This is a genomic window from Kitasatospora sp. NPDC001159, from assembly GCF_053598235.1.
Genome location: NZ_JBSFJV010000006.1, coordinates 115,344 through 168,439, shown reverse-complemented (window position 1 = coordinate 168,439; position 53,096 = coordinate 115,344). Strand labels below are relative to the sequence as shown.

Here is a 53,096-nt window from a genome sequence, read left to right as displayed (position 1 = left end):
GTACTGCAGGGGGGACCCTGTGGGAGAGTAGGACGCCGCCGAACAATTCTTCAGAAAAGGCCCACCCGGGTTACCGGGTGGGCCTTTTCGCGTTTTCAGAGCTTCAGCTTGAATCCGACGTGCGAGGCCACGAAACCGAGTCGTTCGTAGAAGCGGTGCGCATCCGTGCGAGTCGCGTCCGAGGTGAGCTGGATGAGGTCGGCACCGAGTTCGCGGGAGCGCCCGACGGCCCACTCGATCAGCTCGGTGCCGAGTCCGCTGCCGCGTTCGTCGGCGTGGATGCGGACGGCCTCGATGATCGTGCGGGTGGAGCCCGTCCGGGAGAGGCCCGGGAGCTCCGTGAGCTGCAGGGTGCCGACGACGCGGCCGGCGCGTTCGGCCACCACCAGGTGCTGGTGCGGGTCGCCGTCGATGCGGGCGAAGGCGGTGCGGTACGGGGTGAGGTCGTCGGGGCTCTCGCGGGTGGCGCCCAGCGGGTCGTCGGCGAGCATGGCCACGACCGCCGGCAGATCGTCCTCGCCGGCCCGTCGAATCGTCAGAACAGCCGTTTCAGTCATGATCAGAGACTAGAGCGCCTGGCGTCCCACACCCGCCCTATCTACGCCCGTAGCACCCCTTCACAGCCCTTCTGAGGGGCAATGCGCGGTAATGCGGAGTCACTCCCCGGGCTTGGCGCTCGTGATGACGGCGAAGACGGCTCCGTGCGGGTCGAGCAGCTGGGCGAGCCGGCCGACGCCGTGCACGTCCGTCGCGGGGATCCGCACCTTCGCGCCGAGCGTCTCGGCGATGGCGAGGCTGGCGTCGACGTTGGGGACCTCGAAGTAGGGGAGCCAGTGCGAGCTGGTGCCGCGGGCGGTGTGTTCGGGGCCGAGCTGCATGATGCCGCCGTGGGCGTCGTCGGTGCCTCCGCCGGCCGGGGTGAGGACGGTGTAGAGCACCTCGCCGAGCGGGACGTCCTGCTCCTGCCAGCCGAAGACCGCGCGGTAGAAGGCCTTCGCCCGCTCGGCGTCGATGCTGTAGCACTCGGCCCAGCAGAGGCTGCCCTCGTCGTTGACGAGGTCCAGGCCGCGGGTGTCGTGCGGCTGCCAGACCGCGAAGTCGGCGCCGGTCGGGTCGGTGTAGCCGGCCATCCGGCCTGCCGTGAAGACGTCGAAGGGGGCGAACCGGACGCGGCCGCCGGCCTGTTCGACGAGTTCGGTGGTGCCGTCGGCGTCGAGGGTGGCGAAGTAGAGGGTCCAGCCGGGCAGGGTGTCCTCCCCGACCAGCGGGCCGAGGGCGGCGACCGTGCGGTCGTCGAGCTGGAAGAAGCCGTAGCCGCCGGCCTCGGGGCCGGCCGAGTCGAAGGACCAGCCGAACAGGGCGGTGTAGAAGTCGACGGAGGCCCGGGTGTCGGGGCTGCTCAGGTCGAGCCAGTTGGGGGAACCGGGGCGGTAGGCGGTGTTGAGCATGGCAGCACTGCTCCTCGGAAGGGGCCCGTGCGGGCGCGGGCGCGGTCGAGACCCCCTGGACCTTCCAGCCTGGCACCTCGGAGGGGGCGATGCACGGCGGGCTTCCGCCGGATTCCCGGGACTTTCCCCGGTTCCGGGGTTGTCGGCGAGGAGCGGTACGGTGCGTAACGGAAGGGTCCACCCGTACCGGTCGAAGAGGGGGCTCCGGTGGGCAAGCAGCCGCAGTCGGGGCAGCAGGCGCAGCAGGTGCCGCGCCAGTTGGCGCAGGTCGAGGGTGTGCTGGAGCGGATCACCTACTCCAATGAGGAGACCGGCTACACCGTGGCCCGGGTGGACACCGGCCGGGGCGGGAACGACCTGCTGACCGTGGTGGGCGCGCTGCTGGGGGCGCAGGTCGGGGAGTCGCTGCGGCTGCACGGGCGGTGGGGCTCGCACCCGCAGTACGGGCGGCAGTTCGTGGTGGAGAACTACACGACGGTGCTGCCGGCCACCGTGCAGGGCATCCAGCGCTACCTGGGCTCGGGGCTGATCAAGGGCATCGGGCCGCGGTTCGCCGAGCGGATCGTGGAGCGCTTCGGGGTGGACACCCTGGAGGTGATCGAGAACGAGCCGGGCCGGCTGATCGAGGTGCCGGGGCTGGGGCCGAAGCGGACCAAGAAGATCGCGGCGGCCTGGGAGGAGCAGAAGGCCATCAAGGAGGTGATGGTCTTCCTGCAGGGGGTCGGGGTGTCGACCTCGCTGGCGGTGCGGATCTACAAGCAGTACGGCGACGCCTCGATCGGGGTGGTGAAGAACGAGCCGTACAAGCTGGCGGCGGACGTCTGGGGCATCGGCTTCCTGACGGCGGACCGGATCGCCCAGGCGGTGGGCATTCCGCACGACAGCCCGGAGCGGGTGAAGGCGGGGCTGCAGTACGCGCTGTCGCAGAGCAGCGACCAGGGGCACTGCTACCTGCCGGAGGAGCGGCTGATCGCGGACGGCGTGAAACTGCTGCAGGTGGACGTGGGGCTGGTGATCGACTGCCTGGCCGAGCTGGTCGCGACCGAGGGGGTGGTGCGCGAGACGGTGCCGGGCGACGCGGGGGAGCCGATCACCGCGGTCTACCTGGTGCCGTTCCACCGGGCGGAGATCTCGCTCGCCAATCAGCTGCTGCGGCTACTGCGTTCGGAGTCGGACCGGATGCCGTGGTTCGGATGCGTCGACTGGCCGGTGGCGCTGGAGTGGCTGGCGAAGCGGACGGGGGCGGAGCTGGCGCCGGAGCAGGAGCAGTCGGTGCGGTTGGCGCTGACGCAGAAGGTCGCGGTGCTGACGGGTGGTCCGGGTTGCGGCAAGTCGTTCACGGTGAAGTCGATCGTGACGCTGGCGCTGGCCAAGCGGGCGAAGGTGGTGCTGGCGGCGCCGACCGGGCGGGCGGCGAAGCGGCTGTCGGAGCTGACCGGGGTGGAGGCCTCGACGGTGCACCGGCTGCTGGAGCTGAAGCCGGGCGGGGACGCCGCGTACGACCGGGACCGGCCGCTGGACGCCGACCTGGTGGTGGTGGACGAGGCCTCGATGCTGGACCTGATCCTGGCGAACAAGCTGGTCAAGGCGGTGCCGATGGGCGCTCACCTGCTGTTCGTGGGGGACGTGGACCAGCTGCCCTCGGTGGGCGCCGGGGAGGTGCTGCGGGACCTGCTGGCCGAGGACGGGCCGGTCCCGTCGGTGCGGCTGACCAGGATCTTCCGGCAGGCGCAGCAGTCGGGCGTGGTGACCAACGCACACCGGATCAACGAGGGGAAGCCGCCCCTGACGGAGGGTCTGACGGACTTCTTCCTGTTCGTGGAGGACGACGCGGAGCGGGCGGCCGGGCTGACGGTGGACGTGGTGGCGCGTCGGATCCCGCAGAAGTTCGGCTTCGACCCGCGCCGGGACGTCCAGGTGCTGGCACCGATGCACCGGGGCCCGGCCGGGGCGGGGAACCTGAACACGCTGCTGCAGGCGGCGGTGACGCCGGCCCGGGAGGGGCTGGCGGAGCGGCGCTTCGGCGGGCGGACGTTCCGGGTGGGGGACAAGGTCACCCAGATCCGCAACAACTACGACAAGGGGCGGAACGGCGTCTTCAACGGCACAGTGGGAGTGGTGACCGCCCTCAGCGTGGACGACCAGCGGCTGACGGTGGTTACCGACGAGGACGAGGAGGTGGTGTACGACTTCGACGAACTGGACGAACTGGCCCACGCGTACGCGGTGACGATCCACCGCTCGCAGGGCAGCGAGTATCCGGTGGTGGTGATTCCGGTCACCATGTCCGCTTGGACGATGCTCCAGCGAAATCTGCTCTACACCGCAGTGACCAGGGCTAGGAAACTCGTGGTGCTGGTCGGGTCACGGAAGGCGATCGCGCAGGCCGTACGGGCCGTCAGCGCAGGTCGACGGCATGCTGCGCTCGATCATCGGCTTGCTTCTGGATGATTATCCAACAGGATGGTTGCCTCTAAGGTTCTCTTGACGTGAAGAGATTTACGGCAGAGCCTAGGGTGGTGCCGATCTTGTCCGGTTCGTACCGGCTGCGGCGGCAGGTTTTGTAGGGGCGGGCCCTTCCGGGCCACCCCGGGTGCGCGACTGTCCTCCGGATGGGGGATGGTGGAGACAGTCAGGGCACCTTGGAAGAGGATTCATTTCGTCGGTGAGGAAGACGTGAGCGACAACTCGGTAGTACTGCGGTACCAGGACGGCGAGTACGAGTACCCCGTCGTTGAGAGCACTGCGGGCAACTCCGGCTTCGACATCTCGAAGCTGCTCCCGCAGACCGGCCTGGTCACCCTGGACAACGGCTTCGGTAACACCGCTGCGTACAAGTCCGCGATCACCTTCGTGGACGGCGACAACGGCATCCTTCGGTACCGCGGCTACCCGATCGAGCAGCTCGCAGCGCAGGGCGGCTTCATCGAGACCGCGTACCTCCTGATCAACGGCGAGCTGCCCACCGCGGACCAGCTGGCGGACTTCAACCGCGAGATCACCCAGCACACGCTGCTGCACGAGGACGTCAAGCGCTTCTTCCAGGGCTTCCCGCGGGACGCCCACCCGATGGCCATGCTCTCCTCGGTGGTCGGCGCGCTCTCCACGTTCTACCCGGAGAGCCACAACCCCTTCGACGCGGCCCAGCGCCACCTGTCGACCGTCCGCCTGCTGGCGAAGCTGCCGACGATCGCCGCGTACGCGTACAAAAAGGCGATGGGCCAGCCCTTCGTCTACCCGCGCAACGACCTGAGCTACGTCGAGAACCTCCTGCGGATGACCTTCGCGGTCCCCGCCGAGGACTACGAGCTCAACCCGGTCGTCGTCAACGCGCTGGACAAGCTGCTCATCCTGCACGCGGACCACGAGCAGAACTGCTCGACCTCCACCGTGCGCCTGGTCGGCTCCAGCCACGCCAACCTGTTCGCCTCGATCTCGGCCGGCATCTCGGCCCTGTGGGGCCCGCTGCACGGCGGCGCCAACCAGGCCGTGCTGGAGATGCTGGAGAGCATCCAGAAGGACGGCGGCGACGTCGACGCCTTCATCACGAAGGTGAAGAACAAGGAAGCCGGCGTCAAGCTGATGGGCTTCGGCCACCGGGTCTACAAGGCCTTCGACCCGCGCGCCGCCCAGGTCAAGCTGCTCGCGCACGAGGTCCTCGGTCAGCTCGGCAAGAGCGACGAGCTGCTGGACATCGCGCTCAAGCTGGAGGAGCACGCCCTCAAGGACGACTTCTTCATCTCGCGCAAGCTGTACCCGAACGTGGACTTCTACACGGGCCTGATCTACCGCGCCATGGGCTTCCCGACCAGCATGTTCACCGTGCTGTTCGCCCTCGGCCGGCTGCCGGGCTGGATCGCCCACTGGCACGAGATGATCAACGACCCGACCAGCCGCATCGGCCGTCCGCGTCAGATCTACACCGGCACCGCGATCCGCGACTACGTCGAACTCGACCAGCGCTGACGCGCCGCGGGTGAGACGGAGAGGGGCCCGGCCGCTGCTGAGCGGCCGGGCCCCTTCGCCGTCCCCGCGCCCCGGACCCGGAAGGGACCGCGCGGGGACGGAACCTACAGCGCACGACTCCGGGGCCGGCCGCAGTCGGGGACGGCCGCTCAAAGCGTCCCTGACCCGCCGCAACCCCGGCGCCGTGCGCGAAGGCCGTCGAGACCGACGACCGTACCCGGGGCCCGCCGGAGCCCCGTCGGCGACAGCCGCTGGATGAGGGACGCGTTGCCGTTGATCACGCCCCGGCCCATCGGAAAAACTGCCGCACTACCAACCTAAGACGTATCAGGGTGCGAGAAGTTACGCCCGGGGGGTGTGAGCTGCCTCTCGCCACGCTCCGTAGGCGCGCCGTTCCGTGCTCATACCACACCTTCCCTCGCGCCCGACGTCACCCTCCCCGCAGCCACGGCGACCGAGCGTGATAGGAATCGTGGCATTCCGGTACGGACCGCCGCGCACCCTTGCAGCGCGGCGGCGGAACTGGGGAGGGAGTGCGCAGATGGCCAGGAACATCGTTGTCACCGGCGGTGGCACGGGAATCGGGTACGAAGTCGCGCGGCGGTTCGCCGAGGCGGGCGAGCACGTGGTGATCGTCGGTCGGCGCCGTGAGGTCCTGGAGAAGGCCGCGGTCGGCCTCGGACCGAACGTCACCCCGCTGGTGTGTGACCTCGCCGACCCGGACGCGGTGGAGGCCGCGCTCCACGACCTGCCCGAGCGGATCGACGTGCTGGTGAACAACGCCGGAAGCCGGGAGACCGTCGTCGGCGGCGGGCCGCACGCCCTGCTGGCCCGTTGGCGCGGCGACTTCGAGCGCAATGTGCTGACCGTGGTGCTGCTGACCGAGTCGATCCGGGACCGGCTCACCCCCGGCTCCGGCCGGGTGGTCACCATCAGCTCCATCGCCGCCCTGCGCGGGGCCGGCTCGTACGGCGCCGCGAAGGCCTCGCTGCACGCCTGGAACCACTTCCTGGCGGCCCAGCTGGGGACCTCGGGGATCACCGCCAACATCGTCGCGCCGGGGACGGTCAGCGGCACCGAGTTCTTCGGACCGCGGCTGGACGAGGCAGAGGTGGCCCGCCGGGCGGCGCGCACGCTGCTCGGCCGGATCGGTGAGACCGGTGAGGTCGCGGCGGCGGTGCACTTCCTCGCCTCGCCGGAGGCCGGGTTCATCACCGGCGAGATCCTGCACTGCAACGGCGGCGAGCTGCTGGGGCGTTGAGGCATGAGCGAACGCGGTGAGCGAATCGTTCGAAGGTGCGCATGGGCGAATGCCCCTGCCGAGCGAAGCGGGGCGGGCGCATGAGCAGGGGCCCGGACCGGGGTCGGTCCAGGCCCCTCGCGCTGCCCGGCCTCAGGCGGGCTGGAAGCGGCGCAGCCGGAGGCTGTTGCTGACCACGAAGACCGAGGAGAAGGCCATCGCGGCCCCGGCGATCATCGGGCTGAGCAGTCCGGCGGCGGCCAGCGGGATCGCCGCCACGTTGTAGCCGAACGCCCAGAACAGGTTGCCCCTGATGGTGCCGAGGGTGCGGCGGGAGAGCCGGATGGCGTCGGCCGCGGAGCGCAGGTCGCCGCGGACCAGGGTGAGGTCGCCGGCCTCGATGGCGGCGTCGGTGCCGGTGCCCATCGCCAGGCCCAGGTCGGCCTGGGCGAGCGCGGCCGCGTCGTTGACGCCGTCGCCGACCATTGCCACGACCTTGCCCTCGGCCTGCAGCCGCTTGACGGTGTCCACCTTGTCCTCGGGGAGCACTTCGGCGATCACGTCCCGCGGCTCGATGCCGATCTCGGCGGCCACCGCCTCGGCCACCGCCCGGTTGTCGCCGGTCAGCAGGACCGGGTGCAGGCCGAGCGCCCGCAGCCGGGCGATCGCCTCGGCGCTGGTGGGCTTGACCGCGTCGGCGACCTCCAGGACGGCCCGGGCCTCGCCGTCCCAGCCGACCGCGATCGCCGTGCGGCCGGCCGCCTCGGCCCCGGCCTTGGCGCGGGCCAGGACGGTCGGCAGGTGCTGCGCGCGGTCGGCCAGTAGGGCCTCGTGCCCGGCCAGCACGGTGCGGCCGTCCACGACACCCTCCACACCCCGCCCGGGCACGTTGTGGAAGCCCTCGACGGGCGGCAGCCCGCCGGTGCGCTCGGCGGCGGCATCGGCGACGGCGCGGGCGATCGGGTGTTCGGAGGCGTGCTCCACGGCCCCGGCCAGGCGCAACGCCTCGCTCTCGGTGACGCCGTCCACGGTGTGTACGGCGACCAGGGCCATCCGGCCGGTGGTGACGGTGCCGGTCTTGTCCAGCACGACGGTGTCGACCCGGCGGGTGGTCTCCAGCACCTCGGGGCCCTTGATCAGGATGCCGAGCTGGGCGCCGCGGCCGGTGCCGACCAGCAGCGCGGTCGGAGTGGCCAGGCCCAGGGCGCACGGGCAGGCGATGATCAGCACGGCCACGGCGGCGGTGAACGCCTCGGTGGGGTTGCCGGTGGCCAGCAGCCAGCCGACCAGGGTGGCGAGCGCGATCAGGATGACCACCGGGACGAAGACGGCGGAGATCCGGTCGGCCAGGCGCTGGGCGGCGGCCTTGCCGTTCTGGGCCTCCTCGACCAGCTTGGCCATCCGGGCCAGCTGGGTGTCCGCGCCGACCCGGGTGGCCTCGACCACCAGGCGGCCGCCCGCGTTGACGGTGGCGCCGGTGACGGTGTCACCGACGGCGACCTCGACCGGGACGGATTCGCCGGTGAGCATCGAGGCGTCCACGGCGGAGCTGCCCTCGACCACGACGCCGTCGGTGGCGACCTTCTCGCCGGGGCGCACCACGAAGCGCATGCCGACCGCCAACCGGTCCACCGGCAGCCGGATTTCGTGTCCTTTCTGGAGGACGGCGACGTCCTTGGCGCCGAGGTCGAGCAGGGCGTGCAGGGCGGCGCCGGCCCGGCGCTTGGAGCGGGCCTCCAGGTAGCGGCCGAGCAGGATCAGTACCGTGACGGCGGCCGCGGTCTCCAGGTAGAGGGTGGAGGAGGCGTCGGTGTCGCCGATCGGGAACGAGAAGCCGTGGTGCATCCCCGGCATGCCAGCGTGGCCCCAGAACAGCGCCCAGAAGGACCAGCCGAAGGCGGCCAGGGTGCCGAGCGAGACCAGGGTGTCCATGGTCGCGGCGCCGTGCCTGAGGTTGGTCCAGGCGGCGCGGTGGAAAGGCAGGCCGCCGTGGACCACGACCGGGCCGGTGAGCGCGAAGGCCAGCCACTGCCAGTTGGTGAACTGCAGGGCGGGGACCATCGACAGCAGGACCACCGGGGTGCTGAGCACGGTGCTGACCAGCAGCCGGTCACGCAGGGGGTCGGCGGCGGGTCGCTCGGGGGCGGCGGTGGCGTCGGCCGGCTCGGGGGCGACCGGGGTCGGTGGCGGCGGGAGCTCGGCGGTGTAGCCGGTCCGCTTCACGGTGGCGATCAGGTCCTCGACCGAGACGCCAGGGGCGAAGTCGACCCGGGCCTTCTCGGTGGCGAAGTTGACGGTGGCCTCGACGCCGTCCATCCGGTTGAGCTTCTTCTCGATCCGGGCCGCGCAGGAGGCACAGGTCATCCCGCCGATCGACAGCTCGACCCGGTCCCGGGCCCCGATGTCCGGGGCGGACGTGCTCATTGCGGATCAGCTCCTTGGTGGGGGCGTACGGCGGGGCCGCTGTGCCGGGCCCCGCCGTACCGTGGCGGCTCAGGCGCTGCGGCCGACCAGCTCGTAGCCGGCCTCGTCGATGGCGGCGCGGACCTGCTCTTCGTCCAACGGAGCGGCGGAGGAGACCGTCACGGTACCGGCCTGGGCGTCGGCGGCGACCTCGGTGACACCGGTCAGCGCGGAGATCTCCTCGCTGATCGCCTTCTCGCAGTGGCCGCAGCTCATGCCGGACACGGTGTAGGTGATGGTGCTGGACATCGGGGCCTCCGGAGGGTCGGTGCGGGTTCTCGCGCGGTGTGGTTTCCGTCTCTGACAACACCATACCCCTCAGGGGTATTTCCCAGGGGGGTGGGTGAGGTGGATCGCATCGTAGGCGACGGGGGCGGTCGGGCCGTGGAGGAGGGGTGCTGGATCGGTGCCGTAATCGTCTCTTATGTTCGATATGTTTTTATATCCGCCGCGCCCAGTCGCGCTCGGTCCACCGCCGCCGGACTGCCTTCGGCGGGGCGCGGCTCGGGAGGCTTCCGCTTCCGTGCGGTTCCCCGCGCCCGTTCCGGGGCCCGGGGAACCGCACGAGGGGGAACAGGGGGGAGAGCGACGGCGGCGGGACTCAGCCGGCGGTGACCTCGGCGAGGGCGCGGAAGAGGAGGGCGGTGGAGGTGGCGCCCGGGTCCTGGTGGCCGATGCTGCGTTCGCCGAGGTAGGAGGCGCGACCCTTGCGGGCCTGGAGCGGGACGGTGTCGCGGGCGCCCTGGTCGGCGGCCTCGGCGGCGGCCGCGGCCGCCTCGGGGAGGGCGGCGCCGGTGGCGGCCGCGTGGCGGAAGGCGGCGACGGCCGGGGTCCAGGCGTCGACGATGGTCTTGTCGCCGGGTCGGGCCTTGCCGAGGGCGCGGATCGCGTCCAGGCCGGCGGACAGGGCCTCGGCGACGGTGGCCGGGTCGGCGGGCTCGGGAAGGGCGGCGCCGACGGCGCGGAAGGCCTTGCCGTAGAGCGGGCCGGAGGCGCCGCCGACCTTGGAGATGAGGGTGGTGCCGGTCTTGGTGAGGATGGCGCCGGGGCCGGCCGGCTGGAGGCCGTCCAGGGCGGTTAGGGCGGCGGTGAAGCCGCGCTGGAGGTTGCTGCCGTGGTCGCCGTCGCCGATCGCGGAGTCCAGTTCGGTGAGCCGGGCCTGCTCCTTCTCGACGGCCGCGGCGATCGCGCGGATCCAGGCCTCAGCCAGGGAGACATCGAACAGCGGGGTGCCGAAGTCCATCGAATCTCCTTCGAACGACTCAGGCCCGCTTGAGGGCGGGGGTGTCGACCGGGGCGTCCCAGAGTTCCAGCAGCTGGGCGTCGGCCTTGGTGAGGGTGAGTGAGAAGCCCGCCATGTCCAGGCTGGTGACGTAGTTGCCGACCAGGCTGCGGGCCACCGTGATGCCGCGTTCGGCGAGCCGGGCGGCGACCTCGCCGTAGACCACGTACAGCTCCAGCAGCGGTGTCGCGCCGAGGCCGTTGAGCAGGGCGATCACCTCGTCGCCCGGGGTCAGGTGGTGGTCGGTGAGGATGGTCTCGACCACCTCGGCGGCCAGTTCGCGGGCCGGGCGGAGCTTCTCGCGGCGGCGGCCGGGTTCACCGTGGATGCCCACACCGACCTCGATCTCGTCCTCGGGGAGGTCGAAGCCGGGCTTGCCGGCGGCCGGGACGGTGGCGGCGGTGAGCGCGATCGCGAAGGAGCGGGAGGCGGCGTTGACCCGCTCGCCCAGGGCCGCCACCTCGTCCAGGGTGGCACCGCGCTCGGCCAGTGCGCCGGCGGTCTTCTCGACCAGGACAGTCGCGCCGGTGCCCCGGCGGCCGGCCGTCCAGGTGGAGTCCTCGACCGCGACGTCGTCGTTGACCAGGACAGTGCGGACCTCCAGGCCCTCCTCGGCGGCGAGTTCGGCGGCGAGCTCGAAGTTCATCACGTCGCCGGTGTAGTTCTTCACGACGAAGACCACCCCGGCGCCGTTCTCCACCGCCTTGGCGGCGGCCAGCACCTGGTCCGGGACGGGCGAGGTGAACACCTCGCCGGGGCAGGCGGCGTCGAGCATGCCGGGGCCGACGAAGCCGCCGTGCAGCGGCTCGTGGCCGGATCCGCCGCCGGAGATCAGCGCGACCTTGGGGCCGGCCGGGCGGGCGGCCCGGGTGATCACCCGGTTGGGGATGTCCACCGTCAGCTCGGGGTGGGCGGCGGCGACCCCGGCCAGCGCGTCCTCCAGGACGCTCTCGGGGGTGTTGATCAGCTTCTTCAACGCTCTTCGCTCCCTTGGGTGACCTGGGTGACCTGGGTGAGGCCGCTACAGCTGCGGACGCTGGTGGACCCGACGCTACGCCAGACGGGGGTGCCGGGCACGGGGTGCGACACGCGCGATCCGGTCACTCTCCCGGAGCAGTGGGATGGGGCCGTAGGGTCGCAGGCATGAGCGAACACGTGGGCATTGTTCTGGTTTCGCACAGTGCCAAGCTGGCCGCCGGGCTGCGCGAGCTGCTCGGCGAGCTCGCCCCGGACGGCGTGCGGGTGGTGGTCGCGGCCGGGACGGAGGACGGCGGGCTCGGTACCAGCTACGAACTGATCGCCGGGGCGATCGCGGAGGCGGACGGCGGGGCGGGCGTGGTCGTGCTGCCGGACCTCGGCAGTTCGGTGCTCACCGCCGTGACCGTGCTGGAGGACGAGCCGCGCCCCGGCGTGAAGCTGGTGGACGCGCCGTTCGTGGAGGGCGCGGTGGCCGCCGCCGTCACCGCCTCCACCGGGGCGGGGCTGGCCGAGGTGGTCGCGGCGGCCGAGGACGCGCGCACGTTCCGGAAGATCTGAGCCCGGAAGCTGCAGCGGCTACTTGGCGTCCGCGTAGCAGTCCACCACCGCCGTGCTGAGCGGAAACCGCACCGGGGTGTCGCCGAACACCAGCCGCCGGGCCTCGTCGGCGGCCTCGGTGACGACGGCGGCCACCTCGTCGGCCAGGTTGGTCGGGGTATGCACGATCACCTCGTCGTGTTGGAAGAACACCAGGTGCGGGCGGTCCGCCGGGTCGGCCACCGGCAGTTCGCCCAGCCGTCGGCGCAGCGCGGCGAGCAGGGCGAGCGCCCAGTCGGCGGCACTGGCCTGGATGACGAAGTTGCGGGTGAACCGGCCGCGGGCGCGGGCGGTGCGGCCGCCCGCCTCGCCGGCGGTGTCGGCCTCGGTGAGGTCGAGGAAGTCGGCGGAGGCGGGCGGGCAGACCCGGCCGAGCCGGGAGGTGACCACGCCGCCGTCCTCGCCGGTGCGGGCGGCGGCCTCGACGTAGCCCATCGCGGCGGGGTAGCGGCGGCGCAGGGTGTTCAGCAGCGGGCCGATGTCGCCGCTGGTCTGCCCGTACATGGCGCCGAGCAGGCCGAGCTTGGCCTTGTCCCGGTCGCCCTGGAAGGCGCTGGCGGCGAGTGCCTCGTAGAGGTCGCCGCCGGCCGCGGTGCGGGCCAGTCCGGCGTCCTGGGAGAGCGCGGCGAGCACCCGCGGCTCCAGCTGGGCGGCGTCGGCGACCACCAGCAGCCAGCCCGGGTCGGCGACCACGGCGCGACGCAGGATGCGCGGGATCTGCAGGGCGCCGCCGCCGCGGCTGGCCCAGCGGCCGGAGACCACGCCGCCGACCACGTACTCGGGCCGGAAGCGGCCGCCGCGGGCCCAGGCGTCCTGCCAGGCCCAGCCGTGGGCTACGTGGATCCGGGACAGCTCCTTGTAGCGGATCAGCAGCTGGGCGGCCGGGTGGTCGATGCGCCTGAGCTCCCAGGAGCGGGTGGAGCCGAGCTGGATGCCGGCCTCGGCGAAGGCGCGCAGCACCTGGGTGTGCGAGTCGGGGTTGAAGGGCTTGGCGCCGAGGGCCTGTTGGAGTTCGACGGCGAGTTCGGCGAGCCGCCGGGGCTGGGTGCCGGGGACGGTCGGGCGCGGGCCGAGCAGTTCGGTCAGCAGGTGGTCGTGGATGTCGGCGCGCCAGGGCAGGCCGTCGTGGGCCATCTCGGCGGCCGCCAGCGCGCCGGCCGACTCGGCGGCGACCAGCAGTCGGAACCGCTGCCGGGCGGCCGGGTCGGCGATGGCGGCGATCCGGCGCTGCTGCTCGGCGTGGACGGCGACCACGGCGGCCAAGGGGTCGACGCCGGGCGGCAGTTGCAGCCGGTCGGGGGCGAACAGGGTGTCCTGCCCGTCGTCGGCGTCGGCCAGGCCCGGCTCGGGCAGGTCGTCCGGGACGGGCAGGCCGCGCAGCCGGGACCAGGCGGCGCCGAGCGAGCGCGGCGTGCCGACGCGGCCCTCGTGGCCCAGCAGCAGGGCCTCGACCAGCCGCAGGTCGTGGCAGCGGGCGAGCCGGCCGGGCAGCCGGGGCAGCAGCGGGGCGTACCCGGAGTCGGCGGCGGCCCAGACCCAGCGCGGCCCCGGCAGACGATCGCTCCCGGCGGCCTCCCGGGCGGCGACGGCGGCGGCGAGGTCACGGACGGCCTCCGGCGGGCCGAGCGGTGCCCCGGCGTCGTCCAGCGGCTGGAGGCGGCCGCCGGGGCCGTGTGGGTCGGGCGCGACGGCGGTTCTGGGGGCCACGGGGGCTTCTCCTCTCCGAGGGGCGGTCTGGCGTGCGGGTGGGGGCACGGGCGTGCGGGCCGACAGGTCCGCGGTGTCGACGTTAACGGGTGGGTCCGACAACCGGGGCCTGTCGTCTGGGTCGGGGACGTATGGGCACGCGGGGTGACACCGCGTATGGTCGGCGAAATGACCGAGAACCCGTTCTTCACGCCCAGCCCCCTGGTCTACCAACTCCCGCCCTACGCCGAGATCCGGCAGGAGCACTACCTGCCCGCCTATGAGCGCGGGATGGCCGAGCAGCTGGCCGAGATCGCGGCGATCACCGACACCCGCGCGCTGCCGACCTTCGAGAACACCCTGGTGGCCCTGGAACGCTCCGGCGAGTTGCTGAGCCGGGTGGACGCGGTGTTCCGCAACCAGTCCTCCTCGGACACCACCGACCTGCTGGACGAGGTGGAGGCGAAGGTGAGCCCGCTGCTCGCCGCCCACCACGACGCGATCCACCTGGACCAGAAGCTGTTCGCCCGGATCGAGGCGTTGTACGAGGCCCGGGCCGGCCTGGAGCTGGACCCGGAGTCGCTGCGGCTGCTGGAGCGCTGGTACACCGCCTTCGTCCGCTCGGGCGCCCGGCTGGGCGAGGCCGAGCAGGCCCGGCTGCGCGAGCTGAACGCCGAACTGGCCGCGCTGGGCACCACGTTCCAGCAGAACGTGAACGCCGCCACCCGCGCCGCCGCGCTGGTCGTGGACTCCGCCGACGAGCTGGCTGGGCTGTCCGAGGGCGCGATCGCCGGCGCCGCGGAGAACGCCCGGGTGCTCGGGCACGAGGGCAAGTACGTGCTGAGCCTGAAGAGCCCCTCCAACCAGCCCGAACTGGCCCAGCTCAGCGACCGTTCGGTGCGCGAGCGGCTGCTGGCCGCCTCGCTGGCCCGCGGCGTCGAGGTCAACGGCCCCCTGGCGATCCGGATGGCCGGGCTGCGCGCCGAGCGGGCCGCGCTGCTGGGGCACCCGAGCCACGCCGCGTACGTGGTGGCGGACGAGACGGCCGGGACGGTGGAGGCGGTCTCCGGCCTGCTGGCCCGGCTGGTGGAGCCGGCCGTGGCCAACGCCCGCCGGGAGGCCGCCGAGCTGGCCAAGGTGGCGGCCGCGGACGGGATCGAGGAGATCGCCGCGCACGACTGGGCGTACTACTCGGAGAAGGTCCGGCAGGCCTCCTACCAGGTGGACGCGGCGGCGCTGCGCCCGTACTTCGAGCTGGAGCGGGTGCTGAAGGACGGCGTGTTCTTCGCCGCGAAGCTCGCGTACGGGCTGACCTTCACCGAGCGGCCGGAGCTGACGGCGCACCACCCGGACGCCCGGGTCTTCGAGGTGTTCGAGGAGGACGGCAGCTCGCTGGGCCTGTTCATCGGCGACTTCCACGCCCGGGCGTCCAAGCGCGGTGGCGCCTGGATGGACGAACTGGTCGGCCAGTCCGGGCTGACCGGGCAGCGGCCGGTGGTGCTGAACAACCTCAACATCCCGCGTCCGGCGCCCGGTGAGCCGGTGCTGCTCAGCTGGGACGAGCTGCGCACGCTCTTCCACGAGTTCGGGCACGCGCTGCACGGGCTGTTCTCGGACGTCACCTACCCGCTGTTCGCGGGTACGGCGGTGCCGCGGGACTTCGTGGAGTTCCCCTCGCAGGTCAACGAGATGTGGATGGTCCGCCCGGAGGTGCTGGCCAACTACGCCCGCCACCACGAGACAGGGGAACCACTGCCGGCCGAGCTGGTCGAGCGGATGACGGCGGCCGAGGGCTTCGGTCAGGGCTTCCGGACGGTGGAGTACCTGGCGGCGACGCTGCTGGACTGGGCCTGGCACACCCTGCCGCAGGGCCACGAGGTCGCGGACGCCGAGGAGTTCGAGGCGCGGGCGCTGGCGGACGCCGGGATCGCGGTCCCGGCGATCCCGCCGCGCTACCGCACGCCGTACTTCCAGCACATCTTCTCCAGCGGCTACAGCGCCGGGTACTACGCGTACATCTGGTCGGAGGTGCTGGACGCGGACACCGTGCAGTGGTTCGAGACCAACGGGCGGTCGGTGCGGGAGAGCGGTGAGCTGTTCCGGCGCGAGCTGCTGGCGCGCGGCTTCAGCCGGGACCCGCTGGAGTCCTTCCGCGCGGTGGTCGGCCGGGCGCCGGAGACCGGGCCGCTGCTGGCCCGCCGGGGGCTGGCCTGATCACGGAGCTGTGAGCCCGACCGTCACCGGGGTGCCCGGGTGGGCGTGCGGGAGCCGGATCCGTACCGTTCCGGCGCGTCCGTCCGCGGGCTGCTCGACCTCGACCCGGGCGCCGGCGGGGGAGGCGGCGACCCGGGCGCCGTGCGGGAAGGCGGCGGGCGGCAGCACGAGTTCGCTGGCGCGCCCGGTGCCGTCGGACGCCCAGCGGACGGTGGTGCCGGTGGTGCGGACGTCCGTTCCGGCGACGGCCACCGGGTACGGGCCAAAGGCGGGCCCGTCCCCGGGGGCGGGGTGCCCGGCGGGGTCGAGCACGCAGTAGCCGCCGGTGCCGCGGCACCAGTACCACATGGTCCAGCCCTCGGCGAAGCCGTCCATCGCGGCGAGCTGCCGGCGGACCAGCAGGGTGTTGCCCGGGGTGCGGGAGTCGGGCGGGCCCCACTCGCCGACCAGGACCGGCAGGCGGTTCGCGGTGGGGTAGCCGGTGATCGCGGCGGTGTACTGCTCGATGAAGCCGTCGGCGGGGTTCCAGTCGGCGCCGTTCTCCACCGCGGTGTCGTAGAAGTGCGGGGCGTAGCCGAGCCGGGGCGCGCCCGGGCGGGGGTCGGTGAAGCCGGGCAGCCGGGTGGGTACGCCTTGGCCGACCAGGACGGTCGGTTCGACGAACAGCCAGGCACGGGAGTCGACGCGGCGGACGGCGGCGATCAGGCGGCGGTACATGTCGGCGAGTCGGCCCTGTTCCAGGGCGGCGGAGGCGGCGGCGAGCACGGCCGGGTCGGTCGGGTCGCCGTCCACCGGGCCGAACGGCTCGTTGAACAGGTCGTAGCCCAGCAGTGAGCGGTGGCCGCGCAGTTCGCGGGCGAGCCGGGTGTAGAAGTCGGTCTGCCAGGCGCGCAGGTCGGGGTCGTCGTAGAGGTGGCGGAAGGCGGCCTGGACGGCGGGTTGGAAGTAGCCGGCGAACCAGTCGTTCGGGTCGGGGGTGAAGGGCAGGCCGTCGTCGCGGGTGGCCCAGACCGGGATGCCGTTGGTTCCGCCGCCGAACTTCGGTCCGTAGACGTCCTGGTGGAAGTCGACCAGGACGAGCAGGCCCAGGCGGTCGGCCCACCCGAGGAGTTGCTGCAGCCGGTGGAGTTCGCCGGGGTCGAGCCGGCCGTGCCGGGGCTCCAGCCTGGTCCAGGAGATCGGCAGCCGGACCAGGGTGAAGCCCTGGGCGGCCAGGGACTTGAGGTCGGCCTCGGTGGCCTCGGCGTACTTGTCGAGGTTGAAACCGCGCAGCTGGAGGTGCCGGCCCCGGGCGTCGGTGAGCGCGGTGCGGCCGTCGGGGGCGGTGGCCGTCCCGGTGGGGAAGCGGTCCCGGTGCCCGCCGTGGTCGGAGGCCGAGGCCGGGGTGGCGGTCAGGGCGGCGGTGGCGGCGAGCAGCAGGGCAACGGCGGTGCGGCGCAGGCGCATCGGGGACCTCGCACGGCGGGGGGTGGGGCCCCGATGATGCCGGTGGCGGCGAGGGCGGCACAAGGGTGGTGCACGAAACGGGAGTTCAGGTCACGGCAGTTCGGCCGGCGGCAGTTCGGCCGACGGCGGGTCAGGGCGCGGCTGGTCAGTCCGCGGCGGGCTCGACCGGGGTGGGCGGCAGGACGGCGGTCGGCAGGTCCGCGGCGGCGGCCAGGCGGCCCCAGAGCAGGTCGGCCAGGGCCTGCACCATGCGGGTGCGTGAGCAGGGCTTGCTCTCCAGCCACCAGTCCCCGGCGGCCAGCACCATGCCGGTGATGCCCCGGCCCCAGGCCTCGGCGAGCAGGCCGCGGTCGGCGCCGAGGTCGACCTGGCTCTGTACGGCCCGGGTGATCTCCTCGGCGATCTGCTTGAGGGCGGGGGCGAGCGCGTTGCCGGCGCCGCTCGGGTCACCGGGCTCGGGGTGGGTGAGCAGCCGGTAGACCTGCGGGCGGGCCTCGATCCCGGCGAGGTAGGTGTCCAGGACGTGCTCGACCCGGTCGCGGCGCTCCAGCGGTTCGGCCAGGGCGGCCCGGATCGCGGCCAGCAGGCCGCCGGTGTGGCGTTCGGTGAGCGCTCTGATCAGGCCGTTCCGGTCGCCGAAGTGCCGGTAGAGGATCGGCTTGGTGATGCCGGCCTCGGCGGCGATGGCGTTCATGCTGGCGCTCGGGCCCTCGCGCTGGATGACCCGGTCGGCGGCGTTGAGCAACTGCTCGCGGCGGGGCTCTCGGGACATGCGCTGCTCCTCGGGGTCGGGGCCGGGGTCGGGGTGGGCGGGGTCTGCGGGGGCGTTGACACCGGTTACCAATCAGTAGCAGACTCCGGCGATGTTACCCGAGGTAACACCCCGGTCGGCCGTACCCCTTCTTCGGAGGCAAGCACCATGAGCAGCACGTTCTCGCTGGACCCGGGCGCGGACCAACTCGCCGTACGCGACTGGCTGCACGGCTTCGCCGCCGACGTGATGCGCCCGGCCGCCGCCGAGTGGGACGAGCGCGAGGAGACCCCCTGGCCGATCATCCAGGAGGCCGCCAAGCTGGGCATCTACTCGCTGGACTTCTACGCCCAGCAGTACTTCGACCCCTCCGGCGTCGGCATCCCGATCGCCATGGAGGAGCTGTTCTGGGGCGACGCGGGCATCGGGCTGTCCATCGTCGGCACCACGCTGGCCGCCGTCGCGGTGCTCGCCAACGGCACCGACGAGCAGATCGGTACCTGGACCCCGCAGATGTTCGGCACCCCGGACGACGTCAAGGTGGCCGCCTTCTGCTCCTCCGAGCCGGACGCCGGCTCCGACGTGGGCGCGCTGCGCACCCGGGCCGTCTACGACGAGGCCAAGGACGAGTGGGTGCTCAACGGCACCAAGACCTGGGCCACCAACGGCGGGATCGCCGCGGTGCACGTGGTGGTCGCCGGCGTCGACCCGGAGCTCGGCACGCGCGGGCACGCATCCTTCGTCGTCCCGCCGGGCACCCCGGGGCTGAGCCAGGGCCAGAAGTTCAAGAAGCACGGCATCCGCGCCTCGCACACCGCCGAGGTGGTGCTGGACGACGTCCGGGTACCCGGCAGCTGCCTGCTCGGCGGCAAGGAGAAGCTTGACGAGCGGCTGGCCCGGGCCCGTGAGGGCGTCAAGCGCTCGGGCGGCAAGGGCAACGCGGCGATGGCCACCTTCGAGGCCTCCCGTCCGGCCGTCGGCGCGCAGGCGATCGGCATCGCCCGGGCCGCGTACGAGGTGGCGCTGGACTACGCGAAGACCCGGGAGCAGTTCGGCCGCCCGATCATCGACAACCAGGGCGTGGCGTTCCAGCTGGCCGACATGAGGACCCGGGTCGACGCGGCCCGGCTGCTGGTGTGGCGGGCGTCCTGGATGGCGGTCAACAACCAGCCGTTCACCGCGGCCGAGGGCTCGATGTCCAAGCTGTACGCGGGCGAGACGGCCAAGTTCGTCACCGCGCAGGCGATGCAGATCCTCGGCGGCAACGGCTTCACCCGGGAGTACCCGGTGGAGCGGATGCACCGGGACAGCGCGATCTACTCGATCTTCGAGGGGACCAGCGAGATCCAGCGGCTGGTCATCGCCCGGGCGATCTCGGGGATGCCGATCCGCTGAGGCGTGTCCGACAATTCCCGCCGGGCGCGAACCGTCAGACACGCCCTGTGCGGTCAGCGGGCCAGCCAGAAGGTGAGCCCGGCGGTGACCGCGCCCACCACCGCGCCGACGATCGTCTGCGCGGTGGTGTGGTCCCGCAGCACCACCCGGGACCAGCCGATCACCGCGACCAGCGGGTAGAGCAGCAGCCACAGTGGGCCGAGCGCGATGCCGAGGCAGGCCGCCGCGCCGCTGGCCACGGCGGTGTGCACGGAGACCTTCCACCAGACGGTGATCACCAGGATCGGGATCAGCGAGGCGAACATGGCCGCCACCATCGCGGTCAGGTCGGTCGGGGCGTCCAGCCAGATCATCACCGCGAAGCTGGTCAGCACCGAGCCCATGATGAAGGGGATGACGGTCAGCCGGCGCTGGCGGTGGCCGACGTGACGGTCCTCCAGGGTGCCCTTGCGGATGCCGCGCTGGATGAACAGGGTCGGGATGACGGCCGCGAACAGCGCGGCGAAGGCGGCCCAGCCGAGGCCGGCCAGGCCGTAGCGGAGGCCGCCGATCAGCAGGCAGACCGCGATGATCACGTTCTTCGGCTCGACGCCGTCGGTGACCCGGCGGGCCCAGATCGTCCGGGTGGTGGGGGCGGTCGTGGCCTCGGTGGTCATCGGGGTGCGTGCTCCGGGTCGAAAAGGGCAGTCGGCGGCGGGGCGCCGGTCGGATGATCGTACGTGAGCCGTCGACGCCGCTACCCGTCCCGACCGGCTCAGAACCGGGGCGGGCGGCCCTCCAGGAAGGCGGCGAGGCCCTCGTGCACGTCCGAGGCCTCCCGCGAGCGCCGCTCCCAGGGCTCCAGCGCCTCGGCGGCCCGCTCCGCCGGGACGGCCAGCGCGGACTTGACCGCGCCGATGGTCTGGGTCGAACGGGTGGTCAGCACTCGGGCGAACTCCAGTGCGGCGGCGTCCAGTTCGGCGACCGGCAGGACCTTCTCCGCGAGGCCCAGCGGCAGCGCGTCCCGGCCGGACACCAACTCGCCGGAGAACAGCAGGTACTTGGCCCGGGCCGGGCCGACCAGCCGGGCCAGCCGCAGCGTCGGCACCGCCGGGTACACCACGCCGAGCTTGGCCGGGGTGATCCCCAGCCGGGCGTTGTCGGCGACGAAGCGCAGGTCGCAGGCGACGGCCAGCTGGCAGCCGCCGCCCACGCAGGCGCCGTGCACCACGGCGATGGTCGGGTGCGGGAAGGCCGCGAGCGACTCCTCGGCGGCCACGTTGATCGCGTGGTAGGCGTCCGCGCGCTGCGGATCGCCGTACACCTCGGCGAGTTCGGTGATGTCCGCGCCGGCGCTGAACGTGTTCCCGGCGCCGGCCAGCAGCAGAGCGCGCACCCCCTCCTGCTCGGCGATCTGCGCCAGGACCTCGGGCAGCGCCTGCCAGATCGCCAGGGTCACCGCGTTGCGGCGGTGCGGGCGGGCGAACTCCAGCACCGCGACGCCGTCCTCACCGACGTAGGCGTTCAGGCCGTCGGCCTGGGCGGGCAGGGTGGAGCGGTCCCGCGTGAGCAGCGGCTGGTCCATGTGCGCCTCCGGTCGGTCGTGGTGCGCCCACTCTCTCAGGCGGCGCCGGCGCAGTAGTCGCCGAGGCCCAGTTCGACCAGGGCGAAGGCGCGGCGGGCCTCGTCGAGCGCGGCGGGCAGGGCTTCGGCGGCGCGCTCGCCGGCCAGCATCCGCTGGTGGTTGCCGCCGATCAGGGTCAGCCGGGCGGCCAGCAGCTGGGCGGCGGCGACCCGGGCGGTCAGCTCGTCGTGGGCCGGGTCCTCGGCGACCAGCACCTCGGCCAGCAGGGACTGGGCGCGCTGGTCGAAGGCGGCGGCGGCGCGCACGGCCAGCGCCGGGGTCTCGTGGATCAGCCGGACCACGTCCAGCACCACCTGGTCGTCGTTCAGTCCGGTGGCCGGGTCCCGGTTCTCCAGCGCCGCCAGGAAGTGCTCGCGCAGCGCCACGACCGCCGAGACGCCCGGGGCGCGGTCGCGCACCACCCGGGCCGGCTCGTCGAGGTGCTGCTCCATCGGGCCCATGACCAGGTCTTCCTTGGTGGGGAAGTAGTTGAAGACGGTCATCTTGGACACCTCGGCGGCGGCCGCGATCTCGGCGACCGAGACCTGGTCGAAGCCCCGCTCGGCGAACAGCGCGACGGCGGTGCGGAAGATCCGGATGCCGGTCTGGATCTTCTTGCGCTCGCGCAGCGGGAGCGCGTCGAGGTCGCGGTCGGGGCCGAGGTCCAAGCCGGAGTGGATCGCCATGAGGGGACTGTACCAGGATCAAAGCTTGACCGGGCTTAATAATGTACCTGAATTAAAGATAAGCCAGGGCGAAAGATTGGTCAGGATGAAGAATTGACCCGGTCCAATAGTGGTGTCATGGTGGTGCCGAGCCCGCCGGACCACGCCGGTTCGGGCCGAACTCCACCGACTCCGGGGGGACTTCCCGATGGCATCCGCCGCTCCGAACACATCCGCCCAGGCCGGGGCCGGCATGATGACGGTCGCCCACCGCAAGCTGGGCATGCTGCTCTGCCTGGTCACGATCGTGCTGGCCGTGCTCGACTCGAACATCGTGTCGGCGGCCACCGTGCCGATCGTCCGCGACCTCGACCCCGTCCACGGCGTCGACCGGCTGCCCTGGCTGGTCAGCGCCTTCGCCCTGGCCGCCACCGCGCTGCTCCCGCTCTACGGCAAGCTCTGCGACGTCTACGGCGCCAAGCGGGTGCTGCTCGGCGCGCTCGGCACCTTCCTGCTGGGCTCGGCGGCGTGCGGGGCCGCGCAGTCGATGAGCCAGTTGATCGCCTTCCGGGCCGTCCAGGGCATCGGCGGCGGCGGACTGATGAGCGTCACGATGGTGGTCATGGCCCACCTCCAGGACCCGGAGGAGCGCGGCAGCGGCAAGGGCGGCGCGACGGGCGGCATCGTCGCGGGCCTCGGCATGGCCGTCGGCCCGCTGGTCGGGGCGCTGTTCACCGACCACCTCAGCTGGCGCTGGATCTTCTACATCAACCTGCCGCTCGGCCTGGTGGTGGTGGCCGGTGTCGTCCTGGTGATCAAGCTGCCGCAGACCGCCCGCCGGCGCGGCCTGGACTTCCTCGGCGCCACCCTGGCCGCCGCCTTCGCCACCGGGCTGCTGCTGGTCACCGAGTGGGGCGGCAAGGACTACGGCTGGACCTCCCCGGAGATCCTCGGGCTGTCCGCCGCCACCCTGGCCGCCCTCGGCCTCTTCCTGTGGCGCCAGGCCACCGCCGCCGAGCCGGTGCTGCCGCTCTCGCTGTTCCGGATCCCGATCGTGCGGATCGGCTTCGCCGTCCAGGGCCTGGTCGGGATGGGCATGACCGGCTCGATCGTCTACGTGATGATCTACCTGCAGCTCGCCCGGGGGATCGCCCCGACCACGGCCAGCCTCTACCTGATGCCGATGGCGGCCGGGATGACCGGCGTCGGCCTGCTGGTCACCCGGCTGATCGCCCGCGGCCACGCGCCGCGCACCTTCCTGGCGGCCGGCGCGGTCTGCGGGACGCTCGCCCTGGTGCTGCTCGGGTTCAGCGGGCCGGGCACCCCGCTGTGGGCGGTGGGCGCCGAACTCGCCCTGCTCGGCGCCGGGTTCGGCCAGTTGATCGGGCAGCTGATCACCCTGGTGCAGGACACCGCCCCACGCCACCAGCTCGGCGTGGCGACCACCGGCATCCGGTTCTTCCAGACCCTCGGCGGCGCGCTCGGCGCGGCGTTCTTCGGCACCCTGCTGGCCCGGGTCTTCCGGTCCGGCGAGCCGGGACGGCCGCTCGGGGCGGTGCGGGTGCTGACGGGCGCGGCCCGGGACCACGCGGTGCGCAGTTTCACGGACGCGGTGGACGTGGTCTTCCTGTCGGCGGGCGGGGTGATGGCGCTGGTGCTGCTGCTGGCGCTGCGGCTGCGGTCGGCGGAGGCGGCCGCCTCCGCCGGGGAGCCGGTGCTGGCGGCCTGAGCGGGCGGCCCGTGCGGGCGTCAGGGGGGCGGGGCCCGGTGGACTACGGGGGAGTCCACCGGGCCCCGCTGCTCGGGTCGGGCTTCGGCCTGGTCGGGTCCCGGCCCGCTTCGGTCCGGTCCGCTCCGGTCGGGTCCGGTCCGGGGTCAGGCCTTGGCGGCGGCCCACTCCGGGGCCAGGACAGCCCAGATCTCCTTGTCGTGACGGACCCCGTTGTGCAGGAACCACTCGCGCAGCACGCCGTCCCGCCGCATGCCGACCCGCTCGGCTACCGCCCGGCTGCGGGCGTTGACGGCCGAGCACCACCACTCGGCGCGGTGCAGGCCGCGGGTGACGAAGGCGTAGTCGAGCAGCTGCCGCACGGCGGCGGTGATCAGCCCGCCGCCCTCGCCGGCCGGCTCGGTCCAGGCGCCGATCTCGCAGTTGCCCGTCTTGGTGCTGAAGTGCACGAACATCACGCCGCCGACCAGCGTGCCGTCCCGCCAGATGCCGTAGATCCGGCGCTCGTCGGCGGCCTGGCCGTCGGCGTAGCGCTGCAGGGTGGCGCGGGCCGAGTCAAGGTCGGTGGAGAAGGTGGCCCACGGGATCCACGGGTCGGTGTGGGCCCGGGCGCGGTCGATGTGGGCCAGGAACTCGGGGGCCTGCCAGGGCTCCAGAGGGCGCAGTTCGGCGTTCTCGGCGAGCGGTACGGAAAACACGGGCGGGCCTTTCGCGGACGGTGCGGGAGCTGTCGGGATCCATTCATAACAAACGTTTGGTATGTATGATAGCCCCCATGACGCCAGCCCGTGGAGACCATGACGCCCGCCGCTCGGAAGTCTCCGAGGGGGTGTGGCGGGTGCTCTCCGCCAAGGGCTTCGAGGGGCTGACGCTGCGTGCGGTGGCGGCCGAACTGGGTGCCTCCACCGGGCTGCTGACGCACTACTTCCCGAACAAGCGGGCGCTGCTGAACCACGCGCTGGAGGAGCTCGACCGGCGCTCACTCGCCCGGCCCCGGCGCACCGCCCCCGTCGACGGCACCCCGCCGCCGGTCGGGCTGGCCAGGCTGCGGGCCGCGCTGCTCGACGTGCTGCCGCTGGACGAGGCGGCCGTGGCGGGCAACCGGATCTGGGTCGGCTCCTGGGACGTCGCCCTGGCCGACCCGGAGCTGGCGGCCGCGCACGCGGGTCGCTACGCCCGCTCGCGGGTGGCGCTCACGGCGTACGTGGCGGACGCTCAGCGGCTCGGGGAGCTCCCGGCCGGGGCCGACCCCGCCGGGCTCGCGGCGGGGGCGCAGGCCTTCGTGCTGGGGCTGGTGGTGCAGTCGCTGTTCGCTCCGGCGGAGTTCCCGGCCGAGCGGCAGATCGCCCTGCTGGACGCCTATCTGGCGGGACTGGCGGGCTGATCGGGCCCCAGGGTCTGGCGGGCCCCAGGGTCCCTGGCGGCTGCGCCCAGGCGGGTCGGTTTCGCGCGGGCTGGGGGATTCGCCCGGAATTCCAGGTGCTTTCACTGCGGGCGTGACACGCATTGTCACGACTTATGCGCGGTGAGTGCTGGATTACCCGGAGGCCCGAAACGGCCACGGAAAGTGTTCGTCGGCGCGATGGCCTGCGGAAATTGCAGGGTGGCGCCCCCAGCAGGATTCGAACCTGCGACCTACCGCTTAGAAGGCGGGTGCTCTATCCGCTGAGCTATGGGGGCGGGACGGACGGCGCCCTGGCGGGCGTGACCGTGGCCGGGATCGGGCGACGAGCGCTGGGGCGCGCGTTGTCCGGCCCCGTACCTGAGGGTGGGGGTGGGGGTTGGTGGGCCCTCGCCCTGTCGGGGACAGGATAAGGGTGTCCAGTTCCTCGGCCGGGTGCGACGGCACCGTCGTTGGCGTGTCGGTTCGGTGGAGCGGTCCGATAATCGCAGGTGAACGCCGTGAGTGCAGCGGTATCGCACTGTTCTGCGCCGGACGTTGTGCAGTCGTTACGGGGCTGCCTCCTCTCCCGTTATGGATTCGACACGGAGAATGCGCCGCCGCCGACGCGGGTGGGGGGCAGATTTCGGCTTGCGCCGGTCGGATGACGTGCGCGGACGGTGGGTGACGCGCCTTCCGCCCCGCTCGGGCGGGCGCGGCGATCTGCCGGTTTGTTGTCATGGCCGCGAAGAGATGGCGGCCCGGCGGTGCATGCAGGCTGAAATTCACCCCTGCGAGTGACAGTGGCATTCCGTAGTACCGGGTTATCCACAGGATTTCAGAACTCGGTGGCCGCGATTTCCTCCGGGGCGCACTCTCGACTCGCGCCGCTCGATTCCCTGCGGTGCATCGGCGAGAACGGAGAGTGTGCTGTGAGCGAGACGCATGTGACGGTGCTCGGCAATGTCGCCACCGAGGTGAGCTACGGGGAAACCGCCAACGGGGTGCCGATGGCGAACTTCCAGCTCGGCTGTACGGAGCGCCGGTACGACCGTGAGCGGGCGTGCTGGGTGGACGGCGAGACGCAGTGGCTGAGGGTGACGGCCTGGCGGGCGCTCGCGGTCAACCTGATCGGCTCGCTGGCCAAGGGGGACCCGGTGCTGGTGACCGGCCGGCTGCGGGTGCGGGAGTGGACGGAGGGCGAGGTGAAACGCAGTCGGGCCGAGGTCGACGCCCGGTCGGTCGGACACGATCTCACCCGCGGTACCTCGGCCTTCCGTTGGGCGACCGGGGTGCGCGGGCAGCCGCCGGGCGGTGCGGGGACGGTCGTGGCGGAGGCCGCGGCCGACCCGGTGCCCGAGTGGATCGCCAGTGCGCTGGAGGCGCGCAAGGTCGCGGCGGTGGCCGCGGCGCCGCGTTTGCCCGAGCTGCCGCCGGGTGTGCGGTCGGTGACCGGGCATCAGGCCGAGGTGTCCGAGGGGGAGCGGGGAGGTGAAGGCCGGGCTTCGCTGAGCTGACCGGTTGGTGACCTTCCCTGTCGACAAATATGTTGATCGAGAAGGCCGTTGCGCCCGCACGCGCAATCCCGACCGGATAACAGAAAGTGGCGGACTGATTCTGCCCGATCGTCAGCTTGTGTGGAACCTGGGGGGATTGATAACGATCCAGATACGGAATCGTCCTGATTTCGCATGGAGGTTTCGGGGCCTCTGGGGCTCAATAGGATTCGTCTGGTTCATACCCGCAGCAGTGCCACAGGGGGCACGCGCGGCACGGCAAGTCGGCGGGCTGCCCACTCGGTGCGGCCCGCTCCGGAGGGATCACAGATGTTCCAGAGGAACGGGCGGAGTCTGTCCCGCATAACCACCACTGTCATGCTCACGACCAGCCTTGCGCTGGGCGGAGGTCTGTTCGCGGCCGGTGCGGCGGTCGCGGCGGACACCCCGGCGTCGGGTGTGACCGCTGTGGTCCAGAACACGATGCTCGGTGAGGCGATCGACGTCCAGGGCAAGGGGACCGTCGAGGGCGGTCTGTTCACCCTCAAGACGGCCGCGGGTGAGAAGCTGCAGACCTACTGCATCGACTTCGACAACCCGGTCTACCTGGACAGCGGCGCGAAGTACCACGAGTCGGACTGGGCGTCGAGCTCCCTCAACAGCAACGCCAACGCCCCCAAGATCCGCTGGATCCTGGAGAACTCGTATCCGCAGGCGAACCTGAAGTCCCTGGCCGCGGCCATCCACGTCGATGACCTGAGCGACGCGGACGCCGCCGCCGGAACCCAGGCCGCGATCTGGAAGTTCTCGGACAACAAGAACGCCGTCCCGCAGAACGAGAACGCCAAGAAGCTGCGTGACTACCTGACCAGCGACGTCAACAAGGGCGTCGCGGCCGAGCCGAAGCCCTCGCTGACGCTCACCCCGGACTCCGTCTCCGGCAAGTCGGGCAGCAAGCTCGGCCCGTTCGTCCTGAACTCCAGCGCCAACGAGGTGAAGCTGGCCGTCTCCGGCGACGCCGCCGACAAGGCCAAGCTGGTGGACAAGGACGGCAAGCCGGTCAACGGCACCCTGGCCGGTCCGATCGCCAAGGACACCCAGCTGTTCCTGGACGTGCCGGCCGGCACCGCGGACGGCAAGGCCGCCGTCAACGCCACCGCCGAGGCCAACGTGCTCAGCGGCCGGGTCTTCATGACCGACGTGGACAACCGGGGTCGCCACAGCCAGACCATGATCCTGGCCGGCTCCACCAAGGTCAGCGTCGCCGCCGCTGCCCAGGCCACCTGGAAGCAGGGCAAGGGCGCGCTGGTCGACAGCTCCGCCAAGGTCGAGTGCGCCAACAACGGCGTGCGCGTCTCCGTCACCAACAGCGGTGACGAGGCCGCCACCGTCACGGTCGACAAGCAGCAGGTGGCCGTCCAGCCGGGCAAGACCGAGAGCGTACTCGTCAAGGTCGCCGAGAAGACCAACTACGACATCAAGGTCGCCGGCCCGAACGGCTACGCCAAGGAGTTCACCGGCGTCCTGGACTGCAAGACCGGCGTGACCCCGACCGGCGCCCCGACCACCCCGGCCGCCACCGGCACCACCACCGCCACCCCGTCGGCCACCCCGGCCGCCGGCCAGCCGACCCCGGCGACCACCAGCGCCGCCCCGGGCACCGGTGGCCTGGCCCAGACCGGTGCCAATGACTCGACCCCGATCCTCGCCGCCGTCGCCGGTGGCCTGGTCGTGGCCGGTGGCGCCGCGGTCTTCGTCCTGCGCCGTCGCGGCCGTCACGGTCGCACCACCGCCTGAACCGCCTGAGTGGGCCGGGGGAGTCGACCTCCTGAGGCCCTGAGCAGCGGAACCGGCCCGGCTCCCCGCAGTTGATGCGGGGAGCCGGGCCTTCGCCGTTCCCGGGGCGGGGAGCGGGGGTTGAGCCGCCGCGGGAGAGGCGGGTGGTCCGCCTGCGGCCACGGATACCCCGGTGGGGTCACCTGGGCGGTTCGGGGGTTCCGGCCGGGTGCGGCACAATGGAAGGCTGCAAGCCGAACTACTCCCGACGACGCCGGAGCGATCTCACGTGGCGGAATACATCTACACGATGCGCAAGGTGCGCAAGGCGCACGGAGACAAGGTCATCCTTGACGACGTGACGCTCAGCTTCCTCCCCGGAGCGAAGATCGGCGTCGTGGGCCCCAACGGTGCCGGTAAGTCCACCGTGCTGAAGATGATGGCCGGCCTGGAGCAGCCCTCCAACGGCGACGCCTTCCTCTCGCCCGGCTTCACCGTCGGCATGCTGCTCCAGGAGCCGCCGCTCGACGAGTCCAAGAGCGTTCTGGAGAACGTCCAGGACGGCGTCAAGGAGATCAAGGGCAAGCTCGACCGCTTCAACGAGATCGCCGAGCTGATGGCGACCGACTACTCGGACGCGCTGCTCGACGAGATGGGCAAGCTCCAGGAGGAGCTGGACCACGCCGAGGCCTGGGACCTGGACGCCCAGCTGGAGCAGGCCATGGACGCCCTGGGCTGCCCGCCCGGCGACTGGCCGGTCACCAAGCTCTCCGGCGGTGAGAAGCGCCGCGTCGCGCTCTGCAAGCTGCTGCTGGAGGCCCCCGACCTGCTGTTGCTCGACGAGCCCACCAACCACCTGGACGCCGAGTCGGTGAACTGGCTGGAGCAGCACCTGGAGAAGTACAAGGGCACCGTCGTCGCGGTCACCCACGACCGGTACTTCCTGGACAACGTCGCCGAGTGGATCCTGGAGCTGGACCGCGGCCGCGCCTACCCGTACGAGGGCAACTACTCCACCTACCTGGAGACCAAGCAGTCCCGTCTCAAGGTCGAGGGCCAGAAGGACGCGAAGCGCGCCAAGCGCCTCAAGGAAGAGCTGGAGTGGGTCCGCTCCAACGCCAAGGGCCGCCAGGCGAAGTCCAAGGCCCGTCTGGCCCGCTACGAGGAGATGGCGGCCGAGGCCGACAAGATGCGGAAGCTGGACTTCGAGGAGATCCAGATCCCGCCGGGCCCGCGTCTGGGCAGCGTCGTCATCGAGGTCGAGAACCTCTCCAAGGCCTTCGGCGAGAAGATCCTGATCGACGACCTGAGCTTCACCCTGCCGCGCAACGGCATCGTCGGCGTCATCGGCCCGAACGGCGCTGGCAAGACCACGCTGTTCAAGATGCTCCAGGACCTGGAGACCCCGGACTCCGGGAAGGTCAAGGTCGGTGAGACCGTCAAGATCAGCTACGTCGACCAGTCGCGCGCCAACATCGACCCGAAGAAGACCCTCTGGGAGGTCGTCTCCGACGGTCTGGACTGGATCAACGTCGGCCAGGTCGAGATGCCGTCCCGCGCCTACGTGTCGGCCTTCGGCTTCAAGGGCCCGGACCAGCAGAAGCCGGCCGGCGTGCTCTCCGGTGGTGAGCGCAACCGTCTGAACCTGGCGCTGACCCTCAAGCAGGGCGGCAACCTGCTGCTCCTCGACGAGCCCACCAACGACCTGGACGTCGAGACGCTGTCCTCGCTGGAGAACGCCCTGCTGGAGTTCCCCGGCTGCGCCGTGGTCATCTCCCACGACCGCTGGTTCCTGGACCGAGTGGCCACCCACATCCTCGCCTACGAGGGCGAGAGCAAGTGGTTCTGGTTCGAGGGCAACTTCGAGTCGTACGAGAAGAACAAGATCGAGCGGCTCGGCGCTGACGCCGCCCGTCCGCACCGGGCCACGTACAAGAAGCTGACCCGAGGCTGACATCCAGCTGTCACAAGGGCCCGGCAGACTGCCCTCCGGGGCGGCCTGCCGGGCCGCGGCCCGTCACCGATCCCCGGCGGCGGGCCAGCCGGACACCGAGGAGACACCCGTGGCTCGCCACATCTACGCCTGCCCGCTGCGCTGGTCCGACATGGACGCCTTCGGGCACGTCAACAACGCGGTCTTCGTGCGCTATCTGGAGGAGGCCCGGATCGACTTCATGTTCACCCAGGCCGCCGAGGCCGGCGCCGGGGAGTTCGCGGGCGGCTCGGTGGTGGCCCGCCACGAGATCGACTACAAGCGCCCGCTGGTGCACCGGCCGGAGCCGGTCACCATCGAGACCCGGGTGACGCACATCGGCGGCGCCTCGCTGACCGTCTCCTACGACATCAAGGACGTCCACGAGGACGGCTCCGAGACGGTGTACGTCCGGGCCTCCACCGTGGTCGTGCCCTACGACCTGGCCGAGGGCCGGCCGCGCCGGATCTCCCCGGTGGAGCGGGAGTTCCTCTCCCGTTTCATGGACGATGCCCCGGTCGTCGCGGCAGTCTGAAAGTCCCACCCCACGACGATCGACCCCACGACGATCGAGCCCACCACGATTCGAGCTGAGCCGCGTTGACCATCACCGTCCGCCTCGCCCTGACCGATGCCGGGGAGGCCGCCGACCTCTCCGCCTTCCTGCTGCGCCTGCTGCGCTTCGACAAGGCGGCGGCCGTGCGGCTGCAGGCGATGGCCCCGGACGGGGACGACGGTGTGCTGGCGGTGTTCGGCCGGCTGCCGCTGGGCGGCTCGGGCGCGCTGGCGATCCGCACCGCCCGGCTGAGCGGTCTGGACGAGCCGGTCGACCTGACGGTCTCGGCCGGTCAGCTGCTGGACGGCGTGGACGCCGAGGCGGGCGCCGTCGTGCTGCCCGCGCCGGTGACCGGTCCGGCCTGGGCCGGGCTGCTACCGCCGAGGGTCGGCTGGCGGTCGGCCGGCACCCCGCCGGTGGCCGAGGTGTACCCCGAGCTGATGGCCCGGGTGCAGGAGTTCCGCGAGCGCAGCGAGGCCGTCCCGGCGCACCACCGCACCCGCGAGGTGCTGGACCGGCTGGCCGACGAGATCTGGTCCCGCCCGGTCACCGCGCTGCCGGAGCTGCCGCTGCGCGCGGTCCACGCCGCGTACGTGATCGGCTTCCTGAAGCCCGGCGTCCCGCTCACCGTGCACCGGGCGGGCGGCTGGCTGCGGCTGAGTGCCCCGGCGGGCTCGGTGGTGGTGCGGACGGCGGCCGCGCCGGGCGCGGGGCTGGGGCTCAGCCCGATCCGGTAGCCCTGTTCCGGTAGCCCTGTTCCGGCAGCTCTGTCCGGGTAGCCCGGTGAGGCGGCTCAGCCCGGGGTGTTGATCATCGACGCGGCCGCGTACGTCAGGTAGTCGAGCAGCTGCCGCTCGTGCTCGGCGGGCAGTTCCAGGCTGTGCACGGCTGCCCGCATGTGCGTCAGCCAGGCGTCGTGCGCGGCCTTGTCGACCTTGAACGGCGTGTGGCGCATCCGCAGCCGCGGGTGGCCGCGGTGCTCGCTGTAGGTGCGCGGGCCGCCCCAGTACTGCATCAGGAAGAGCGCCATCCGCTCCTCGGCAGGGCCGAGGTCCTCCTCCGGGTACATCGGCCGCAGCAGTTCGTCCTCGGCGATGCCCTCGTAGAAGCGGCGGACCAGACGCCGGAAGGTCGGCTCACCGCCGACCTGGTCGAAGAAGGTCTCCTCGCTGAACGTGCCTCGCCGGATCTCTGTCACCCGACCATGGTCGCAGACGCCGGCTGAACGGTACACCAGGACCAAAGGCGTACGACCGATGCCGAGAGTACCTAGCGCCTCTCGGCAGTCCGGGCTCTCCCGCCCGGACGGTCCGTACCGGTGTCACCGGCCACTTCCGTACCAGTGATGCGTGCCGCCGCGAGAGCGGCGACGTTGCGGGCCGCGTTCTCGTCCCGGTCGATGACCGGGCCGCAGGCGTCGCAGTGGAAGGTCCGGACATGCAGCGGCAGTCTGGCTCTCGCCGCGCCGCAGCCGGAACACGTGAAAGTGTCTGGCAAGTGGCACGGGGAACGGTTCGGTGGGCGACACCGATCCGTTCCCCGTGCCTGTTCACGCCGGAAAGGCCCCGGTCAGGCGTCTTCCCACTTGAACAGCTTCCAGGCGATGCCGGTCAGTACGGCCGCGAACAGCAGCAGGCCGCCCATGGTGGGCAGGGCGTCCATGACGCCGCCGCCGCGGGTCAGCACCGACTGGGCGGTGTTGACCAGGTAGTGCAGCGGCATGACCTTGGAGACGGTCTGCAGCCAGCCCGGAGCGCCGTCCATCGGGAAGAACGAGCCGGACAGGAAGGACATCGGCAGCACGATGATCTGCGAGATGCCGTTGGCCGCCTCCTCGGTCTTGGCGACCGAACCGGCCAGCAGGCCGATCGACATGAAGGCGAGCGTCGCGCAGGCCACCAGCGGGATGACAAGCCACCAGTTGCCGGTGAGCTTGAACCCGAAGAAGCTCGTGGCGACCACCAGGAAGACGGTGGTCTGCAGGAGCGCGGTCAGCAGCGAGACCAGGATCCTGGAGCTGACCACCGTGCCGGCGCTGATCGGGGCCAGCCGCAGTCGGCGCAGCACCTTGGACTTGCGCCAGTTGACCAGGGTCAGTGCGGCGCCGAAGACCGCGCCGGTGGCGATGGCCCAGCCGAGCAGACCGGGGGTGAGGAACTGGATCGGCTTGAGTGACTTGTCCTCGACCTGCTGGGCGTCCAGCACGTAGGCCGCCGGCTGGTGGGTGGCCCTCTGGTTGGCGTCCTGGACCACCGAGTTGAGGATGCCCTGGAGCGCGCCGGCGCGGACCTGGTCGGCGGCGGTGTAGCGCAGCTCGACCTTGCCGTCCGGGCCCTGCCTGATCAGCGCGTCGAAGTCGCCCTTGCGGACCTTCTCCAGGGTGGCGGCCTCGTCGTCGGTCCTGGTGATCGTGAGGACCTTGTCCAGCCCGGCCCGCTCGTCGCCCTGGATCGAGTCGAACAGCTTCACCGCGCCGACCTGCGCCACCTTGGCGTGCGGGCTGGCGGACCCCTTGCTCACCGAGCCGAAGAAGACCAGGAACACCAGCGGGAACAGCAGGATGAAGAAGGTCGCGGTGCGGTCGCGCTTCATGCCGAGCAGCATCGCGCGGGACAGGCTCCAGAAGGCGCTGACCCGCTCCCGCCCGCCGGCGGCGTCGGCCGAACCGCCGCGCTGGGCGGGGACCTTCGGCTCGGTGGAGGTGGAGGCGGTCATGCGCGGAACTCCCGTCCGGTCAGCTGGAGGAAGACGTCCTCCAGGGTGGCGCCGCGCACTTCGAGGCCGCGCAGCGCGTTCTGCTCGGCCAGCACGCTGAGCACCGGGGCCGGGAGCCGGGTCGAGACGGAGAGCGAGACGGTGTCGTCCTCCAGGGTGGCGACGTCGGCGCCGGCCGCGGTCAGCAGCTCGCGGGCCCGCTCGACCGGCAGCTGGCCGGAGGCCACGCTGATCCGGACGGTGTCGTCGATCTCGCGGATCAGCGCCGCCGGGGCGCCGGTGTGCAGGATCTTGCCGTGGTCCATGATCGAGACCCGGTCGCAGAGCACCTCGGCCTCGTCCAGGTAGTGGGTGGTCAGGACGACGGTGCGGCCCTCGTTGTTGATGTCCCGCAGCAGGTCCCAGAGGTTGCGCCGGGACTGCGGGTCGAGGCCGGTGGTGGGCTCGTCCAGGAAGACGAGCTCCGGGTCGTGGGCCAGCGCGCAGGCGATCGACAGGCGCTGGGCCTGGCCGCCGGACATCTGGTCGGTGAGCGTCTCGGCCTTGTCGGAGAGGCCGACCCGCTCCAGCATCGCATCGGCCCGCTTGGGACCGACCCCGTAGAACGACGCGAAGGTGCGGATGGTCTCCCGGGCGGTCAGTTTCCGGAAGAAAGCGGAGGCCTGGAACTGCACGCCGATGCGCGGCAGCAGTTTCGGATTGCGCGGCCAGGGAGCCATCCCCAGCAGCTCGACCCGGCCCTCGTCGGGCTTGCGGACCCCTTCCAGGATCTCCATGGTGGTGGTCTTCCCGGCCCCGTTGGGGCCCAGGATCCCGTAGAACTCGCCGGCCTCGACGGTGAAGGACACCCCGTCGACGGCCTGCACATCCCCGTACCGCTGACGGATGCCGTCGGCGGATATAGCTGCAGTCATGTGCCCTGAGAATAGGGCTTACGGAGCGTCTTGTGCACACCGGGGACGGGGATTTGTGGATTCCCTGAGGAAACCGGAAGAAATGCGGGCCGGGCGAAATGTTGAATTCCGCCCGGCCCGACCTGAGTTGTCGCTGACGCACCCTCAGCAGGTCTTCAGGCGCGGTGCACCGTGATCGTCGTCCAGGCGCCGATGTGGATCCGGTCGCCGTCGTTCAGCGGTACGGCGGTGTGCGGGGTGACCGGTTCCGCGCCGCCGTTGACGGTGGTGCCGTTGGTGGAGTCCTGGTCGACCAGCACCCAGCTGCCGTCCGCCTGCTCGGCGAGCAGCGCGTGCTGGTGCGAGGCGCCCGGGTCCTCCGGCGGCACCGACAGGTCGATCTCCGGGACGGTGCCCCGGTGCTGGCTGCGCCGGCCGATCCGCAGCTGGCCGCGGCCGGTCAGCGGGATGCGGCGCTCGGGGCAGTACGGCGGGAAGAACAGGCCGGCCGCCTCGGGGCCGCTGCGGGCCATCATCTCGGTGAAGTAGTCGCGGTCGGCCGAGACCACCGCGATCCAGTTGGCCCGGACCGCCTCCACCGGGGCCGCCTCCGGCTGGGGCTGCGGCATCGGCGGGGCGAGGTGGAAGGAGGTGCCGAAGTCCCCGCCGCGGTTGTTCGGGCCGGGGCCGGCCGGGTGGGCGTACACCGGGCCGGAGTCCTCGCGCACCGAGGCCTCGGGGAAGGCGCCCTCCGGCGGCGGGTAGCCGTAGGTGTGCGGGTACTCGGGCTGGGGCGGCTGCGGGGCGGACGGGGCCTGCGCGGGGCCGCCGTAGGCCGCCGGGATGTTCAGCGGCGGCGCGGGCTGGGCCGGGCCGGGCACCGGCGCGGGTCCGGCCGGGGTCTGGCGGCGCGAGGGCGTGGACAGCTCGTAGTCGTAACCGCACTCCTCGCAGAACCGGCCGGTCTGCGGGCTGCGGCAGATCGGGCAGACGGTCAGGCCCTCGGTGAGGCCCTGTTGCTGCGCGGGCGGCGGGAAGGCGCCGGGAGGCACGGCCCCCGGCGGCGGCACGGCCCCCGGCGGCGGGAAGGCGCCGGGCGGGGGCGGCGGGACCGCCCCCGGCGGCATCGGCGGAGGCAGCGGGGCGCCGAACGACGCACCGCCGTGCTGCGGGTGCCCGGCGGGTGCGCCGGGCGCGGGGTCGGCGCCGGGCGTCGGGACCGGCGGAGTCATCGGGAAGCCGCAGAAGTCGCACCAGTCCTCGGCCTGCGACTCGTGGCCCCTCGGGCAGATCGGCATCAGGTCCCCCTCGTTTCGGGCCGGCACGGTGCGGTGTCGCGCCGGGCGGCCGGCCCGATCACGTCTTCAGCGGTCACTTTTTCACACGTACCGTCTTGGTCGACCGGGTCTCAAGGGTCATCGAGTCGGCCTCGCTCACGTTCTTACGGAATCGAACCGTACCCTCCTTCGGGTCCACCACGTCCACCACCTTCTGCAGCAGCTTGTAGGTGCCCTCGTTCCCGGTCGCGTGGGCGATCCGGACGGCGGCGCCCAGCTTGGCGGTTGCGGTGTCGACGTCCCCGGAGCGGTGGGCCTCCAGGCCCTCCTGGATCGAGGAGGCGAGCTCGGCCTGCCCGGTGTAGTGGGCGACCTGCGGGCTGATCCGGGTGGAGGAGGCCAGGTCGTCGGTCCAGACGGCCTTGACCAGGCCCTGGCTGAGCACCTCGGGGGTGCCGCCGCCGACCTGCGGGGGCAGCACCAGGCTGACCCGGGCGGCGAGCATCTCGTTGCCGACCGAGGCGGCCGGGACCTCGACGCAGACGTGGTAGTCGCGGCTCTCGTCGCCCCAGGAGCCGGTCGGGTAGTCGCCGGCCCGGGGGCCGGCCTCGGCGCGGCGCTCGGTCAGGTCCTCGACCGAGGGGGCGACCTGCTTGACGAACTTCACGGTGGCGTTGGCCGGGGTCCAGATCCGCAGCGCGACGTCGGCGACCTGCTTGCCCATCGCGCCGGCCATCATCGAGCGGAAGTCCTCGGCCAGGCCGGACGGCTCGGCGACGATGTCGACGGTGCCGAGCAGCGCCGAGGAGATCTTGCGCAGCTCGTCGATCCGCCAGTCGGTGCCGACGCCGCGGCAGTCGGCGGTGAAGTGGCCGGTGACCCGTTCGATGTTGCGGGCCAGGTCCTCGGCCGACTCGTGCTCGTTGTTGCCGTCGGTGAGCAGGATGGCGTGCCGGATGGCGATGTCGCGGCGGGTGAGGAAGAGCTTGTCGGCCTTGGCCAGCCAGGTGCCCATCGCGGTGCCGCCGGCCGCGGTGAGGCGGCGCAGCGCCTCCTTGGCCTGGTCGCGGGTGGTCGGCGAGGCGGTGGCCAGGGTGCCGTCGCCAGGGTAGATGTCGCGGGCCTCGTGGGTGCCCGCAACCACGGCGAAGGCGGTGCCGTCGCGCAGGGCGTCGATGGCGGCGGCGGTGGCCTCGCGAGCGCCGTTGATCTTGGTCTTGGGGTAGTCCATCGAGCCCGAGCAGTCGACCAGGATCACCACGGCCGCGTTGGCGTCGGTGCCCTGGGCGGCGTCGGTGAGGCCGAGCGGGCGGCCGCCGGAGGTGCCGCCGCCGGTGGCGGTGACGGTGACGATGGCGTTGACCTCGCGGGCGCCGTCGGCCAGGTACTCGTTCTGGAAGATCTCCACGTCGAACCTGGGCAGGTTCGGCTTCGCCAGTGTTGCCATGGGGCGGTCGGCTCCCGTCGGGTGAGGGGTGGATGTGATCAGGTCGGTGGGCGGTCCGGCGGACGGGGGCCGTCGGGCCGGTCGCGGACGGCCGGTCAGGCCGTCGGCGGGTGCGGCGGCTGCGGCGGGACGGGCGGGGCGGCGGGCGGGGCCGGCAGAACCACCGGTGGCGCCGTCGGGGGCGCGGGCGGGACCGGCGGGCCGGCCGGGGCCGGGGGCAGCGGGGCGGCGGGGGAGCCGATCACCGGGAGGTCCGGCAGGGTCGGATCGTAGTCCTCGAAGTCCTCGTCGCCCCCGGGCGCCTCGGCACCAACCCGGGCCGTCACCGGGAGATTCAGCACCGGTAGGTCCAGTGCGGTGGGCGTCTCCTCGACCTCCTCCACGGACACCCTCGGCGGGTCGATCGGCAGCACCGCGACGGTGATGTTGTCGTGGCCGCCGGCCGCGACCGCGAACTTCACCAGGGTCTGCGCCGCCAGGAGCGGTTCAGCACGGGCGTCCGGCCGGACGTAGTACGCCAGGTCGGTGGCCGCCTCGGCGTAGTTCCACAGCCCGTCGGTGCAGATCAGCAGCACCCCGGGGACGTGCGGGGTGAAGTCGAGGGTGTGCGGCACGACCTCCTCGGCGTCGGCGCCGAGCCAGCCGGTGATCGCGTGGGCGCGCGGGTCGGCGTAGGCCTCGGCCTCGCCCATCAGCCCGGCCTCGACCATCCGGGCCGCCCAGGAGTCGTCCTGGGTGAGCCGGAAGGGCTCGGCCGCGGCGCGGTCGTCCGGGATCCAGTACGCCCGGGTGTCGCCGACCCAGCCGATGGTGACCCGGCCGCCGGCCGCTATCGCGCTGACGTAGGTGCAGGCGGGCGCGTTGAGGTCGGGGCGGGCCGGGCCGGCGCCGTCGGTCGCCAGGTCGGCGACGGCCTTGGCGGCGTCGGCGATCGCGGCGCGCATCGCCTCGACCGGGTCCCGGCCGGCCTCCAGGGAGGTCAGCAGGGACTCGGAGGCGGCGTCGACGGCGGTCTCCGAGGCCTCGTCCGGGCGGTCGGAGGAGGAGACGCCGTCGCAGACCACGGCGACCACGACGGGCTCGCCGTCGGGCAGCGAGGAGGCGGCGACGGTGAAGGAGTCCTCGTTGCGGTGGTGGCGCACGCCGCGGTCGCTGACCCCGGCGACGCCCGCGAGCGCCTTCTCCATGTGGTCGCGCGGGCGCGGCTGGGCGCTCCCGCAGCCCTCGCAGTAGCCGTCCTCGGTGACCTGCGCCCGCCCGCAGTTCACGCAGACCGGCCCGCGCTGCGACGGGACGGCCTCACCGCGGGCGGCGGCCCAGCTGGCGGGCATCGCGCCCGGGGCCGCCCGGCCGTCCCGGCCGGCCCCGCAGCGGCCGCAGAACGCGTCCTCCGGGTCCATCGGCTCGGAACAGCTCGGGCACTCGGTCTGCTGCGGCATCGGCTACACCCACGTCCTGGGGCGGGCCCGGTTGGCCCGTTCCACCATCTCGATCCTGGTCTCGGCCCGGTCGGCCAACCGGGCGAGTACCCGGTAGGACTGTTCCAGGGCGAAGCGCAGTTCCCGCTCCGCGGCGGGTCGTCCCAGCACCATGGTGGTGCCGGCCTGCTGGGCGCCCGCCGACCCGGCGGTGACCCAGCCGAGGGCGGCGCCGAGCACCTCGACCGAGAGCTCCTCGCGGCGCCGGTCGTCCAGGCGCAGCGCGGTGAGCTGGTCGGAGCTCGCGCCGAGGTCGGCGGCCAGCGGGTCGGTGGCGGGGCGTTCGCGCAGCCGGGCGCGGACGGCGGCGATCCGGGCGGCGGTGTACTGGCTGGAGGTGGCCGGGACGGACTCCAGCACGTGCACCGCGCCGGGCCGGTCGTCCTCGGCGAGCCGGACCCGGGCGAGGCCGAAGGCGGCGCTCAGGTAGGAGTGGTCGGTGGTCCACACCAGCCGGTAGAACTCGGCCGCGTCGCCGCCGTCGCCGAGCAGTTCGGCGCAGATGGCCAGGGCCAGCTTGGGCGCGGCCTCGCCGGGGAAGGCGTCGTAGACCGCGTCGAAGGCCTCGGCGGCGGCCCGCAGATCGGCTGTGACTCGCCCACTCGCCTCCGGGCGCTCCTGACCCGACGCCGACGGTCGTCGCTCCCTCGCTCCTTCGTCGCTCCCTCGCTTCTCCCTTTCGGCGCTGGCGCGCCCTTCGGCTCGGGGCGCGCCAGCACCGTTCGCCGAGGCGGCCTCGGCGGCCCCGACCAGGGCGACCAGGCCGCGGTACCAGACCACCCGCCAGTCGTCCGGGTGGTCGTTCTCCAGCTTGGCCAGCTCGTTCACGGCCGTGCTGTGGCGGCCGAGTTCGAGCAGGGCGCGCAGCTCGCGCAGTCGGCTCTCGACCGAGTCGGCGGGGGCGCCGGCCAGTGCGGCGAGCGCCTCCTCGGGGTCGGTGGCGAGCAGGGTGGCGAGGAAGCCGGCGTTGGGGTCGCCCGGGTCGACCCGGGGGACGGGCAGCGCGAGGGCGGCGGCCGCCGGGTCCAGCGCGGCCACCCGCAGCTGTCCCTGCTGGTCGGTGGGCAGCACCAAATCGGTGTCCACGACGCGCAGTTCGGGGCCGAACAGGGTGGAGAGCGCGGGTCGGGGCCGGTCGTCCTGGAGGGCCAGGACCTCCCGCAGCACACCGGTGAGCTGGTCGGCCATCTCCTCGGCGGAGGAGAAGCGGCGGGCCGGGTCCGGGTCGGTGGCGCGGACCAGGAAGCGGTAGTACGACTCGTACGTGGCGAAGACCTCGACGTCCTCGGGGCCGGGCAGCGAGTCGCGGTAGGTGGTGCTGTAGCCCTGGAAGTCGAAGGTGAGCACCGCGAGGGTGCGGGCCACGGTGTACAGGTCGGAGGCGGGGGAGGGGCCGTGGGTGGCGATCTCCGGGGCCTGGTAGCCGACCGTGCCGTAGATCGGGCCGTCGTGGTCGAGCCGGCAGACCGCGCCCATGTCGATGATCTTGAGCGCGTCGCCGCTCTGGATCACGTTGTCGATCTTGAAGTCGCAGTAGATCAGGCCCCGGCCGTGCAGGTACCCGAGCGCCGGCAGCGCCTCCAGCGCGTACGCGATCGCCACCTCCACCGGCAGCGGCTCACGCCGGCCGCCGTCCGGGGTGCGGCGGTCGTTGGCGATGTCCTTGAGCGACTTGCCGCCGACGTACTCCATGACGATGTAGCCGTCGGTGGAGCCGGACTGGAGGTCCGGGTGCTCGGCGAAGTTGATGATCCGGACGATGTTCGGGTGGTCCACCTCGGCCAGGAAGCGGCGCTCGGCGACGGCCGCGGCCAGCGCGTCCTCGTCCCCGGTGTTCAGCAGGCCCTTGAGGACGACCCACTTGTCGTTGACCCGGCGGTCCACCGCCAGGTAGATCCAGCCGAGCCCGCCGTGCGCCAGGCAGCCGACCACCTCGTACTGGCCGCCGACCAGGTCGCCGCGGCGCAGCTTGGGGGTGAAGGAGTACGGCGTGCCGCACTTGGTGCAGAAGCCGTCCGGGCGCCCGGGGCGGCCGTTCTTCTCCCGGCCCACCGGGGCCTCGCACTTGGCGCAGTAGCGCTTGCGCTCGGGCACCTCGGGGTTGGCCAGCACCGCCAGCGACGGGTCGGCGGTCGCCACGGTCGGCACGGTGACCAGGCCGGCGCCCAGCCGGTTGCGGGCGCCCGCGCTGACGCTGCCGCGGGTGGAGCGCACCGAGACCGAGCGGCTGGAGCCGGTGCGGGTCGAGCGGTGCGAGCGGGAGCGGCCGGACATCGAGCGGGAGGAGCCGGTGCGGGCCGACATCGAGCGGATCGAGCCGCTGCGGGCGGAGTCCGGGGCGACCCGCGCGGACGGGACGTAGGGCTGGGTGAGGCCGGTGTCGGCGCCCGGCGGGGTCAGACCGCACTCGTCGCAGTAGCCGTCCGCGTCGATGCTGCCGGAGCAGTCACGCGGGCAGGGCGAGCCGGGGCCGGTGGCCGCCGCCGCCTTCGGGGGTGCCGCGGTGGTGCCGGTGCCGGCTCCGCCCGCCGGTGCCAGTCCGCACTCGTCGCAGTATCCGTCGGCGTCGATCCTGCCGCTGCCGGAGCACTCCGGCCGTACGCACGTCTCGCCCATCAACCTCAGCCCCCCTGTACCTGTCCGTCGACCGGCGTCTGGCCGGCCGCCTCGTGTGACGGCTGCTGCTCGGCCTGTGCCGGGCGCAGCGACTGCTGGAAGCGGGCCACCGCGGCGGCCGCCGCCCGCAGGTCGCAGGGCGCGCTCCAGAGCAGCCAGCGCGCCTTCTCGTACCGCTCGATCACTTCCGGGTCCTCGGAGACCCGCATCCGGGCGGCCATCGCCTTGTAGGCGTCCAGCCGGCCGCGCAGCTCGGCCCGGACGGCCAGCGGCTGGGTCACCTCGGTGAGCGAGTGCCGGGCCCGGGCCAGCTCCTTGGCGGCGGCGTCCTCCAGGGCGTCCAGCAGCGGCGCCAGCCGGCCCCACTGCCCGCCCTGGCGCAGCTCCAGTGCGGTGACGATCCGTTCGCGCAGCGCCGAGGCCGGACCGGGCACCGCCGGGACATCACTGGCCGCTATCTTCGCCAGCACCTCGCCGCGGGCCTGGCGGGCCTCGGCAAGGGTGGCGTCGGCCCGCTGGAGCAGGTCGCCGACGCCCTGGAGACGCTCCTCGGCGTCGTCGCGCAGCCGCAGCAGGTTCTCCAGTTCCAGCCGGACGCCGTCCAGCGCCCGCCCGGCCCGGTCGAAGCGCTCGGTGTCCACCACCCCGGCGGGGGTGGCGAAGGCCGAGCCCTCGGGCACCGTGCCGCGCTGGGCCGGCACCCGGGCCGGGCGCCACAGGGCCAGCGGGTCCTCGCGGACCTCGGTGCGCAGTTCGGTGAGGTCCCGCTCCAGCCCGACCAGGTCGTCGCCCAGCGGGTGGCTGCCGGCCCGCACGCCGAGCGAGGCGGCCAGGGTCTGCACCCGGTGGAGTTCGGCCAGCAGCAGGTCGATCCGGGCCGGCAGCGCCGACCAGACCGCGTCGGCGGCGCTGACCACCTCCAGCACGGTGGCGTACCAGGAGTTCATCCGGGTCATCAGCGCGTCCAGGCTGATCCGCTCGACCAGCTTGGCGGGCGCGCCGAGCAGCTGCGGGCCGTCGGGCACCGCGCCACCCGGGACGGTCACCGCGTCGCCGGTCAACAGCTCACTGAGCTCGGCGAGTTCGGGCGCGCCGGGCTTGGCCTTGCGGGCCCGCACGGCGCGCGCCGAGGCGAGCGCCTCGGAGTACCGGTCGAACAGCGCCCAGAGCAGCGGCAGTCCCTTGCCGGCGACGGACCAGCGCTCCAGGGTGCGGCCGGACAGCTCGGCGCCGTCCAGCAACCGCAGGCCCGGGTGGTCCTGCAGGGCGAGCAGCGCCGACTCGACCGCGTCCCGCTCCGCGCCGAGGCGCGCCAGCGCGCGGTCCACCTCCTCCCGGCTCAGTACCGGGCCAGCCGATGCCGCCACCGCGGTGTCCTTCCTTCCTCACGTGTGATCCCGACGTTCGTGACGTGTGATCCCACGACAACCCCCGTGTCCACCACCGGTCTCCCCGTGGTGATCGTCCCGAACCCTAGCCGGTGACCGTTCCGGCGGCGCGGGCGCGGGGCGTCAAGACCGCGTCAACGCCCCGCGTCCGCAGCGGTCCGTACCCGTCTCAGTGGGGCACGGGCCAGTAGTGCTCGGCGTCGTTGAGCATGTACGGCTTGAGCCAGCGGTCGTACGAGCGCCCCCACTCGCCGCTCGCGTGGTAGTCGGCCAGCACCTGGTTGACCCGGGCGGTCAGGTCCGGGCTGGTCTTGAGCATGGCGACGCCGATCACCTCCGGCTGGATGTCGCCGTCCACGATCCGCACGGTCTGGTCCTGGGCGGCCTGACCGGCCGCCAGGCCGTCGTCGGTCATGGTGGCGTCGACCTTGCCGAGCTGCATCAGGACCAGGCAGTCCAGCTGGTTCTCCTCCACCGTCAGGTGCGCCTTGGCGTCCCTCTTGACGCCCTTGGCGGGGTCGAGGACGTCGGCGGCCGTCGACCCCTTGGCGACGCAGACGTTCTTGCCGCCGATCGCCTCGTCGAGGTTCTTCGCCGGGGAGGTCTTCGGGACCAGCACCCGCTGGGTGATGCTGAAGTAGGGCTTGGAGAAGGCGACGTCCCCCATCCGCTTGCAGTTGACGGTCATGGTGCGGACGATCAGGTCGACCCGGCCCAGCTTCACCGCGTCGACCCGGTCGGCGGTGGCCACCGGCTTGAGCACCACCTTCTCCGGGTCGCCCATGATGGCGGTGCCGATGGCCCGGGCCAGGTCGATGTCGAAGCCCTCGATCTGGCCGGTGTTCGGGTTGCGGGCGCCCCAGCGGTAGCTGTTCTGGTCCACGCCGATCACCAGGCTGCGCTTGGCCTTGATGGCCTTCACCGCCGGGCCGTCCGCCGAGCTCGGCGGCACGCTGCCGTAGATGTCGCAGGTGTCGGACTGGTCCTGGGTCTGCTGCACGGCCTGCGGCGCGCTGGTCGCGGCGGTCGGCGCGGCGCCGGAGGGGCCGCCCCCGCCGAGCACGGCCGCGCAGGCCGCCAGCACTGCCAGCGCCGCGGCGCTCCTGGTCGGTACGGTTCTGCTGCGCATGTGTCCGTTCCCCTTCACCGGTACTCGGCCAGTCGCCGGCCCAGACCCCGCAGCGCGGCGGTCGCGGCCACCAGGCCGAGCACCGCGGCCGCGCCGGCCGCCAGGCGCAGGTCCCCGGCGGTGCCCTCGGCGGCCTTCTTGAACTGGGCCTGCTCGATGTCGGCGGCCTGGGCGAGCGCCCGGTCGGTGCCGTTGAAGGCGGCGTCGGCGGTGTTGGTGGTGTCGGTGGCCGACACCGTGGCGTTCAGGGCTCCCTGGTAGTCGGCGTTGTCGACCTCGGCCGTGCGCGCGGCGACGTACCGGTCCTGCCACAGGTCGTACTGGTCGGCGGCGGTGGCCAGGGCCTGGTTCGCGGCGCCGGGAGCGAGGACCATCGCGTTCGACAGCGAGCCGCCGCGCAGCTGCATCGGGACCGTTTTGCCAGCCGTTCCGGACAGGTGCTTGGTGACGTCCGCGTACTGCGCGCCGTACGTGGCGGTGGAGCCGCGCGCGACCAGGTTCAGGTTCTCCGCCAGCCGGGCGGTCAGCACGTCCACCCGGGCCGAGTTGAGGGCCCGCAGCGGGGTCGCGCCGTCGTGGTCGCTCTTCTCCAGGGCCGAACCGGTGGTCAGCCCGGCCACGGTGAGCCAGAGCGTGCCAGCCAGGACGGCGGCGGTGGCGCCCAGCAGGCCGATGTTGAACACCCGGTTGGTGCGGCGGAACAGGGTCAGCTGCACCCACCCCAGCGCGGCCAGGGTGAGCACCGCCAGGCCGTACGCACCCCACGGCACCGACTGGGCCGCGGCGTAGTCGTCGGCCAGCTCCTTGGTCTCGATGGTGTTCAACTCGGCGGCGGCCGGGAGCAGGACGTTCTGCATCTGCGCGGAGGCGTACCGCAGATAGGCGCCGCCGAGCGGGATGCCCTGCCGGTTGTCGGCCCGCGCGGTCTCCACCAGACCGGCGTACACCGGGAGTTGCTGGTTCAGTCGGGCGAGTGAGTCCTGGGCCGGGGAGGTGGACGTCGTCCGGGCGGCGGCCTGGGCGATCAGCTTGGCGGCCTGGGCGAGGTCCTGCTCGTAGCGGTCCCGGACGTCCTTGGGCTCGGCGCCGGCCAGCAGGAAGCCGGTGGCCGCGGTGGTGGCGGCGTCCGCCAGCGAGCGGTGTATCTCGGCGGCGTCCCGGCTGAGCGGCTGACTGTACGAGACCACCCGGTCGGCGGCCGTGGCCCTGGTCTCCAACTGCCAGGCGGTGAGCCCTCCGAAGGCCACGGTGAGCACCGCGAGCACCACCCCGGCCAGCCGCAGCCGGCCCGGGGGCGTCCGGGTGGCCTGGGTCAGGCGGGCGCGCACGCCGCGCTCCGGAGCACCGGCCCGGGGGCGCTTCGCGAGCTGCGGCTGGGCGCCGGGTCTGGCGGCGGGGACGCCCGGGGGAGGTGCTCCCGGTGCTGCCCCCGGTGCGCCGAACGGGGGCGCTCCCGGTCCGGCCGGTGGACCGCTCGGCCGCGCCGGGAACGCGGCGCCCGGTGCGCCGTTGCCTACTGGTGATGCCACCCGCCTCATCCTCCCCTGGGTACGGACCCGACACCCGGGGCCCGACCGATGGCAGCAGTATGGCCGTGACTTCTCCCGGCCACACCTGACTTGCGCCGATCTTGAGCATGTCGTGCACGGTTTCCGCACGCTCTCGTACGGCTCGGTACGACTTGTACGGCCCGGTGTGCGGCCCGGCGCGGCTCGTGAGTCCGTAACGGCGCGGCGGAGAGGTGGCGACCCGTGCGACGCGGGCGGCGCCCCTGGCGGTTCCATCAAGCGACTTCCGAGGTGGGGCACACGCCCGCTCCGTACCATGGGCCCCATGCGACTGCTTGGAACGATCTCACCCGACCGCCCGCTGCTCGTCGTCGCCGTCCGTGAGGAGGCCGCCCACCTGGACGAGCGCCTGCCCGTGCTGCTCACCGGGATAGGGAAGGTCAACGCCGCCGTGGCCCTGGCCACCGTGCTCGCCCAGGGCGAGAAGCCCTCCGAGGTGATCAACCTCGGTACGGCCGGCGCGCTGCGCCCCGGCTGGGAGGGCATCCACCACGTGGTCCAGGTGATCCAGCACGACCTGGACACCGAGGTCCTGCAGACCCTGACCGGCCGCAGCCACGGCGGCCCGCTGGTGGTCGGCAAGGGCGACGGCCCGGTGCTGGCCACCGGCGACCTGTTCGTCGACTCCCCGGCCGCCCGCGAGCGGCTGGCCGAGCACGCCGACCTGGTCGACATGGAGGGCTACGCCGTCGCCACCGTCGCCCACCGGGCCGGGGTTCCGGTGCGGCTGGTGAAGTACGTCAGCGACGAGGCCGGGGACGGCGCGGCGCACACCTGGCGGGAGTCGGTGGACGGCTGCGCCCGGCACCTCGCCGACTGGGCGCACGCGCAGGGCTGGTGACGGTCCGTCCGGCCGGTGCCGGTGCCGGCGGCTAGGGTGGCGCGGTGACTTCGAACACCACGCCGCAGAGCACCGCGCCCCAGAGCACCGCGCCCGAGAACACCGCGCCGCACAAGCTCACAGACCTCCGGCCGCCGTCGATGAACGCCGACGAGCGGACCACCCTGCTGGCCTTCCTCGACTACCTGCGCGAGGCCGTGATCGGCAAGGTGGACGGCGTCTGCGACGAGGACGCCCGGCGCCCCGGCGTCGCCTCCGGCACCAGCCTGCTGTGGCTGGTGCGGCACCTGACCGTGGTCGAGCTCAACTGGTTCGAGTGGGCCTACGCCGGGCTGGGGGAGGAGCCGCTGGAGACGGACACGGTCGCGCTGGACGGTGCCGTCCTGGCTGACGCGGTCGCCGCCTACCGGGACGCGGTCGCCCGGTCCAACGCGGTGGCCGCGGCGGCCCCGGACCTCGACCGGCCGGGCGTGCGCTCGCTGCGGCCCGACGCCGCCGAGGGACCGTCGCTGCGCTGGGTGCTGGTGCACATGATCGAGGAGACCGGGCGGCACGCCGGGCACGCGGACATCATCCGCGAGCAGCTGGACGGCGCGATCGGGCGCTGAGTCCTCCGTTCCTTCGGGTGGGAGGGCGGTCGCCCTCCCACCCGCCTTCTCTCGTCCTAGTCGCGGAAGGCCGAGAGGTCGAAGGCCGCCAGCCGCTCCGGGTCGGCGATCACGTCGATCGCGGTGATCGCGCCGTCCACCACGGTGAACGCCATGATCGACAGCGCCCGGCCGTTGTCGCCGATGACCACCGCGCCCGCGGTGCCGTTGACCAGCGCCGGGCGGGCGAACGGCGACAGCTTGCCCCACATGGCGGCCTGGCCGGCCACCGTCGCGGCGCCGGTGAGCACCAGGGTGTGCCGGGCCAGCGCGGCCCCGCCGTCCGAGCGCAGCACCACGTTCGGGTCGAGCACCGCGACCAGCGCCTCCAGGTCGCCGTTGCGGGAGGCGGCGAAGAAGGCGTCCACGGCGAGGCGCTGGCGACCCAGGTCCGGGTCGGGCGCGGGCGCCTGCCCCTGCACCTTGCGGCGGGCCCGGCTGGCGAGCTGGCGGGTCGCGGCCGCCGTCTTCTCGATCAGCGGCGCGATCTCCTCGAACGGCACCGCGAACATGTCGTGCAGCACGAAGGCGACCCGCTCGGCGGGCGACAGCGACTCCATCACCACCATCAGCGCCAGACCGACCGAGTCCGCGAGCATCACCTCCTGCTCCGGGTCGACCACGCCCTCGCGGCGCAGCAGCGGGTCCGGGATGCGTTCCGGGCCGGTCTCCCCGTCCGGCCCGGTCGGCACCAGCGGCTCCTCGCGGCGCTGGGCGCGGTCGCGCAGCAGGTTCAGGCAGACCCGGGAGACCACCGTGGTCAGCCAGCCGCCGAGGTTCTCCACCCCGGCGGTGTCGGTGCGGTCGTACCGCAGCCAGGCCTCCTGGAGCGCGTCCTCGGCCTCGCTGATCGAGCCGAGCATCCGGTACGCGACCGCGCGCAGATGCGGCCGGTGCTCCTCGAATCGAGCGGTCCGGGAAGATTTCTCGTCCACCGTGTCACATTCCTTCGTCGCCTCGGGTCAGGGCAGCAGGAGCTACCCAACAACGGGTACGGCGGGGAGATCAACTCCCGGTCGGGGACGAATCGGAGACGACCGTGACGAACAACCTGGTACTGGTCACCGGCGGCACCGGCACCCTGGGTCGGCAGGTCGTACCGCTGTTGCGCGCGGCCGGGCGCGCGGTTCGGGTGCTCAGCCGGCAGGAGCGCGCGGCCGGGGACGGCGTGACGTACGTACGCTGCGACCTGCTCGGCGACCCGGCCGAGGCGGACGTCCGGCTGCACGGGGCGCTCGCGGGCGTCGACACCGTGCTGCACCTCGCGGGCGGCCCCAAGGGGGACGACGAGGCCACCCGGCGGCTGGTCGCGGCCGCGCGGCGGGCCGGGGTGCGGCACCTGGTGTACATCTCGGTGATCGGCGCGGACAAGGTGCCGCTCGGCTACTTCCGCGCCAAGCTCGCCGCCGAGGAGTCGGTGACCGGCTCGGGCCTGCCGTACACGGTCCTGCGGGCCGCCCAGTTCCACGACCTGGCGTTCACCGTGGTCGAGAAGATGACGAAGCTGCCGGTCGTCCCGGTGCCCGGCGGGGTCCGCTGGGAGCCGGTGGACGTGCGCGAAGTCGCCGCCCGGCTCGTCGAGTTGACCCTGGACGAGCCGGCCGGGGCGGTGCCCGACCTGGCCGGTCCGACGGTGTACGAGATGGGCGAGCTGACCCGGGGCTACCTGGCCGCGCAGGGGCGCCGCTTCCGGCAGATGCCCGTACGGGTGCCGGGCGAGCTCGGACGCGCCTACCGGGCCGGGGACAACCTCGCCCCGGCCGGTGCCGAGCACGGGCGGCGCACCTGGGAGGAGTTCCTGGCCGAGCGGCTCGCGGCCTGAGCTGTCGCTACGGCCCTAGGGTGTCTGCCATGTCATTCCTCGATCGTGTTCGTGCCACCCCCGTCGCCGTCGACTACCTGCTCTGGCCGGGCGACTTCTCGCTCGACGCCTACTCGCACGTGGAGGAGGTGGTGCTCGCCTCCGGGGAGGCCCTGGAGGAGGTGGCCAAGTGCGGTGCGGGTGGCACCTTCTTCCTCTGCGGCGAGGGCGGCGACGAGCGGCCCGTGCTGTACGCCGACTCCGAGGGCGGTGCGGCCCTGATGGCCGTCGGGCTGGAGGAGATGGTCCGGCTGCTGCTGGCCCTGCCGTGGTGGCGGGACTGCGTCCGGCTGACCGAGGAGGAGAGCGCCGAGGCGGCCGAGGCGTTCCTGGAGGAGGAGCCCGACCTGTTCGCTGACCGGGACGCGGCGGCGGCCGCGCTCGGGCTCGAAGTCCCCACGGTGGCCGAGGCGTTGGCGCGGCTGCGAGAGGTCGCGTTCGGCCTCGGGGAGCGGTACGTGCTGCTCAACGCGGTGGAGGGCAACGCGTACGAGCCGCTGCTCAGGGCGTAGCGGGGCTCAGGCCTCGGCGGCCCGGAGGACGGCCTCCGTGGCGACCACCTTGGCGAAGCGCATCGCGTGCAGGGTGGTCGCGGTGGCGCGGGCGAGTTCGGCGGCGGGGACGGTGGTGCCGTCGGGGCCGGTCATGTCAAAGGTGTGCATGGCGTCGGTCGGGAAGATCGCGTCGTAGCCGAGGTTCCCGGCCATCCGGGCCGTGGTCTCGTTGCACGCGTTGGTGATGATCCCGGTGACCACCACCTGCCGGGCGCCGCGCTGCTGGAGCCAGGCGTGCAGGTCGGGGGTGCCGTAGAAGGCGCTGTTGACGGTCTTGGCGATGTGCAGGTCGGGGGTGATCGCGGCGACGAAGTCCTTGAGCGCGTGGCCGGGCGTGCCCTCGACCAGCGGGCCGGCCGAGGAGGCGTGCTGCGCGGTGACGATCGGGCGGCCGGTGGCCTGCCAGGCGGCGATCAGCTCGGCGATCCGCTGCTCGGCCCGGGGGGTGTCGCGGGGGCCCCAGAAGTCCTGGTCCTCGAATCCCTGCTGGACGTCGATGAGGAGCAGGACGGCGTCGGGGGCGAGGGGGTCGAAGGCGTCGGTGTTCGTCATGGGATTCATGGTGCCGCGAACGGCCAGACAAATGTCTTGGACATTTGTATTGCACGCATGTCTGACTCTGGATATGGTGATCGCATCGACCGCTCCACAAGGGGGAATTGAAAATGAGCGACGCCATCCGCAGTGAACTGACCGTCGACGGCCGCCGTCTGTCCTACCTGGACTTCGGTGGAAGGGGCCGCCCGCTGCTCGCGCTGCACGGGCACCTGTCCGAGGGCGCCATGTGGGCCCGGCTCGCGGAGGAACTCCGGGGCGACTGGCGGGTGATCGCGCCCGACCAGCGCGGCCAGGGCGAGTCGGAGCGGGCCGGGGACTACTCGCGGGAGGGCTACCTCGCCGACATCGAGGCGCTGCTCGACCACCTCGGGCTGGAGAAGGTCGTCCTGCTCGGTCACTCGCTCGGCGGGATCAACGCCTACCAGTTCGCCGCCCGCCACCCCGAGCGGGTCGAGGCGATCGTCGACATCGAGGCCCCGGTGGTGCTCGGCCTGGAGGGCCCGCACCCGCTGGCCTTCCTGCTCGACCTGCCGTACGACGCCCCGAGCCGGGAGGTGCTGATCGCCGCGCTCGGCCCCGCCGCCCCGTACTTCGCCGATCGGCTGCGGGAGAACGCGGACGGCAGTTGGCGGCTGCCCTTCCACCCCAAGGACATGTACGACTCGGAGGAACTGGTCCACGGCGATCACTGGGCCGACTGGACGGCGACCTCCTGCCCCGCGCTGCTGGTGCGCGGCAGCGAGGGCGTGATCCCGGCCGGGCAGGCGGCGGAGCTCGTCGCCCGCCGCCCCGGGACGGTCGCGGTCGAGCTGGTCGGCGACCACCTGCTGCCGGTCACCGCCGCTGACGATCTCGCCGCCGCCGTGCGGGAGTTCCTCGGGACCCTCAAGGTGTGTGCGGTGGCGGTCTGACCGGCCCGTCAGCGGGCGACGGAGAGGGCGAGGGTGGCGACGGCCAGGGCGAGGTAGCCGGCGGGGAAGTAGAGGTTGTGGAGCACCCGGGTGCGGACGTGGGTGGCCACGGCGCCGATGTAGAACAGCACCAGGCCCACCGCGGCGGCGATGCCGAGCGGGGGGAAGGCCACCAGGCCGATCAGCAGCCCGGCGGCCCCGGCGGCCTTGAGTGCGGCCAGCCGCGGGATCCAACTCCTCGGGACGTCCACCTCGGCGGAGTTGGCCAGGACGAAGGGCGCCTCGGCGAAGTCCGCGGCGGCGATTCCGGCGTTGGCGGCGATGGCGGCGACGGCCACGATCACGTACGCGATGGACATGGGGCTCCTTCGTTGCTGACACGGGTGCTTGCTCGCCGTCCAGCCTCTTCAGGCCCTCGTCCTGCGTCCAATACCTGCTTCCATAACCTGATGGAATGGATGTGGACACCCGGCTGCTGCGCTATTTCACCGCCGTCGCGGAGGAAGGCAGCCTGACCCGCGCGGCGGAGCGGTTGTACGTCTCCCAGCCCGCGCTGACCAAGCAGATCCGGCAGCTGGAGAACGGCCTCGGCACCCCGCTGTTCGTCCGCTCCCGGGCCGGGATGGCGCTCACCGAGGCCGGCCGCGCCCTGGCCGCGCGGGCGCCCGGGCTGCTGGCGGCCTGGGACGCCGCGCTGCGGGAGACCAGGGCCGCGGCGAGCCGGGCCGAACGCGTCCTTCGGGTCGGCTTCCTGGCCAGCGCCGCCAACGAGGCCACCCCGCGGATCGTCACCGAGTTCACCCGCCGCCGCCCGGGCTGGCGGGTCGACATGCGGCACGCCACCACCTGGTCGGACCCGACGGCGGGCCTGGCGGAGGGGAACGTGGACGCGGCGCTGCTGCGGCTGCCGTTCCCCGGGCAGGAGCAGTTGCGGGTGGCCGAACTGTCCACCGAGCCGCGCTGGGTGGCGCTGCCCTCGGCGCACCCGCTGGCGGTCCTGGAGGTGGTCCCGTTCCGGGAGCTGTGGGACGAGCCCTTCGTCGCCGCCCCGGCCGAGACCGGCGCCTGGCGGGACTACTGGGTCGCCGCCGGCGAGCGCGAGGGGCACCCGGTGCGGATCGGCGCCGTCGTGGACCAGCCTGACGACTGGCTGAGCGCCATCGCCAACGGCTACGGGGTCGCGCTCGCCCCCGAGTCCACGGCCCGCTTCTACGCCCGGCCCGGGATCGTCTACCGGCCGGTGAGCGGCGTCAGCCCCAGCCGGATCGGGGTCGCCTGGGCGCCGGTGGACGACGGCAACCCGGTGGTGCGGGACTTCGTGCGGTGCTGCGTCGAGAGCTCGGAGGCGTGAGCTGCAGGGGGAGGAGGGGGCGGAGGGGTGGCGGCCCTCAGCGCCGCCACCCCCGTTGGCTTCTCGGCAGCGGGGCCGGGATTCGTTGAGTCAAACCCCACGGTGGGGTGAAGTCCGGTGGGGATCTGCGCGGGGTTCGGTGCGGATCCCCTGCCCCGGGCGGGTTCAGAGCGCGACGGAGTCGCGCAGCCGCTTCTTGTCCGGCTTGCCGACCGAGGTCAGCGGGATCTCCGTGACCAGGTGCAGGGCCTCCGGTGCGTAGATCCGGCCCTTGTGCGCGGTGACGAACGCGCGGACGTCCTCCAGCTGCGGCCGCTGCCCCGGTGCGGGGACGACCGCGACGTGGACGTGCTCGGCCTGCTGGGCGTCGCGGACGCCGAAGACGGCGCACTGGGCGATCGCCGGGTGGGTGAGCAGCAGGTCCTCCACCTCGGAGGGGTAGACGTGCCCGCCGACCACGATGATCTTGTCCTTGATCCGGTCGGCCAGGTAGAGGTAGCCGTCCGCGTCGAAGTAGCCGATGTCGCCGGTGTTCAGCCAGCCGTCGCGCAGCACCTCGGCGGTGAGGTCGGGCCGCTTCCAGTACCCGGCCATGAGGGTGGCCGAGCGGACGTGGATCTCGCCCTGTTCGCCGGTCGGCAGCTCGGCGCCGTCGGCGGAGCGGATCACCACCTCGACGCCCGGGAGGGGCCGGCCGACCGAGATCTGGCCGCCGTGCCCGACCCGGTGGTGCTCCTGCGGGGAGAGCGCGGCGATGTTCTGCGCCTCCGACATCCCGTAGGCGCTCCACAGGACCGGCCCGAACACCTTGAGCGCCTCGCGGATGCGGGTCGGCGAGGAGGCGCAGCCGCCGTACAGGATCCGGTTCAGGCTGGACAGGTCGCTGCTGCCGATCGCCGGGTGGTCCAGCAGCTGGTAGAGCAGCGGGGGCAGGACCCACAGGTCGGTGATGCGCTCGCGCTCGATGGCGGCCAGCACCTCGCCGGGGTCGAAGGAGCGCTGGATGACCACCGAGCCGCCGTGGTGGAGCGTCAGGTCGGCGAGCACGCCGGAGAGGTGGGCGAGCGAGGTGGCCGCGAGCAGACGGGGTGCCGTGTCCTTCGGGCCGAACGGGACGTCGAAGGCGCTGCGGTAGGGGCCGTGCAGGATGACGATGCCCTTGGGGATGCCGGTGGTGCCGCCGGTGTGGCGGATGCTCAGGTCGTCGTCCGGACCGAT

At 72.7% G+C, this 53,096-nt stretch carries 47 protein-coding genes and 1 tRNA gene (1 of these 48 only partly in view); 19 read left to right on the top strand and 29 right to left on the bottom strand.

Annotated features, from left to right (window positions below):
* Positions 1-95: 95 nt before the first annotated feature.
* Positions 96-557: an N-acetyltransferase family protein gene (locus ACWC9T_RS05720; RefSeq protein ID WP_449819776.1), complete on the bottom strand. Its 462-nt coding sequence runs from the start codon at positions 555-557 to the stop codon at positions 96-98.
* Between the two features lie 99 nt (positions 558-656).
* Positions 657-1,448 carry a VOC family protein gene (locus ACWC9T_RS05715; protein WP_449819775.1) on the bottom strand — a complete coding sequence of 264 codons (792 nt, stop codon included), beginning with the start codon at positions 1,446-1,448 and terminating at the stop codon, positions 657-659.
* A 207-nt stretch (positions 1,449-1,655) separates the two neighbouring features.
* On the opposite strand from ACWC9T_RS05715, the gene recD2 reads away from it, so the two are divergent.
* The 3 genes from recD2 (at position 1,656) to ACWC9T_RS05700 (ending at position 6,675) form a co-directional block, all read left to right on the top strand.
* Positions 1,656-3,899: an SF1B family DNA helicase RecD2 gene (gene recD2 / locus ACWC9T_RS05710; protein WP_449819774.1), complete on the top strand. Its 2,244-nt coding sequence runs from the start codon at positions 1,656-1,658 to the stop codon at positions 3,897-3,899.
* Positions 3,900-4,124: 225 nt separating this feature from the next.
* On the top strand, positions 4,125-5,414 hold the full coding sequence (locus ACWC9T_RS05705) for a citrate synthase (protein ID WP_449819773.1): 1,290 nt from the start codon (positions 4,125-4,127) through the stop codon (positions 5,412-5,414).
* 541 nt (positions 5,415-5,955) lie between these two features.
* Complete coding sequence (locus ACWC9T_RS05700; protein ID WP_449819772.1) at positions 5,956-6,675, top strand: SDR family NAD(P)-dependent oxidoreductase; 720 nt, start codon at positions 5,956-5,958, stop codon at positions 6,673-6,675.
* A gap of 132 nt (positions 6,676-6,807) precedes the next feature.
* On the opposite strand, the gene ACWC9T_RS05695 is transcribed toward ACWC9T_RS05700, so the two are convergent.
* The 4 genes from ACWC9T_RS05695 to dhaK all read right to left on the bottom strand — a co-directional run bounded on the left by ACWC9T_RS05695 (position 6,808) and on the right by dhaK (position 11,375).
* On the bottom strand, positions 6,808-9,078 hold the full coding sequence (locus ACWC9T_RS05695) for a heavy metal translocating P-type ATPase (protein WP_449819771.1): 2,271 nt from the start codon (positions 9,076-9,078) through the stop codon (positions 6,808-6,810).
* Positions 9,079-9,147: 69 nt separating this feature from the next.
* A complete protein-coding gene (locus tag ACWC9T_RS05690; RefSeq protein WP_396253727.1) occupies positions 9,148-9,366 on the bottom strand; it encodes a heavy-metal-associated domain-containing protein in 219 nt (72 codons plus the stop codon).
* Positions 9,367-9,718: 352 nt separating this feature from the next.
* Positions 9,719-10,360 carry a dihydroxyacetone kinase subunit DhaL gene (gene dhaL, locus ACWC9T_RS05685; RefSeq protein ID WP_449819770.1) on the bottom strand — a complete coding sequence of 214 codons (642 nt, stop codon included), beginning with the start codon at positions 10,358-10,360 and terminating at the stop codon, positions 9,719-9,721.
* A gap of 19 nt (positions 10,361-10,379) precedes the next feature.
* Positions 10,380-11,375: a dihydroxyacetone kinase subunit DhaK gene (gene dhaK / locus ACWC9T_RS05680; protein WP_449819769.1), complete on the bottom strand. Its 996-nt coding sequence runs from the start codon at positions 11,373-11,375 to the stop codon at positions 10,380-10,382.
* 167 nt (positions 11,376-11,542) lie between these two features.
* Between dhaK and dhaM the strand changes: the two genes are divergently transcribed.
* Complete coding sequence (gene dhaM, locus ACWC9T_RS05675) at positions 11,543-11,935, top strand: dihydroxyacetone kinase phosphoryl donor subunit DhaM (RefSeq protein WP_449819768.1); 393 nt, start codon at positions 11,543-11,545, stop codon at positions 11,933-11,935.
* 18 nt (positions 11,936-11,953) lie between these two features.
* Here dhaM and ACWC9T_RS05670 read toward each other — a convergent pair whose 3' ends face one another.
* Positions 11,954-13,681, bottom strand: a complete 1,728-nt coding sequence (locus ACWC9T_RS05670; protein ID WP_449819767.1) for a bifunctional 3'-5' exonuclease/DNA polymerase — start codon at positions 13,679-13,681, stop codon at positions 11,954-11,956.
* A 168-nt stretch (positions 13,682-13,849) separates the two neighbouring features.
* Here ACWC9T_RS05670 and ACWC9T_RS05665 point away from each other — a divergent pair, with 168 nt between their 5' ends.
* Entirely contained in the window at positions 13,850-15,874 is a 2,025-nt protein-coding gene (locus ACWC9T_RS05665) for a M3 family metallopeptidase (protein ID WP_449819766.1), read from the top strand.
* Here ACWC9T_RS05665 and ACWC9T_RS05660 read toward each other — a convergent pair whose 3' ends face one another.
* Positions 15,875-17,320: a cellulase family glycosylhydrolase gene (locus ACWC9T_RS05660; protein WP_449819765.1), complete on the bottom strand. Its 1,446-nt coding sequence runs from the start codon at positions 17,318-17,320 to the stop codon at positions 15,875-15,877.
* A gap of 145 nt (positions 17,321-17,465) precedes the next feature.
* Positions 17,466-18,092, bottom strand: coding sequence for a TetR family transcriptional regulator (locus tag ACWC9T_RS05655; RefSeq protein WP_449819764.1), 627 nt, complete (start codon positions 18,090-18,092; stop codon positions 17,466-17,468).
* A 147-nt stretch (positions 18,093-18,239) separates the two neighbouring features.
* On the opposite strand from ACWC9T_RS05655, the gene ACWC9T_RS05650 reads away from it, so the two are divergent.
* Positions 18,240-19,466, top strand: a complete 1,227-nt coding sequence (locus tag ACWC9T_RS05650; RefSeq protein ID WP_449819763.1) for an acyl-CoA dehydrogenase family protein — start codon at positions 18,240-18,242, stop codon at positions 19,464-19,466.
* Between the two features lie 53 nt (positions 19,467-19,519).
* Here the strand turns inward: ACWC9T_RS05650 and ACWC9T_RS05645 are convergent, their stop codons facing one another.
* The 3 genes from ACWC9T_RS05645 to ACWC9T_RS05635 all read right to left on the bottom strand — a co-directional run bounded on the left by ACWC9T_RS05645 (position 19,520) and on the right by ACWC9T_RS05635 (position 21,755).
* The gene (locus ACWC9T_RS05645; RefSeq protein WP_449819762.1) at positions 19,520-20,122 is read right to left on the bottom strand and encodes a hypothetical protein; all 603 of its coding nucleotides are present in this window, start codon (positions 20,120-20,122) and stop codon (positions 19,520-19,522) included.
* A gap of 98 nt (positions 20,123-20,220) precedes the next feature.
* The gene (locus ACWC9T_RS05640) at positions 20,221-21,030 is read right to left on the bottom strand and encodes an enoyl-CoA hydratase/isomerase family protein (RefSeq protein WP_449819761.1); all 810 of its coding nucleotides are present in this window, start codon (positions 21,028-21,030) and stop codon (positions 20,221-20,223) included.
* Positions 21,031-21,065: 35 nt separating this feature from the next.
* Complete coding sequence (locus ACWC9T_RS05635) at positions 21,066-21,755, bottom strand: TetR family transcriptional regulator (protein WP_449819760.1); 690 nt, start codon at positions 21,753-21,755, stop codon at positions 21,066-21,068.
* A gap of 187 nt (positions 21,756-21,942) precedes the next feature.
* Here ACWC9T_RS05635 and ACWC9T_RS05630 point away from each other — a divergent pair, with 187 nt between their 5' ends.
* Positions 21,943-23,463 (top strand): MFS transporter, encoded by a 1,521-nt coding sequence (locus tag ACWC9T_RS05630; protein ID WP_449819759.1) that lies wholly within the window; start codon positions 21,943-21,945, stop codon positions 23,461-23,463.
* A gap of 146 nt (positions 23,464-23,609) precedes the next feature.
* On the opposite strand, the gene ACWC9T_RS05625 is transcribed toward ACWC9T_RS05630, so the two are convergent.
* Positions 23,610-24,161, bottom strand: a complete 552-nt coding sequence (locus tag ACWC9T_RS05625) for a GNAT family N-acetyltransferase (RefSeq protein WP_449819758.1) — start codon at positions 24,159-24,161, stop codon at positions 23,610-23,612.
* Positions 24,162-24,238: 77 nt separating this feature from the next.
* Here ACWC9T_RS05625 and ACWC9T_RS05620 point away from each other — a divergent pair, with 77 nt between their 5' ends.
* The gene (locus tag ACWC9T_RS05620; protein ID WP_449819757.1) at positions 24,239-24,847 is read left to right on the top strand and encodes a TetR/AcrR family transcriptional regulator; all 609 of its coding nucleotides are present in this window, start codon (positions 24,239-24,241) and stop codon (positions 24,845-24,847) included.
* A gap of 220 nt (positions 24,848-25,067) precedes the next feature.
* Here ACWC9T_RS05620 and ACWC9T_RS05615 read toward each other — a convergent pair.
* Positions 25,068-25,143: transfer RNA gene (locus ACWC9T_RS05615), tRNA-Arg, on the bottom strand.
* A 633-nt stretch (positions 25,144-25,776) separates the two neighbouring features.
* Here ACWC9T_RS05615 and ACWC9T_RS05610 point away from each other — a divergent pair.
* From ACWC9T_RS05610 to ACWC9T_RS05590, 5 genes are all read left to right on the top strand, one after another.
* Positions 25,777-26,361: a single-stranded DNA-binding protein gene (locus ACWC9T_RS05610; protein ID WP_449819756.1), complete on the top strand. Its 585-nt coding sequence runs from the start codon at positions 25,777-25,779 to the stop codon at positions 26,359-26,361.
* A 357-nt stretch (positions 26,362-26,718) separates the two neighbouring features.
* Positions 26,719-28,137, top strand: a complete 1,419-nt coding sequence (locus ACWC9T_RS05605) for a Cys-Gln thioester bond-forming surface protein (protein WP_449819755.1) — start codon at positions 26,719-26,721, stop codon at positions 28,135-28,137.
* Positions 28,138-28,405: 268 nt separating this feature from the next.
* Positions 28,406-30,070: an energy-dependent translational throttle protein EttA gene (ettA, locus tag ACWC9T_RS05600; RefSeq protein WP_449819754.1), complete on the top strand. Its 1,665-nt coding sequence runs from the start codon at positions 28,406-28,408 to the stop codon at positions 30,068-30,070.
* Positions 30,071-30,179: 109 nt separating this feature from the next.
* The gene (locus ACWC9T_RS05595; RefSeq protein WP_449819753.1) at positions 30,180-30,623 is read left to right on the top strand and encodes an acyl-CoA thioesterase; all 444 of its coding nucleotides are present in this window, start codon (positions 30,180-30,182) and stop codon (positions 30,621-30,623) included.
* A 71-nt stretch (positions 30,624-30,694) separates the two neighbouring features.
* A complete protein-coding gene (locus ACWC9T_RS05590; protein WP_449819783.1) occupies positions 30,695-31,381 on the top strand; it encodes a hypothetical protein in 687 nt (228 codons plus the stop codon).
* Between the two features lie 56 nt (positions 31,382-31,437).
* On the opposite strand, the gene ACWC9T_RS05585 is transcribed toward ACWC9T_RS05590, so the two are convergent.
* From ACWC9T_RS05585 to ACWC9T_RS05535, 11 genes are all read right to left on the bottom strand, one after another.
* Positions 31,438-31,842: a globin gene (locus tag ACWC9T_RS05585; protein ID WP_449819752.1), complete on the bottom strand. Its 405-nt coding sequence runs from the start codon at positions 31,840-31,842 to the stop codon at positions 31,438-31,440.
* Positions 31,843-31,913: 71 nt separating this feature from the next.
* Positions 31,914-32,141, bottom strand: a complete 228-nt coding sequence (locus ACWC9T_RS05580; RefSeq protein WP_449819751.1) for a zinc ribbon domain-containing protein — start codon at positions 32,139-32,141, stop codon at positions 31,914-31,916.
* Positions 32,142-32,213: 72 nt separating this feature from the next.
* Positions 32,214-33,359, bottom strand: a complete 1,146-nt coding sequence (locus tag ACWC9T_RS05575) for an ABC transporter permease (protein WP_449819750.1) — start codon at positions 33,357-33,359, stop codon at positions 32,214-32,216.
* On the bottom strand, positions 33,356-34,273 hold the full coding sequence (locus tag ACWC9T_RS05570) for an ABC transporter ATP-binding protein (protein WP_449819749.1): 918 nt from the start codon (positions 34,271-34,273) through the stop codon (positions 33,356-33,358). The genes ACWC9T_RS05575 and ACWC9T_RS05570 overlap by 4 nt, the downstream gene beginning before the upstream one ends.
* A gap of 155 nt (positions 34,274-34,428) precedes the next feature.
* Entirely contained in the window at positions 34,429-35,550 is a 1,122-nt protein-coding gene (locus ACWC9T_RS05565) for an FHA domain-containing protein (protein ID WP_449819748.1), read from the bottom strand.
* Between the two features lie 73 nt (positions 35,551-35,623).
* Positions 35,624-36,976, bottom strand: coding sequence for a vWA domain-containing protein (locus tag ACWC9T_RS05560; RefSeq protein ID WP_449819747.1), 1,353 nt, complete (start codon positions 36,974-36,976; stop codon positions 35,624-35,626).
* A gap of 95 nt (positions 36,977-37,071) precedes the next feature.
* Entirely contained in the window at positions 37,072-38,415 is a 1,344-nt protein-coding gene (locus ACWC9T_RS05555) for a protein phosphatase 2C domain-containing protein (protein ID WP_449819746.1), read from the bottom strand.
* Between the two features lie 3 nt (positions 38,416-38,418).
* Positions 38,419-41,070, bottom strand: coding sequence for a tetratricopeptide repeat protein (locus ACWC9T_RS05550; protein WP_449819745.1), 2,652 nt, complete (start codon positions 41,068-41,070; stop codon positions 38,419-38,421).
* Positions 41,071-41,075: 5 nt separating this feature from the next.
* Positions 41,076-42,437, bottom strand: a complete 1,362-nt coding sequence (locus ACWC9T_RS05545) for a hypothetical protein (protein ID WP_449819744.1) — start codon at positions 42,435-42,437, stop codon at positions 41,076-41,078.
* 190 nt (positions 42,438-42,627) lie between these two features.
* Positions 42,628-43,587 carry a glutamate ABC transporter substrate-binding protein gene (locus ACWC9T_RS05540; protein WP_449819743.1) on the bottom strand — a complete coding sequence of 320 codons (960 nt, stop codon included), beginning with the start codon at positions 43,585-43,587 and terminating at the stop codon, positions 42,628-42,630.
* Positions 43,588-43,601: 14 nt separating this feature from the next.
* Positions 43,602-44,915, bottom strand: coding sequence for a hypothetical protein (locus tag ACWC9T_RS05535; protein ID WP_449819742.1), 1,314 nt, complete (start codon positions 44,913-44,915; stop codon positions 43,602-43,604).
* Between the two features lie 505 nt (positions 44,916-45,420).
* Here ACWC9T_RS05535 and ACWC9T_RS05530 point away from each other — a divergent pair.
* Positions 45,421-45,996 carry a nucleosidase gene (locus ACWC9T_RS05530; RefSeq protein ID WP_449819741.1) on the top strand — a complete coding sequence of 192 codons (576 nt, stop codon included), beginning with the start codon at positions 45,421-45,423 and terminating at the stop codon, positions 45,994-45,996.
* Positions 45,997-46,040: 44 nt separating this feature from the next.
* Positions 46,041-46,604 (top strand): DinB family protein, encoded by a 564-nt coding sequence (locus ACWC9T_RS05525; protein ID WP_449819740.1) that lies wholly within the window; start codon positions 46,041-46,043, stop codon positions 46,602-46,604.
* A gap of 56 nt (positions 46,605-46,660) precedes the next feature.
* Here ACWC9T_RS05525 and ACWC9T_RS05520 read toward each other — a convergent pair whose 3' ends face one another.
* Positions 46,661-47,578 carry a sigma-70 family RNA polymerase sigma factor gene (locus ACWC9T_RS05520; RefSeq protein ID WP_449819739.1) on the bottom strand — a complete coding sequence of 306 codons (918 nt, stop codon included), beginning with the start codon at positions 47,576-47,578 and terminating at the stop codon, positions 46,661-46,663.
* Between the two features lie 104 nt (positions 47,579-47,682).
* Here ACWC9T_RS05520 and ACWC9T_RS05515 point away from each other — a divergent pair, with 104 nt between their 5' ends.
* A complete protein-coding gene (locus ACWC9T_RS05515; protein ID WP_449819738.1) occupies positions 47,683-48,465 on the top strand; it encodes an SDR family oxidoreductase in 783 nt (260 codons plus the stop codon).
* Positions 48,466-48,494: 29 nt separating this feature from the next.
* Positions 48,495-49,016, top strand: a complete 522-nt coding sequence (locus ACWC9T_RS05510) for a hypothetical protein (protein WP_449819737.1) — start codon at positions 48,495-48,497, stop codon at positions 49,014-49,016.
* Positions 49,017-49,022: 6 nt separating this feature from the next.
* Here ACWC9T_RS05510 and ACWC9T_RS05505 read toward each other — a convergent pair whose 3' ends face one another.
* A complete protein-coding gene (locus tag ACWC9T_RS05505) occupies positions 49,023-49,610 on the bottom strand; it encodes an isochorismatase family protein (RefSeq protein ID WP_449819736.1) in 588 nt (195 codons plus the stop codon).
* Positions 49,611-49,723: 113 nt separating this feature from the next.
* Here ACWC9T_RS05505 and ACWC9T_RS05500 point away from each other — a divergent pair, with 113 nt between their 5' ends.
* Positions 49,724-50,527, top strand: coding sequence for an alpha/beta fold hydrolase (locus ACWC9T_RS05500; RefSeq protein ID WP_449819735.1), 804 nt, complete (start codon positions 49,724-49,726; stop codon positions 50,525-50,527).
* Positions 50,528-50,535: 8 nt separating this feature from the next.
* Here ACWC9T_RS05500 and ACWC9T_RS05495 read toward each other — a convergent pair whose 3' ends face one another.
* The gene (locus tag ACWC9T_RS05495; RefSeq protein ID WP_449819734.1) at positions 50,536-50,886 is read right to left on the bottom strand and encodes a DoxX family protein; all 351 of its coding nucleotides are present in this window, start codon (positions 50,884-50,886) and stop codon (positions 50,536-50,538) included.
* 95 nt (positions 50,887-50,981) lie between these two features.
* Here ACWC9T_RS05495 and ACWC9T_RS05490 point away from each other — a divergent pair, with 95 nt between their 5' ends.
* Complete coding sequence (locus ACWC9T_RS05490; RefSeq protein WP_449819733.1) at positions 50,982-51,878, top strand: LysR family transcriptional regulator; 897 nt, start codon at positions 50,982-50,984, stop codon at positions 51,876-51,878.
* A 165-nt stretch (positions 51,879-52,043) separates the two neighbouring features.
* Here the strand turns inward: ACWC9T_RS05490 and ACWC9T_RS05485 are convergent, their stop codons facing one another.
* On the bottom strand, positions 52,044-53,096 hold the 3' portion of the coding sequence (locus tag ACWC9T_RS05485; RefSeq protein ID WP_449819732.1) for an AMP-binding protein. Its footprint extends 510 nt past the window's final position; 1,053 of the gene's 1,563 nt are visible here — the last part of the coding sequence; its start codon lies beyond the right edge, outside the window — the gene reads right to left on this strand; the stop codon is at positions 52,044-52,046.

Bases quoted from the DNA above. Each gene is read 5' to 3' on its own strand.
- ACWC9T_RS05540 (WP_449819743.1), bottom strand. From the start codon at position 43,587: ATGCGCAGCAGAACCGTACCGACCAGGAGCGCCGCGGCGCTGGCAGTG.
- ACWC9T_RS05715 (WP_449819775.1), bottom strand. From the start codon at position 1,448: ATGCTCAACACCGCCTACCGCCCCGGTTCCCCCAACTGGCTCGACCTG.
- ACWC9T_RS05565 (WP_449819748.1), bottom strand. From the start codon at position 35,550: ATGCCGATCTGCCCGAGGGGCCACGAGTCGCAGGCCGAGGACTGGTGC.
- ACWC9T_RS05720 (WP_449819776.1), bottom strand. From the start codon at position 557: ATGACTGAAACGGCTGTTCTGACGATTCGACGGGCCGGCGAGGACGAT.
- ACWC9T_RS05640 (WP_449819761.1), bottom strand. From the start codon at position 21,030: ATGGACCAGCCGCTGCTCACGCGGGACCGCTCCACCCTGCCCGCCCAG.
- ACWC9T_RS05560 (WP_449819747.1), bottom strand. From the start codon at position 36,976: ATGGCAACACTGGCGAAGCCGAACCTGCCCAGGTTCGACGTGGAGATC.
- ACWC9T_RS05650 (WP_449819763.1), top strand. From the start codon at position 18,240: ATGAGCAGCACGTTCTCGCTGGACCCGGGCGCGGACCAACTCGCCGTA.
- ACWC9T_RS05620 (WP_449819757.1), top strand. From the start codon at position 24,239: ATGACGCCAGCCCGTGGAGACCATGACGCCCGCCGCTCGGAAGTCTCC.
- ACWC9T_RS05630 (WP_449819759.1), top strand. From the start codon at position 21,943: ATGGCATCCGCCGCTCCGAACACATCCGCCCAGGCCGGGGCCGGCATG.
- ACWC9T_RS05700 (WP_449819772.1), top strand. From the start codon at position 5,956: ATGGCCAGGAACATCGTTGTCACCGGCGGTGGCACGGGAATCGGGTAC.
- ACWC9T_RS05505 (WP_449819736.1), bottom strand. From the start codon at position 49,610: ATGACGAACACCGACGCCTTCGACCCCCTCGCCCCCGACGCCGTCCTG.
- ACWC9T_RS05575 (WP_449819750.1), bottom strand. From the start codon at position 33,359: ATGACCGCCTCCACCTCCACCGAGCCGAAGGTCCCCGCCCAGCGCGGC.
- ACWC9T_RS05635 (WP_449819760.1), bottom strand. From the start codon at position 21,755: ATGGCGATCCACTCCGGCTTGGACCTCGGCCCCGACCGCGACCTCGAC.
- ACWC9T_RS05500 (WP_449819735.1), top strand. From the start codon at position 49,724: ATGAGCGACGCCATCCGCAGTGAACTGACCGTCGACGGCCGCCGTCTG.
- dhaL (WP_449819770.1), bottom strand. From the start codon at position 10,360: ATGGACTTCGGCACCCCGCTGTTCGATGTCTCCCTGGCTGAGGCCTGG.
- ACWC9T_RS05555 (WP_449819746.1), bottom strand. From the start codon at position 38,415: ATGCCGCAGCAGACCGAGTGCCCGAGCTGTTCCGAGCCGATGGACCCG.
- ACWC9T_RS05530 (WP_449819741.1), top strand. From the start codon at position 45,421: ATGCGACTGCTTGGAACGATCTCACCCGACCGCCCGCTGCTCGTCGTC.
- ACWC9T_RS05665 (WP_449819766.1), top strand. From the start codon at position 13,850: ATGACCGAGAACCCGTTCTTCACGCCCAGCCCCCTGGTCTACCAACTC.
- ACWC9T_RS05695 (WP_449819771.1), bottom strand. From the start codon at position 9,078: ATGAGCACGTCCGCCCCGGACATCGGGGCCCGGGACCGGGTCGAGCTG.
- ACWC9T_RS05605 (WP_449819755.1), top strand. From the start codon at position 26,719: ATGCTCACGACCAGCCTTGCGCTGGGCGGAGGTCTGTTCGCGGCCGGT.
- ACWC9T_RS05645 (WP_449819762.1), bottom strand. From the start codon at position 20,122: ATGACCACCGAGGCCACGACCGCCCCCACCACCCGGACGATCTGGGCC.
- ACWC9T_RS05690 (WP_396253727.1), bottom strand. From the start codon at position 9,366: ATGTCCAGCACCATCACCTACACCGTGTCCGGCATGAGCTGCGGCCAC.
- ACWC9T_RS05660 (WP_449819765.1), bottom strand. From the start codon at position 17,320: ATGCGCCTGCGCCGCACCGCCGTTGCCCTGCTGCTCGCCGCCACCGCC.
- ACWC9T_RS05550 (WP_449819745.1), bottom strand. From the start codon at position 41,070: ATGGGCGAGACGTGCGTACGGCCGGAGTGCTCCGGCAGCGGCAGGATC.
- ACWC9T_RS05570 (WP_449819749.1), bottom strand. From the start codon at position 34,273: ATGACTGCAGCTATATCCGCCGACGGCATCCGTCAGCGGTACGGGGAT.
- ACWC9T_RS05495 (WP_449819734.1), bottom strand. From the start codon at position 50,886: ATGTCCATCGCGTACGTGATCGTGGCCGTCGCCGCCATCGCCGCCAAC.
- dhaM (WP_449819768.1), top strand. From the start codon at position 11,543: ATGAGCGAACACGTGGGCATTGTTCTGGTTTCGCACAGTGCCAAGCTG.
- ACWC9T_RS05510 (WP_449819737.1), top strand. From the start codon at position 48,495: ATGTCATTCCTCGATCGTGTTCGTGCCACCCCCGTCGCCGTCGACTAC.
- ACWC9T_RS05490 (WP_449819733.1), top strand. From the start codon at position 50,982: ATGGATGTGGACACCCGGCTGCTGCGCTATTTCACCGCCGTCGCGGAG.
- ACWC9T_RS05655 (WP_449819764.1), bottom strand. From the start codon at position 18,092: ATGTCCCGAGAGCCCCGCCGCGAGCAGTTGCTCAACGCCGCCGACCGG.